49 protein-coding genes and 6 pseudogenes (2 of these 55 only partly in view) are annotated in these 57671 nt (G+C 59.1%); 25 read left to right on the top strand and 30 right to left on the bottom strand.

The annotated features are described in order from the left end of the window. The 6 genes from AC0L7P_RS22435 to AC0L7P_RS22410 all read right to left on the bottom strand — a co-directional run. Nucleotides 1-717 carry the 5' portion of a LysR family transcriptional regulator gene (locus AC0L7P_RS22435; RefSeq protein WP_473436342.1) on the bottom strand. Its footprint begins 207 nt before the window's first position, so only the first 717 of its 924 coding nucleotides appear in the window; the start codon lies at nucleotides 715-717; the stop codon falls past the left edge of the window. Nucleotides 718-818: 101 nt separating this feature from the next. After that, nucleotides 819-1820 carry a serine hydrolase domain-containing protein gene (locus AC0L7P_RS22430; protein ID WP_473436341.1) on the bottom strand — a complete coding sequence of 334 codons (1002 nt, stop codon included), beginning with the start codon at nucleotides 1818-1820 and terminating at the stop codon, nucleotides 819-821. A 69-nt stretch (nucleotides 1821-1889) separates the two neighbouring features. Then, on the bottom strand, nucleotides 1890-3482 hold the full coding sequence (locus AC0L7P_RS22425) for an ABC transporter substrate-binding protein (RefSeq protein ID WP_473436340.1): 1593 nt from the start codon (nucleotides 3480-3482) through the stop codon (nucleotides 1890-1892). 32 nt (nucleotides 3483-3514) lie between these two features. After that, nucleotides 3515-4186, bottom strand: a complete 672-nt coding sequence (locus AC0L7P_RS22420; RefSeq protein ID WP_473436339.1) for an alpha/beta hydrolase family protein — start codon at nucleotides 4184-4186, stop codon at nucleotides 3515-3517. Nucleotides 4187-5531: 1345 nt separating this feature from the next. Beyond that, nucleotides 5532-6170 carry a LysR substrate-binding domain-containing protein gene (locus AC0L7P_RS22415; RefSeq protein WP_473436338.1) on the bottom strand — a complete coding sequence of 213 codons (639 nt, stop codon included), beginning with the start codon at nucleotides 6168-6170 and terminating at the stop codon, nucleotides 5532-5534. Nucleotides 6171-6215: 45 nt separating this feature from the next. Then, nucleotides 6216-6437 carry a LysR family transcriptional regulator gene (locus AC0L7P_RS22410; protein ID WP_473436337.1) on the bottom strand — a complete coding sequence of 74 codons (222 nt, stop codon included), beginning with the start codon at nucleotides 6435-6437 and terminating at the stop codon, nucleotides 6216-6218. A 141-nt stretch (nucleotides 6438-6578) separates the two neighbouring features. On the opposite strand from AC0L7P_RS22410, the gene AC0L7P_RS22405 reads away from it, so the two are divergent. Beyond that, nucleotides 6579-7571, top strand: a complete 993-nt coding sequence (locus AC0L7P_RS22405) for an IS30 family transposase (protein ID WP_473436336.1) — start codon at nucleotides 6579-6581, stop codon at nucleotides 7569-7571. A gap of 189 nt (nucleotides 7572-7760) precedes the next feature. Here AC0L7P_RS22405 and AC0L7P_RS22400 read toward each other — a convergent pair whose 3' ends face one another. The 11 genes and pseudogenes from AC0L7P_RS22400 to AC0L7P_RS22350 all read right to left on the bottom strand — a co-directional run. Further along, nucleotides 7761-8525, bottom strand: coding sequence for an HpcH/HpaI aldolase family protein (locus AC0L7P_RS22400; protein WP_473436335.1), 765 nt, complete (start codon nucleotides 8523-8525; stop codon nucleotides 7761-7763). After that, nucleotides 8525-9307, bottom strand: a complete 783-nt coding sequence (locus AC0L7P_RS22395) for an FAA hydrolase family protein (RefSeq protein ID WP_473436334.1) — start codon at nucleotides 9305-9307, stop codon at nucleotides 8525-8527. The genes AC0L7P_RS22400 and AC0L7P_RS22395 overlap by 1 nt, the downstream gene beginning before the upstream one ends. A 12-nt stretch (nucleotides 9308-9319) precedes the next feature. Further along, complete coding sequence (locus AC0L7P_RS22390) at nucleotides 9320-10774, bottom strand: 2-hydroxymuconic semialdehyde dehydrogenase (protein WP_473436333.1); 1455 nt, start codon at nucleotides 10772-10774, stop codon at nucleotides 9320-9322. A gap of 11 nt (nucleotides 10775-10785) precedes the next feature. Then, complete coding sequence (locus tag AC0L7P_RS22385; protein ID WP_473436332.1) at nucleotides 10786-11463, bottom strand: class II aldolase/adducin family protein; 678 nt, start codon at nucleotides 11461-11463, stop codon at nucleotides 10786-10788. A gap of 5 nt (nucleotides 11464-11468) precedes the next feature. After that, nucleotides 11469-12326, bottom strand: coding sequence for a VOC family protein (locus tag AC0L7P_RS22380; protein ID WP_473436331.1), 858 nt, complete (start codon nucleotides 12324-12326; stop codon nucleotides 11469-11471). Further along, nucleotides 12326-13183, bottom strand: a complete 858-nt coding sequence (locus AC0L7P_RS22375; RefSeq protein WP_473436330.1) for a VOC family protein — start codon at nucleotides 13181-13183, stop codon at nucleotides 12326-12328. Before AC0L7P_RS22375 ends, AC0L7P_RS22380 begins: the two co-directional genes overlap by 1 nt. Before the next feature lie 55 nt (nucleotides 13184-13238). Then, nucleotides 13239-14066 (bottom strand): TRAP transporter substrate-binding protein, encoded by an 828-nt coding sequence (locus AC0L7P_RS22370; protein WP_473436383.1) that lies wholly within the window; start codon nucleotides 14064-14066, stop codon nucleotides 13239-13241. Continuing rightward, complete coding sequence (locus tag AC0L7P_RS22365) at nucleotides 14063-14206, bottom strand: hypothetical protein (RefSeq protein WP_473436329.1); 144 nt, start codon at nucleotides 14204-14206, stop codon at nucleotides 14063-14065. The genes AC0L7P_RS22370 and AC0L7P_RS22365 overlap by 4 nt, the downstream gene beginning before the upstream one ends. Further along, entirely contained in the window at nucleotides 14203-15141 is a 939-nt protein-coding gene (locus AC0L7P_RS22360) for a 3-hydroxyacyl-CoA dehydrogenase NAD-binding domain-containing protein (protein WP_473436328.1), read from the bottom strand. Before AC0L7P_RS22360 ends, AC0L7P_RS22365 begins: the two co-directional genes overlap by 4 nt. After that, the gene (locus AC0L7P_RS22355) at nucleotides 15141-16412 is read right to left on the bottom strand and encodes a TRAP transporter large permease (protein ID WP_473436327.1); all 1272 of its coding nucleotides are present in this window, start codon (nucleotides 16410-16412) and stop codon (nucleotides 15141-15143) included. The genes AC0L7P_RS22360 and AC0L7P_RS22355 overlap by 1 nt, the downstream gene beginning before the upstream one ends. Nucleotides 16413-16446: 34 nt before the next feature. Continuing rightward, nucleotides 16447-16869, bottom strand: a pseudogene (locus tag AC0L7P_RS22350) (TRAP transporter small permease); the annotation flags it as partial. Between the two features lie 231 nt (nucleotides 16870-17100). On the opposite strand from AC0L7P_RS22350, the gene AC0L7P_RS22345 reads away from it, so the two are divergent. The 11 genes and pseudogenes from AC0L7P_RS22345 to AC0L7P_RS22295 form a co-directional block, all read left to right on the top strand. Continuing rightward, nucleotides 17101-17808 (top strand): GntR family transcriptional regulator, encoded by a 708-nt coding sequence (locus tag AC0L7P_RS22345; protein WP_473436326.1) that lies wholly within the window; start codon nucleotides 17101-17103, stop codon nucleotides 17806-17808. A 446-nt stretch (nucleotides 17809-18254) separates the two neighbouring features. After that, nucleotides 18255-19312 (top strand): annotated as a pseudogene (locus AC0L7P_RS22340) (ABC transporter ATP-binding protein). A 34-nt stretch (nucleotides 19313-19346) separates the two neighbouring features. Then, the gene (locus tag AC0L7P_RS22335; RefSeq protein ID WP_473436325.1) at nucleotides 19347-20588 is read left to right on the top strand and encodes an ABC transporter substrate-binding protein; all 1242 of its coding nucleotides are present in this window, start codon (nucleotides 19347-19349) and stop codon (nucleotides 20586-20588) included. Nucleotides 20589-20646: 58 nt separating this feature from the next. After that, nucleotides 20647-21525 (top strand): carbohydrate ABC transporter permease, encoded by an 879-nt coding sequence (locus tag AC0L7P_RS22330; RefSeq protein WP_473436324.1) that lies wholly within the window; start codon nucleotides 20647-20649, stop codon nucleotides 21523-21525. 9 nt (nucleotides 21526-21534) lie between these two features. Then, nucleotides 21535-22362 carry a carbohydrate ABC transporter permease gene (locus AC0L7P_RS22325; protein WP_473436323.1) on the top strand — a complete coding sequence of 276 codons (828 nt, stop codon included), beginning with the start codon at nucleotides 21535-21537 and terminating at the stop codon, nucleotides 22360-22362. 28 nt (nucleotides 22363-22390) lie between these two features. Next, nucleotides 22391-23677 (top strand): sulfatase family protein, encoded by a 1287-nt coding sequence (locus tag AC0L7P_RS22320; protein WP_473436322.1) that lies wholly within the window; start codon nucleotides 22391-22393, stop codon nucleotides 23675-23677. A 24-nt stretch (nucleotides 23678-23701) separates the two neighbouring features. Then, complete coding sequence (locus tag AC0L7P_RS22315) at nucleotides 23702-24712, top strand: LacI family DNA-binding transcriptional regulator (RefSeq protein WP_473436321.1); 1011 nt, start codon at nucleotides 23702-23704, stop codon at nucleotides 24710-24712. Nucleotides 24713-24744: 32 nt separating this feature from the next. After that, a pseudogene (locus AC0L7P_RS22310) lies at nucleotides 24745-27011 on the top strand (glycoside hydrolase family 2 protein). Nucleotides 27012-27013: 2 nt separating this feature from the next. Next, a pseudogene (locus tag AC0L7P_RS22305) lies at nucleotides 27014-28440 on the top strand (aldehyde dehydrogenase family protein). 278 nt (nucleotides 28441-28718) lie between these two features. Then, nucleotides 28719-29111 (top strand): transposase, encoded by a 393-nt coding sequence (locus AC0L7P_RS22300; RefSeq protein ID WP_473436320.1) that lies wholly within the window; start codon nucleotides 28719-28721, stop codon nucleotides 29109-29111. Further along, nucleotides 29003-29329 (top strand): annotated as a pseudogene (locus tag AC0L7P_RS22295) (IS66 family transposase); the annotation flags it as partial. The gene AC0L7P_RS22300 and the pseudogene AC0L7P_RS22295, both read left to right, overlap by 109 nt. On the opposite strand, the gene AC0L7P_RS22290 reads toward AC0L7P_RS22295, so the two are convergent. The 3 genes from AC0L7P_RS22290 to AC0L7P_RS22280 all read right to left on the bottom strand — a co-directional run bounded on the left by AC0L7P_RS22290 (nucleotide 29265) and on the right by AC0L7P_RS22280 (nucleotide 32496). Beyond that, entirely contained in the window at nucleotides 29265-29990 is a 726-nt protein-coding gene (locus AC0L7P_RS22290; RefSeq protein ID WP_473436319.1) for an HAD family hydrolase, read from the bottom strand. The pseudogene AC0L7P_RS22295 and the gene AC0L7P_RS22290 sit on opposite strands and share 65 nt — an antisense overlap. After that, on the bottom strand, nucleotides 29987-31489 hold the full coding sequence (locus AC0L7P_RS22285) for an FGGY-family carbohydrate kinase (RefSeq protein ID WP_473436318.1): 1503 nt from the start codon (nucleotides 31487-31489) through the stop codon (nucleotides 29987-29989). The genes AC0L7P_RS22290 and AC0L7P_RS22285 overlap by 4 nt, the downstream gene beginning before the upstream one ends. A 203-nt stretch (nucleotides 31490-31692) precedes the next feature. Continuing rightward, entirely contained in the window at nucleotides 31693-32496 is an 804-nt protein-coding gene (locus tag AC0L7P_RS22280) for a BtpA/SgcQ family protein (RefSeq protein WP_473436317.1), read from the bottom strand. Between the two features lie 160 nt (nucleotides 32497-32656). Between AC0L7P_RS22280 and AC0L7P_RS22275 the strand changes: the two genes are divergently transcribed. The 7 genes from AC0L7P_RS22275 (at nucleotide 32657) to AC0L7P_RS22245 (ending at nucleotide 40963) form a co-directional block, all read left to right on the top strand. Next, nucleotides 32657-34021, top strand: coding sequence for an extracellular solute-binding protein (locus tag AC0L7P_RS22275; RefSeq protein ID WP_473436316.1), 1365 nt, complete (start codon nucleotides 32657-32659; stop codon nucleotides 34019-34021). Nucleotides 34022-34299: 278 nt separating this feature from the next. Further along, complete coding sequence (locus tag AC0L7P_RS22270) at nucleotides 34300-35070, top strand: carbohydrate ABC transporter permease (RefSeq protein ID WP_473436315.1); 771 nt, start codon at nucleotides 34300-34302, stop codon at nucleotides 35068-35070. Between the two features lie 2 nt (nucleotides 35071-35072). Beyond that, nucleotides 35073-35960 (top strand): carbohydrate ABC transporter permease, encoded by an 888-nt coding sequence (locus AC0L7P_RS22265; RefSeq protein WP_473436314.1) that lies wholly within the window; start codon nucleotides 35073-35075, stop codon nucleotides 35958-35960. Between the two features lie 4 nt (nucleotides 35961-35964). Further along, a complete protein-coding gene (locus AC0L7P_RS22260; RefSeq protein WP_473436313.1) occupies nucleotides 35965-37023 on the top strand; it encodes an ABC transporter ATP-binding protein in 1059 nt (352 codons plus the stop codon). A 4-nt stretch (nucleotides 37024-37027) separates the two neighbouring features. Beyond that, entirely contained in the window at nucleotides 37028-38434 is a 1407-nt protein-coding gene (locus tag AC0L7P_RS22255; protein WP_473436312.1) for an amidase, read from the top strand. Nucleotides 38435-38528: 94 nt separating this feature from the next. Beyond that, nucleotides 38529-39317: a DeoR/GlpR family DNA-binding transcription regulator gene (locus AC0L7P_RS22250; RefSeq protein WP_473436311.1), complete on the top strand. Its 789-nt coding sequence runs from the start codon at nucleotides 38529-38531 to the stop codon at nucleotides 39315-39317. Between the two features lie 125 nt (nucleotides 39318-39442). Beyond that, nucleotides 39443-40963 carry a sulfatase family protein gene (locus tag AC0L7P_RS22245; protein ID WP_473436310.1) on the top strand — a complete coding sequence of 507 codons (1521 nt, stop codon included), beginning with the start codon at nucleotides 39443-39445 and terminating at the stop codon, nucleotides 40961-40963. Between the two features lie 39 nt (nucleotides 40964-41002). On the opposite strand, the gene phoB is transcribed toward AC0L7P_RS22245, so the two are convergent. The 9 genes from phoB to AC0L7P_RS22200 form a co-directional block, all read right to left on the bottom strand. Then, nucleotides 41003-41692 carry a phosphate regulon transcriptional regulator PhoB gene (gene phoB, locus AC0L7P_RS22240; RefSeq protein WP_473436309.1) on the bottom strand — a complete coding sequence of 230 codons (690 nt, stop codon included), beginning with the start codon at nucleotides 41690-41692 and terminating at the stop codon, nucleotides 41003-41005. Next, a complete protein-coding gene (gene phoU / locus AC0L7P_RS22235) occupies nucleotides 41689-42411 on the bottom strand; it encodes a phosphate signaling complex protein PhoU (protein ID WP_473436308.1) in 723 nt (240 codons plus the stop codon). The genes phoB and phoU overlap by 4 nt, the downstream gene beginning before the upstream one ends. A 10-nt stretch (nucleotides 42412-42421) precedes the next feature. Next, nucleotides 42422-43243: a phosphate ABC transporter ATP-binding protein PstB gene (gene pstB, locus AC0L7P_RS22230; protein WP_473436307.1), complete on the bottom strand. Its 822-nt coding sequence runs from the start codon at nucleotides 43241-43243 to the stop codon at nucleotides 42422-42424. After that, nucleotides 43237-44529: a phosphate ABC transporter permease PstA gene (gene pstA / locus AC0L7P_RS22225; RefSeq protein WP_473436306.1), complete on the bottom strand. Its 1293-nt coding sequence runs from the start codon at nucleotides 44527-44529 to the stop codon at nucleotides 43237-43239. Before pstA ends, pstB begins: the two co-directional genes overlap by 7 nt. 11 nt (nucleotides 44530-44540) lie before the next feature. Next, entirely contained in the window at nucleotides 44541-45917 is a 1377-nt protein-coding gene (gene pstC, locus AC0L7P_RS22220) for a phosphate ABC transporter permease subunit PstC (protein ID WP_473436305.1), read from the bottom strand. A 68-nt stretch (nucleotides 45918-45985) separates the two neighbouring features. Further along, entirely contained in the window at nucleotides 45986-47032 is a 1047-nt protein-coding gene (locus AC0L7P_RS22215) for a substrate-binding domain-containing protein (RefSeq protein ID WP_473436304.1), read from the bottom strand. Between the two features lie 251 nt (nucleotides 47033-47283). Next, nucleotides 47284-47538 carry an ester cyclase gene (locus AC0L7P_RS22210; protein WP_473436303.1) on the bottom strand — a complete coding sequence of 85 codons (255 nt, stop codon included), beginning with the start codon at nucleotides 47536-47538 and terminating at the stop codon, nucleotides 47284-47286. Then, on the bottom strand, nucleotides 47508-48353 hold the full coding sequence (locus AC0L7P_RS22205) for an ester cyclase (RefSeq protein ID WP_473436302.1): 846 nt from the start codon (nucleotides 48351-48353) through the stop codon (nucleotides 47508-47510). The genes AC0L7P_RS22210 and AC0L7P_RS22205 overlap by 31 nt, the downstream gene beginning before the upstream one ends. 85 nt (nucleotides 48354-48438) lie before the next feature. Beyond that, the gene (locus tag AC0L7P_RS22200; RefSeq protein WP_473436301.1) at nucleotides 48439-49212 is read right to left on the bottom strand and encodes a DeoR/GlpR family DNA-binding transcription regulator; all 774 of its coding nucleotides are present in this window, start codon (nucleotides 49210-49212) and stop codon (nucleotides 48439-48441) included. A 298-nt stretch (nucleotides 49213-49510) separates the two neighbouring features. On the opposite strand from AC0L7P_RS22200, the pseudogene AC0L7P_RS22195 reads away from it, so the two are divergent. The 3 genes and pseudogenes from AC0L7P_RS22195 to AC0L7P_RS22185 all read left to right on the top strand — a co-directional run bounded on the left by AC0L7P_RS22195 (nucleotide 49511) and on the right by AC0L7P_RS22185 (nucleotide 53506). Then, nucleotides 49511-50840 (top strand): annotated as a pseudogene (locus AC0L7P_RS22195) (FAD-dependent oxidoreductase). Further along, nucleotides 50827-52080, top strand: a complete 1254-nt coding sequence (locus tag AC0L7P_RS22190) for an NAD(P)/FAD-dependent oxidoreductase (protein WP_473436300.1) — start codon at nucleotides 50827-50829, stop codon at nucleotides 52078-52080. The pseudogene AC0L7P_RS22195 and the gene AC0L7P_RS22190 overlap by 14 nt, the downstream one beginning before the upstream one ends. A 1-nt stretch (nucleotide 52081) precedes the next feature. Continuing rightward, a complete protein-coding gene (locus AC0L7P_RS22185) occupies nucleotides 52082-53506 on the top strand; it encodes an FGGY family carbohydrate kinase (RefSeq protein ID WP_473436299.1) in 1425 nt (474 codons plus the stop codon). 24 nt (nucleotides 53507-53530) lie between these two features. Here the strand turns inward: AC0L7P_RS22185 and AC0L7P_RS22180 are convergent, their stop codons facing one another. Further along, entirely contained in the window at nucleotides 53531-54682 is a 1152-nt protein-coding gene (locus AC0L7P_RS22180; RefSeq protein ID WP_473436298.1) for a nuclear transport factor 2 family protein, read from the bottom strand. 377 nt (nucleotides 54683-55059) lie between these two features. Here AC0L7P_RS22180 and AC0L7P_RS22175 point away from each other — a divergent pair, with 377 nt between their 5' ends. The 3 genes from AC0L7P_RS22175 to AC0L7P_RS22165 form a co-directional block, all read left to right on the top strand. Then, nucleotides 55060-56286 carry an ABC transporter substrate-binding protein gene (locus AC0L7P_RS22175; protein ID WP_473436297.1) on the top strand — a complete coding sequence of 409 codons (1227 nt, stop codon included), beginning with the start codon at nucleotides 55060-55062 and terminating at the stop codon, nucleotides 56284-56286. Between the two features lie 99 nt (nucleotides 56287-56385). Beyond that, entirely contained in the window at nucleotides 56386-57414 is a 1029-nt protein-coding gene (locus AC0L7P_RS22170; protein WP_473436296.1) for a carbohydrate ABC transporter permease, read from the top strand. Between the two features lie 12 nt (nucleotides 57415-57426). Further along, nucleotides 57427-57671: the start of a carbohydrate ABC transporter permease gene (locus AC0L7P_RS22165; RefSeq protein ID WP_473436295.1), read on the top strand. It continues 637 nt past the right edge of the window; the window shows 245 of its 882 coding nt (coding positions 1-245); its start codon is at nucleotides 57427-57429; the stop codon falls past the right edge of the window.

The following is a 57671-nucleotide window of genomic DNA, read 5'->3' as shown; positions in this document are numbered from 1 at the left end:
CTGGGCCAGCGAGTGCAGACTGACGCACATGGCATTGGAGGCGACGACATTCGTTGCCACCAGCCGCTCTTGCAAAAGAGGGGTCAGAACCTGTGCGAAAAAACTCTGCGTGCCATAGCTTAGATAACGCACCACATCGCCCCGGTCGAGATCATGCAGAGGGCGGCCCTGAGCATCCGGCGCGCTGACCGGCAACAGGCGTTCGGTCCCAAGGGTCAGACATTCCAGCTCATTCAGATCGAGCCCGGGTCTGACGGTGGAATGGACATAGGTGAGAAACAGATCGCTTTCCTCATTGCGGAACATGCGCACGGTGTCGCGATAGGCGGCATTGACCAGCATCGGAGCTTGGGTGATCTTGCCGCCGATCCGTGCCTCGAGCCGGTTAAGCCAATCGGGCAGAAACGTAAGCCGCAGCGTGTGTAACGCCAGAATGCCGATATGATCGTGCGAAACCTTGGACAGCCCGCGGATGTTCGAGCGCATATTGTGCATCTGTTCGACCAGATGGCTGGCCTGACGCATCATGACCCGCCCTTCGGCGGTCAGTTGCACCGGGTAACTGGACCGATCAACCAGTTGCGCCCCGGCCCAATGTTCAAGGTTGCGAATGCGTTTCGATAGAGTTGACTGGGTGATATTCTGAATCTCTGCCGCACGGGAAAAGTTTCGCACTTCGCTGAGACATACGAAATCTTCGAGAAGTTTAAGGACCATGGCAGCGTTCCAGTTCCGATGGGCATTGGGGTGCCCATCAGAATGTTATTCCGAAAAGCTGTCAAGGAAAGAGCGCCGGCAATCCGGCGGTCCGCCGCTTGTCAATCCTGCGCTGCAGCCAGTAACGCCTTGAGAAAATAGCCAAATTCGTGCTTTGTTATATGTCGGCCCTTTTGGTCGGTATCGACACGATGCACCACCACCATATCGAATTCTGGAATGACCATGCAGTAGTGCCCGCCCGCGCCCTGTGCCGCATATGATCCGGCGGGGGTGCGCACACCGGGGATGAACACGCCGTCACGTTCCAGCCACCAGCAATACCCATATGCACCGCGATGCCCGGCGTGGGAATAGGGCCGCACGTTTTCCTCGGCCCAGTCGTCAGGCAGCACCATCTGCCCCGACCAGCGCCCGTTCTGCAGGAAAAGCTGACCAAAACGCGCCAGATCGCGGCTGGACAGGCGCAGCGGATAGGCAGGATGACGCGACACGCCGAAATGCTCCAGCCATGCATCGGGCGTTTCGCCCTCAAGCGTGAAATCCTCCATCCCCAGGGGCGCGGCCAGACGGGCGGCAAAGGCATCGGCAACGCTTTGCCCGGTCAGTTGGGTGAATATTGTGCCAAGCGCGTTGAAATCCCAGTTGTTATAGCACCAGAATGTGCCGGGGGCGTGGCTGTGGCGTTTTTCTTTGATCAGCTGCATCCATTCGGTTTCATACCCGGCAGGGTGATAGATGCCCGAGCGTGCCATCAACAGATCATGCACCGTGGCGGCGCGTTCGACCTTGCTGAGCGGATCGTGATCGTCGATGCCAAGGCTGGCCATTGTCGCGCCAAGGTCGATGGTGCCCGCTGTAACATCTTCGCCGATCATCGTGGCCAGAATGCTTTTGCGGATCGAATGGCAGAGATATTTATGAGTGATATCGCCGTGGGTAAAGACAATGCGCCCGCCCTGAGCCACCAGAACGCAATCGCTGTTCTGTCCGGCAATCACCCGGCGCAGTTCTGCCACGCCTGCGGCCGACCAACCGGCGGATTCTGGGCTGTCGTGGGTGTCCCATGCGGTGCCCGGATTGCTGTCGATACCTGTTGTCACGGCGTGTCCTTTTTCCTGTTTCGCACCGGGCCCGCCCGAACGGCGGACCCGGCATTGTCGTGGTGAGACTTACTTGGAGGCCTTTCGGTAATACATGCGGAAGCCGTTCCAGGTCCAATTCTTGAGCGTCTCGCGCTTGGCGGCGGCGTTCATGGTCTGCATGATATAGGCCATAGGCCCGTTTTCCATCATGTCGCGCTGAAGCTGGTGATACAGGTCGGCGCGCTTTTTGGGGTCACGCTCGAACAGGGCCTCATCGACACGGGCGTTCATCTTTTCGTCGAAATAACCCGAACGCCAGGAAGGATACTGGGTCAGCTTCGCCTCGATATCGTTGTCGGGGTTCTGAACAAAGCGCGATGCCATCCCATGGGCATCAGGGATGTTGGTCTTGAACCCCAGCAAAGCCGCCTGAAAATCGCGGGCGCGGTTGCGCGCATACAATTGCGCATTGGCCATCCGTTCGATGTTCAGCTTGATCCCGGCCTTTGAGGCGGTTTCCTGTATCGATTGCGCGATCGGGTTGCCATAGGGGTGCGATCCGATGATCAGCGACGCCTCAAAGCCATCAGGATAACCTGCCTCGGCCAAAAGCGCCTTGGCCTTGTCCACGTCCACCGAGAAGGGTTGACCTTCCTTTTCGTCCAGGGCGCCAAAGGCGCCAAGCTGCACGAACGAGGCGCGCGGCACGCCCACACCCTGCATCACGGTATCGGCAAGACCCTGATAATCAATCAGGTAACGCATCGCCAGACGCACCTTGGGGTTGTCGAACGGTTCGGTGGTGTTGTTGAAGCCCATATAGAAAAGCGATGGTTTCAGGGCGCGGATCACATCGACCCCATCGACATCTTCCAGGGCGGTCAGATCTTCGGCGGTCAGGTTGAGCGCGATATCCACATCGCCCTTTTCCACCAAAAGACGCTGGGTGCCCGGCTCTGCCACATGGCGGAACAGCACGCGGGGCAGGTTCGCCGGTTCACCGTTGTAATTTTCATTGGCTTCGAGAAGCACGCTTTCGCTGGGGTTCCATTGGCGCAGCTGATAGGGGCCGACGCAGGCCGTCTTGTCCTGCAAATAGGCGTTGCCCAGATCGCCATCCACCTCGTTGGCCTCGATCACCTTGCGGTTCAGCATCAGCGCAACACGGTTGGCGGCGATATTTCCAAGGATCAGGTTGCTGGGGTACGGTTTGTCCAGCTTCAGCACCACGGTCTTGTCATCGGGGGCGGTGATCTGATCGTCGATACCTTCAGCAGTGAACCCATATTGGCTGAGCTGGGCCGAGTTGCCATAGCCCAGCTTCATCACACGCTGCATGGACCAGGCCAGATCACCCGCTGTGCCGGGGGTGCCATCGGGGAAAACGATATCATCGCGCAGATGGAAGGTGATGCTCAGACCATCTTCGGAGACATCCCAGCTTTCGGCCAGAGCCGGAACATAGCTGGATTCATCCTCGGGATCATAATTCACCAGGGCATCGCAGGCGCCCATGATGATTTCGTCCGTGACCACCTCGGCCACCTGTGCGGGATCGAAGCTGGAAATCGCGTCAATGTTATAGGCGATGACCAGCGCGCTGTCGGGGGTTGCCGCCTGTGCTGTCGTGCCGAGCAGGGCGCAAAGCACGCCAGTCATCAGCATAGGTTTCGCGTTCATGTTGAACCTCCTGTTGGTTGTTGAACGTTTTTTCAGAGTCGCCGCGCGAGAAAATCAGCGACTGTTTCGAAAACACGGGTGCGGTTCGCGCGCCGCGAAAACCCGTGGCCTTCGTGTTCGATGCGCAGATATTCCACCGGGTGATCGCGCCCGCGCAGGGCCGCGTGAACCTGTTCGCCCTGTTCGATCGGCACCCGCGGATCATCGGTTGCGTGAACGATCAAAAGGGGCGCAGACAGGCGGGCCATATGGGTCATCGGTGAAATGTCGCGCAACAGGGTGGCATCGGTTACCGGATCGCCGTATTCGGCGGCGCGCAGCACTTGCCGCCATGGCCCTGTCGTCATCATCATCGTGGTAAAGTTGGAAACGCCGTAAATATCGATGCCACAGCGCCATTTTTCGGGGGCCTGCGTCATGGCGGCCAGAACCATAAACCCGCCATAGCTTTGGCCGGCAACGGCGATGCGGGCATCATCGGTATCGGGGCGAGCGGCAATATGATCGCGCAGCGCCAACAGATCGTTGACCGCGTCCATGCGTTTTTCCCGGTCATCGGCGGCACAGAACCGGCGCCCATACCCGGATGATCCCCGCACATTCGGGGCCACAACCATGATACCCCGCTGAAGATAATACAGGATATCGGGGCGGAACTGGGCCTTCCACTGGGATTCCGGCCCGCCGTGAACCAGAAACAGCACGGGCCAGCCGACCTCGGGCGCGGTTCCGGGGGCGTATAGAGAAAATAGGGCACCGAAAGCCCGTCAAAACTGTCAAACCGCTGCACCTCGGGGGCGCATTGGGCGGGGTCAAGCGGACAGGGGCCCTGCAAATCAAACGCGGCAAACCCCGTTGTTTCGCTCCAGCCCCAGAGGCCCGCAGGGCGCGACGGCCCGGCAAACCCAAAGATCAGCCCGCGCCCCTCGTCGCAATAGGCCAGCGAGGTGATCATGCCCGCGCCGGGGGCGCCCAGATCGGCAACGGCGCCGTTGGCGATATCCAGAACCTCGATCCGGTCCAGCCCTTCGCGGTTGACCACACAGGCCAGACGATCGCGCGCTGGTGACAGGGCGATCCTTTCGATTCCCCACCCGGGCACCTCGTGCAGCGGGGTCAGGGTTTGCGCCACGAAATCGGCGCGGCACGGGCGCGGCAGGTCACTGCCCTGATCGCTCAGGACCACACCGCCCTGTCCGTCAGCATCAAGCTTTGCCGAGAGATACTGAACCGGGCCGTCATGGGGCAGGGCGGGGGTGGCCTGACCGCTGTCAGGATCAAGCCAGAGCAGATCCTGATCCAGCATCGAACGACAGGAGTCGCGGATCAAAAGCCGCCCGTCGCCCGCAAAGCTGAGCGGTTCGCAATAACCCTGGCCCTGCCAGACGCATTCCTGTTCCGTGCTGGCCAGATCCAGCAGGTAGATATCCATGATCCGCGCGTCGCGCTGATTGCTGGCAAAGGCGATGCGCGTCGCATCGGGCGCCCAGCATCCCCAGACATGCACCCGGCCCGGCGCATGGGTCAGGGGGCGGGGGGCGCCATTGGCATCGCTGTCCACATCGGGGATCAGCCATATCTGGTGCCGCTCGTCCATGCCGCAATCGGTGGTAAAGATCAGATCACGCCCCATTGGCGCAAAGGCCAGGCTGACCACACGTTCGGACAGGTCGGTGATCTGCCGTGGCGGACCAGCCGGACGACCGTTCTGCATCGGACAGACCCGGATCTGGTTCAACCCGCCTTCATTGGACAAATAGGCCAGCACCCCGCCATCGCAGGACAGCGATTCACCACTGGCCTCGGGCAGGGACATCAAGTCAGCCATGGATTGATCGAAAAGGGGTTCGTTGTGCATCAGGGGCTCCTGGTTTTGGCGTGATCAGGGGCACGTCACGGGAATTGAGCCCCATCCGCAGCCGGAGTTCCAATAATTGTTTGGAAACATTCAAGTCAGATTCGGCATAACCCGCCGCTCTGCGAGGCGGCGTGGCGGGCTTGCGCGCAGGCCAGACGCGTTTGGCGATGTTTCACCCGCAAGGCACAAGATCAGGCCAATGGGTTCCATGCCGCCTGTGCAGCCGCTTTTATTTCCTCGATCTGGCGCAGGCGGCCGGATTCGGTTTTGAAAAACATCTTAAAAGCCGGGCTCCAGTAATCCGTCACAAGCGGAACGCGCGCAATCGTATCACGGGCCACTTGAGAATCCGCAGGCGCCATGTTGAACGTCGCGTATCCAAACCCGTATTCCACCAGTTTCTGGACCATGACAGTCGAATCCACCGTAAAGCGGGTGTGTGGCCTGATGCCGTAGTGATCGAACAATCCGCTGTAATAGGCCCGCGCGCCGGGAAAATTCAGGGAAATATATGGCTCATCGGCAATATCATGAAGGGTCAGATGTTTGGCTGTGGCCAAGGGGTGTTTCCATGACAGGCCCACGTGTACCCGCGCCCGGCGTAACGTGATAAACGTCAGCGATGAATGCAGGAAATCATTGAAACCAAGGCCGACCAACAGCTTGCTTGTGCGCACCGCGTCCACCAGAGATTCAGAATCCATCTCGACGATCCGATAGGCGCTGGCGGTTTTGCGCCGTTCAAGTTCGGCAATCAGTTGCGGTATGCTGCCGGCGCTGGCATTGGCCAGAACGCCGATGGTGATTTCACGATTTTCGGCGCGGGCCACCCCAGCAGCGCTTCTTTCAAAGGCTTCATGGGCTTCGAACAGGGGTTAGGCATAGCCGACGAACCGCGTGCCTTCCTCTGTCAGGCGCATTCCCTTGGCAACAGAGCGGACAAACAACGCCGTACCCACCTTGGCTTCGGCTTTGCTCAATGCTTCGCGAATGCTGGATACCGAAATATCCAGTTTCTGCGAGGCGGCAATGATCGACCCTTCGGTGGCAACGGCAACGATATAGCGCAGTTGTTTATAGCTGAAACCGTTCATCATCGTTCTTTCATAGGCTGATACCGGGTTTGGCCGAAAATTTTACATAATGTATCTTACAGCGAATTAAAATGCACCCGGGGCACATTCTAAACTGGGTTGCGAAATTTCCCCTATCTTGCTGGAAAGCAAGGAGAATGAAAGATGGCGCATAGAGAGCTAAACCTGCGCGAACGGCGCACGATTGAAGATATGTTGAATGCGAAGATCCCTGTGCGAGAGATCGCGGCGGAGATCGGCAGGCATGTTTCGACGGTGTATCGAGATATCAAGCGCAATGGCTACACCGATGAGGAACTGCCGGAACTGAACGGATACTACGGCGTGGTTGCGCAGCGGACTGCGATCCAAAGACGTGTGCGACGGCGCAAGCTGGTGCGGCTTGTTGGCCTGCGCAAAGCCGTGATCAAGCAGCTCAAAGAAGGTTGGTCGCCGGAACAGATTGCGGGCCGACTGCAATTTGAAGGTCAAACCGTGCGTGTCAGCCACGAGACGATCTACGCCTATGTTTACGGTCCTGATGGCCAGTCCAGAGAACTTGCACGCTACCTGCCAAACCGACGTAAAAAACGGCGCCCGCACCATTCGCGTAGGCCCCGTGGCCTTGTATTCCCGCCGGATCGGTCAATCCATGAACGGCCTGATTACGTTGACCCCCGCCAGACTTTTGGCGAATGGGAGGGTGATTTGATGATCTTTGAACGCGCTCAAGGCAAGATGAACGTCGCCTCACTGGTCGAGCGCAAGACTCGCTTTGCCGTCCTGTTCCGCAACAACGACCGCAGCACAACACAGCTGATGAACCGACTCATGGGCGTGATGGAACCCCTGCCCCAACCGGCCCGCAAATCCATCACATTCGATCGTGGGATCGAGTTTAGGAACTGGCGCAAGCTGAAGCCAGGGATCGGAACAGAAGCTTGGTTCTGTGATCCACAGGCACCTTGGCAGAAGGGTTCGGTTGAAAATCTGAACAAGCGGGCAAGACGCTACTTACCACGGGATGCGCCTGTGGCCGCGCTCTCAAATCGAGATATGAAGTCGATTTGTGATCGCTTGAACGGCACGCCCAGAAAGTGTCTTGGCTGGCGCACACCAACGGAAGCCTTCAGGGAAGAACTGATGAAACTGAGATAGCGGAAACCGTCGCAACGACACTTGAGAATCCAAGGTGATACCCATTCCCTGCATAATTCCGACTATGATTTCAACGACAAGGCCATTCCCTATGGCTGTGCCTTCCATGCAGGGGTCGCGCTGTTTCAGGCCTGATGGCCTTGCCGCCATGACCGGCCAGGGTGCGCCCGGCTGGCCATGGCGGCGGACTTATGCGCGCATTTCCTCAAGCACGGTTGCCGCGCCTTTCAGCAGAACACCCAGATCGACGGCACCTGAAACAAAGGCATAACCCCAATCACGATACCGCCGGGCATCGGCGCTGTTTGTGGCCAGAATCCCGGCCGGGGTTCCCACGGCCTTTAGCCGTGCCACGGCGGATTTCAGGGCGTTCTGCACATCATCGTGGCCCGGGTTGCCAAGATGGCCAAAGCTGGCCGCCAGATCCGATGGACCGATGAAAACGCCATCCACCCCTGGCACCGCTGCGATGTCCTCAAGCCGGGACAGGGCATCGACGGTTTCGACCTGCACCAGAACCGCAATCTGCGCGTCGGCCTGTTCAAAATAATCCTTGGCCAGGCCAAACCGGCTGGCGCGGGTGCCCCCTGCCACACCGCGAATGCCATGGGGCGGATAGCGGGTCGCGGTGACGGCGGCTGCCGCTTCCTCGGGGGTTTGCACGAACGGGATCAGCAGGGTCTGCGCCCCGATGTCCAGCGCCCGTTTGATCAGAACCTTGTCGTTCCAGGCCGGACGCACCACAAGGTTGGACGCCCCCGCCGATGCCGCCTGCAACAGGGGTTGCACCTGTGCCAGATCGACAGGCGCATGTTCGGTGTCAAACAACAGCCAATCAAAACCCAAAAGGCCCAATGCCTCGGCGGCGACCGGGCTGGTCAGCGACATCCACAATCCGTCAAGCGGCTCACCTGCCAGCAGGCGGCGCTTGAACTCATTTACCGGGGCGCGCATCAGACGAACTGCACTGCAACAGAGCCAAGAGGCCCGAAATCGGCGTGCAGCGTATCGCCCTTTTCGGCCCAGACCGGGCGGGTGAAACTGCCCGACAGCATCATATGGCCCGGCTCAAGAACGGTGCCGAAGGGCGCCAGTTTATTGGCAAGCCAGGCGATGGCCATGGCCGGATGCCCCAGAACACCACAGGCAAGGCCGGTTTCCTCGATCTGGCTGTTGCGATAGAACGCCGCCCCGACCCAGCGCAGATCAACGTCTTCGGGCCTGACCGGACGCCCGCCAAGGACGATCCCGGCGGCGGCGCCATTATCGGCCACGGTATCGAAAATTCTGCGGGGTTCGGTGACGCGCGCATCAATGATTTCAATGGATGGCACCACCCATTCGGTGGCGCGCATCACGTCGATCAACCCGATATTCGGCCCCCTCAGCGGTTCTTTCAGAATGAACGTCAGTTCCGGTTCAACGCGCGGCACGCAGAAATCCTCAAACCGGACCTTGGCCCCGTCCTGCAACACCAGATCGTCAAACAGATAACCGTAATCCGGCTCATCGATCTTTGAGGCGGCCTGCATCGCCTTTGAGGTCAGGCCGATCTTGTGACCGACAATCTTGCGCCCCTCTTTTTCCCTGGCCGCGGCCACGGCGCTGGAAATGGCATAGCTGTCGGCGATTTCGATATCGGGAAACATTTCCGACGGGCGCCGCCCCTGAACCTTGGTTCGGTGGCTTTCCAGCAATCCGTCAACACAGGTTTGGCGGTCTTGGTCACTCAGCATGGGTCTTGTCCTTCAAAGCTTGATACACACGTTGCGCAATTCGGAATAGAATTCGAGGGAATGCACGCCGCCTTCACGCCCAATCCCACTGGATTTCGACCCGCCGAAGGGGGTGCGCAGATCGCGCAGGAACCAGCAGTTGACCCAGGTGATCCCAACCTCGATCTGCCTGGCGGCGCGGTGGGCCGTGCCAAGATCGGTCGTCCAGATGGTGGTGGCCAACCCATAGGGCGAATTATTGGCCAGCGCGATGCCTTCTTCCTCGCTGTCAAAGGGGCGGATATGGGTGCAGGGGCCGAAAATTTCTTCGCTCACCACCGGGTGATCCTCCGGCAGGCCGGTCCAGACGGTTGGCTCAACCCAATAGCCGCCCTCAAAGCCGCGCACATCGGGCACCCCGCCCCCGGCCAGAATGTCGGCGCCACCCGCACGGGCCTTTTCGTAATAGGACAGAACCTTTTCCCGGTGTTCGGCGGAAATCACCGTGCCCATTGTCGTGGCATCGTCAAACGGATCGCCCAGTGTGTAACCACGGGCCTTTGCCGCCAGCGCCTCGCAGACCTGCTCATAAATCCCGCGCTGAACATAAAGCCGCTCGGTCGCCAGACACACCTGCCCGGTATTGGCAAAACAGGCGCGCCCGATCCCCTCAAGCGTGGCGTCAAGATTGGCATCGTCAAAGATGATGCCTGCGTTCTTGCCGCCCAACTCAAGGCTGACGGGGCGCACGCCGTTGGCCGCCGCCTTCATGATTGCTTCGCCGGTGCGGGTTTCGCCGGTAAAGGTTATGCCATCCACATCGGGATGATTGGTCAGAAATTCGCCTGCGGCACCGGGGCCGAATCCATGCACCACGTTGTAAACACCGCGCGGAATGCCGACCTCGTTCATCACCTCGCCCAGCAATGTGGCGGTGGCGGGGGTTTCCTCGGAAGGTTTCACAACCACGGTGTTGCCACAGGCCAGCGCGGGCGCGACCTTCCATGTCATCAACAACAGCGGCAGGTTCCACGGACAGACCACGGCAATCACGCCGCGCGGCCCGCGCAGGGCATAATTCAGCGCGCCTTTGCCATCGGGCGTGTCCATCTCGAATGTTTCGGTCGAGGCGGTCAGAATCTGTTCGGCGAACACCTTGAAATTCGCCGCCCCGCGCGGAATGTCGATATGGCTGGCAATGCTGCGCGGTTTGCCGGTATCGCGGATTTCAGCGGCCAGAAATTCATCAAACCGCGCGTTGATGCCATCGGCCAGCTTGTGCAACAGGCCCACCCGTTCGGCCACGCTCATCCGGCTCCATGGCCCTTTCAGCGCGGCACGGGCGGCACCGACGGCGCTGTCGACTTCGGCCTTTCCCGCAGCCGATACATTGGCATAGGCTTCGCCGGTTGTGGGGAAATGGCTGACAAAGTCGCCACCGGACCCGGCAACAAATTCACCGTCGATAAAGTTAAGTATATCCTGCAATTCTCTGCCCTCTAGTTCGGCTGCGGCAACTCGGGGTCGCCATAGCTCAGGTAATCCCACATCCGTTCGAAAATGCGCCCCTGACGGGTGGCGCGTTCCTGTGCCTGCGTTGGTGTGATCGATGGCGCGTTGCCCTGCCCTGCCGAAAGCGCGGCCATCTCAACCCGGCACATGTCCTCCAGATACCAGGCAAGGCCCACCGCTTCGGGCAGGGTTGCGCCCGCCACCACCGCGCCATTGCCCCGCATCATCACACCGGCACTGTCGCCCATGGCGTCGATGACACCGGCGGCGCGCCGATCATCGCGCACCAGTTGGATATCATCCCAAAACCCGACACGCGGCGCAAAATAGGTGCCAAACCCGTGGCGCATTTCCGGCACGCGCCCAAGGGCAGCCAGCGTCATCATGTTTGGACCCATGAACCGCACCACACCGCCCGCGCCGGGGCGGCGGGCGTAAATCTGCTGATGCAGGCGCACTTCGCCCAGAACACCACCGGGCAAGGCTCCATCAACGGGAACCTCGGGGCAGGGTTGCCCGACGCGAACGTGTTCCATGGGCACCGAGGGGCAAACAAGAAAGCGCCGATCATCCAGCCGCGCCGAGCAATGCCCATAGGCATGAACCAACCCGGCCCGGCCAAGGGCGCGGGCGGCAATCCGGGTGAGGCGTGCAAGATCCTCCATGGCGCTCACTCCTTGAACGCGGCGATATTGGGCGCCGATCCCCATTTGCAAAACCCCTTGGGCTCAAAGTGAAACTGGCGATTGCGCCACAGGGGTTCGTCGTGAATTTCAACAACGCCGCTGGAATATTCAAAGGTCATGCCTTCGGGGCCGGTGAAATACAGGAATTCGGCCGATGATGTCGGATGCCGGCCCGGCCCGAATGTCACATTCACCTGATTTTCGCGCACAAAGTTGAAGCTGCGCTGAATGTCGTCAGAGCCGCCCACCTGATGGTTGATGTGCTGAATGCCGGGTTTGTGATAGGGAAACAAAGCAATCGAATGGTGGATTGTCCCAAGCCGCAACAAAGGCGCATCGCCGATCCGGTCGGAAACGCGGGCATTGCACACCTGGGTCCAGAAGGCCTCGTCGCGTTCCAGATTGTTCGAACACAGGCCCACGTGGCTGAATCCGGTGATGCCCGCGTCGCGCGTCCCATGATAGGCGTGGGCGGTGGTGTCCGGGCGCAGCACGAATTCGATCTGGTTGCCCATGGGATCGTTGAACCCGATGAACGCCATGACATGGCGCAGTTCGCATTCCTCGCGGGTGCCGTAATGCACCCGGTGGCCAAGCCGGTCGAGCGTGACACCGGCGCGGTTCAGATCCTCGGCCGAGCCGATTTCAAACGCCGTTGTCTGATCCGCCGGGTCGCCTTCGAAATAACACAGCGTATGCTGGCGGTTGTCGGATTTGAAATAAAGCGCCCCGGGACGACGGCCCGACACCTCCAGCCCCAGAATATTCGTGGCATACCATTCCGCACCCGCCAGATCGGTGGTGCCAAGGCGGCAATAAACAACATCCTTGAGTTCGATCATCACTCTGATCCTCCGTTGAATTCCGCCATCGTGCTGGGCGATCCCCAGGCGCAGTGGCTTGATGCCTCATCGGGAAACTGGCGCGGGCCGGTCGGTGTGGGCGCATCCATGGGCGTGGCATAGGAATAAAGGATGTCACCAATCCCCCGGGTTGAAACGAATTGCGCCCCCGATGTGGGTTGCAACCCCGGTCCATGGGCAATGGGAAGCTGACGCGCCTGAAGGAAGTACCAGTTGCGCATCACGTGATCGGTGTTTTCCACCCCGAATGTCACGCCCAGCACGCCATCGCGATCCGAGGGGTAAAGCGCTATCCGGTGATGGGCGCCGTCAATGTTGATGAACGCCCCCTGCCCCACCCAATCGGACACCGTGCCGCCGATGGCCCTGGTCCAGAAATCCTCGTTTGCCTGTACGTCGGTGCAGGCCAGTTGCACCGCCTGCAACCCGGTGATCCCCGTGGGGCGCGGCCCGTGAAATGGCCACCCCGAGGTCAGCGGCCGCCAGATCACATCCACCATCACCCCGTTGGGGGCACGCACGCTCAGGCCCGCCTTGATCTGGCGCTTTGCACAGGCTTCCCCACTCAGCCAGTCGGGCGAAAACCCGGCCTCTGCGATCCGGCTGAAGGCGGCCTCCAGAGCGGCCTTTTCCCCCACGGTAAATGCAACGGTTGCCGGCGCATCCTCGCTGGTCAGACAAAGGGTGTGATTGCGCGCATCCGAGCGAAAATAAAGCGCGTCCCCGGTCTGATCCTCAAGGGTCAGGCCAAGAACGTCCTGCCCATATGCGGCGGCACTTTCCAGATTGGGCACACTCAGGCGCAGATAGCGCAGATCACGGTAAAGGGCGGACATGATGGGAAACTCCTGCTTGGCGGGGCCGGGCAGAAGCCGCCCGGCCCATTGTGCATTACTTGATGGTTTCGGCTTCGGCTTCCAGCTCGACCAGCATCGGTGCCTTTTCGCGCCACTCTGCGTACCATGCGTCGATCGCGGGACCGAACCATGCGCGCCCCACCGTGGTGACCGGCACATCGGTGGTTTCCAGATCAGCCTTGTATTTGGCGTCGATGTCACCATAGCTCGCAACCAGTTCGTCCAGCTTGCGGGCAAATACGGCGTCGATGATTTCGCGATCAGCCGCGTCGATGCCCTGCCATTTGCGCCCCGAACCGATGGCGGCCATGGGAAACATCATGTGGTTGGAAATGATGATCGACTTGGCATGTTCGTAATATTTGGTGTTCCAGGTACCTTCCACATCAATCTGCATCCCGTCGATCTGACCGTTGGCAAAGGCATCATAAAGCGCGGGCAGCGGCATGGGTGTCGGCGCGGCACCCAGTGTTTTCCAGAAGGCGAGTTCCGGCGCAAAGGGCACAGTGCGGATTTTCATCCCCTTCAGATCCTCGACCGTGTCCACCTTGGGGCCGGTCAGGATCATCCGCATGCCTGCCATGCCCCAGCCAAACCCGACAAGGCCGAAATCGGCCATGTTATCCAACAGCTTTTTCGCCGTCTTTCCCTTCAGCAACGCACGCGCACCGGCGACATCATCAACCAGATAGGGCGCAAGGAAGATGCCATAATTGGGGTCGCGGTTGGAAAACTCGGCCAGGGTGAAGAACGCGAAATCCATCGCGCCCGTCTGCAATTGTTGCAGCATCTGCGCCTCGTTGCCCAACTGCCCCGAGGGGAAAATCAGGATATTCACGCGCCCGTCGGTCTTTTCCTTTATTTCGGCGGCGGCTTCGGTGGCGGAAATGGTCCACTGGTGGGGGGCGGCGTGATCAGGCCAAGGCGGTAATCCTCGGCCAATGCGCTGTGGGGCAGTGCCAGTGCGGCCAGGCCCAGGGCCAGTTTATGCAATCTTTTCATGTCTCTTCTCCCTGTTGGTTGTAACGTGTCCTGATAGGTTTCAGCGCCCGCATGACCATGGGCAAAGCCGCATCGCGCGCATCGCCAAGTGTGGTCACGGGGCGCGGGTCTGTCTGCGTGATGCCAGACAGCAAAGCCTGCGCCGAAGCACCAAGATCGGGGGTGCCAAGATCGGCCCACATCGCCTCGGTTGCAGGGCCAAGCGCCGAAATATACCCCGCCATGCCCGCCGCGCCGCCCGACAGATGAAACACGCCTCCCGGCCCCATCAGGCACCAGCGCGGCGCCAGGCCTTCGGTCACGGCGCGTTCCACATCCGCCATGGTGGCGGCCCCGCTGCCCACCAGATGCACCGCTTCGCGCCAAAGGGCGAATTGCAGCCGGTTCACCAGATGCCCGGGCATCGGTTTGGTCATGGGCAGAACCGTTTTGCCCATGGCCGAATAAAGCGCCCCGGCCCGGTCCAGAATCTTTGGGCAGGTCGCGGCGTGGCCCACCAGTTCAACAGTCGGCATCAGATAGGGCGGATTGCAGGGATGGGCGATGAACACCCGATCCGGGTGCGCCAGTCCATCTGCGATCATGTCAGGGGTAAACCCCGAGGACGACGAGGCAATTGGCGTTGCCGCGTCCAGCAGGGGTTCAATCGCACCAAGGGCGCGCTGTTTCAGGGCCAGATCCTCGGGCAATGCCTCTTGCACGAAATCGGGCCGGGCGGCATCTGCGGCATCCCGCACGTGGATCGGGGCGCGCACCTGATCGTGCAATGTCTCAAGGGCGGCCATCACAGGCTGTGCCGCCTGCCACGTCCGGGCAAGGCGCTCTGAAACATCGGGATCGGGGTCAGACACGGCAACATCATGCCCTGCCCCGGCAAAAGCCGCCGCCCAGCCACAGCCGATCAAACCGCCCCCGATGACAAGGATCCGTGCCATCAAAGCGCATCCTTCAGGGCAATGGAAAGCGACGGAAAGAACGCCAGCAGGATCAAGACAACCGCAATGGTCAACAGGAACGGCAGGATAAGCAGGGCGATACGCTCGGCCTTGACGCCGCTCATCAATGCGGCGGTAAACAGCCCCGTTCCGACCGGTGGTGTCAGAAGACCCAATGTCAGGTTCAGGCAAACGATGACGCCGAACTGAAACGGGTCGATGCCATAAACCCCGATTGCAACAGGCAGAAACACCGGCACGATCAGGATGATGGCCGGGATCGGGTCAATGATCATCCCCAGCAACAGCAACAGAACATTCAGCATCAGAAGGAACAGCACCGGCGAGGCCGTCAGGCCTTGCATCCAGGCGGCCACCATCGCGGGCAGGTTTTCGAAGGTGATGACCCAGCTGAATATCTGCGCCGCAGCGATCAGGAACAACACCACCGCCGATCCGCGTCCAGCGCTGACAAAGGCCGGCAGGATCTGTTTCCAGGTCATCTCGCGGTAGACAAACAGGCCGATGAACGCCGCGGCAGCGGCAGCAATGGCGGCCGATTCAGTCGGGGTGGCATATCCCCCAAGGATCGAGCCGACGATCAGAACCGGGATCAGCGCCGCAGGCAGCGCGCCCCAAACCGCCTGTGCCCGCGCGCGAAGCGGCATTGGCGGTGTGGCCGGAAATCTGTGTTTGCGCCCCAGGGCGATCACCACAAGGATGAACCCGGCAAACATCATCACCCCCGGCACGATCCCGGCGATGAACAGGTCTCCGATGGGCAGTTGCGCGATCACCCCAAAGATGATGAACATCATCGATGGCGGGATAATCGGCGCCAGCAAACCGCCCGCTGCGGTGATGGCCGCACTGACATCTCTGGGGTAACCCGCGCGCTCCATCTCGGGGATGGCGATGCGTGACATGATGGTGATCTGCGCCACGGTGGACCCGAGGATCGACGCCATCATCATGTTTGCGATCAGGTTCACATAGGCCAGCCCGCCGCGCATCTGCCCCAACACCGACAGGGCCAGCGCCATCAGTCGCCGCCCGATACCCCCCGCATTCATGAACTCACCCAGCAGGATAAACAGAGGCAGCGCCAGCAGCCCATAGTTTTCCATTCCGCCGAAAAACTGTTGGGGAAAGGATTGCAGCAGAATCCAGTTTCCGGTGACCGCGATATAAACCAGCGCCAGAAAGATCAGGGCGAATGAAATCGGCACTCCGGCCGCCAGAAATGCGATAAAACTGCCTGCGGCGATCATTGGGTGTCTCTCCGGGGTGGGCCAGTTGCGCGCCGGTGTGGACAAGGCCGGTCAGGCAAAAGATGGGCAGGATCGCCCAGAACCAGATTTTCGGCAGGCCCAATGTCACGGTGGGCTCCTGATACAGGAAATTGAACGTTTCGCGCGAAAACGCGGCAACCGAACCTGCGCGCCACAGGGTGAGCGGATCGAACCAGCGCCACAGGATGGCCCCGAATATGATGAAAAACCCAAAAAGCAGCGCATCGACGACCCGGGCAAGCCAGGCGCGTGGCCGGTCTGCCAAGGCATCAGGCAGCAACGTCACCGCCAGATGTTCACGATTGGCCAGCGCAATGGACGCCCCAAAAAACGCGACCCAGATCATCAGAAAGACCGCAGCCTCATCCACCCAGATCACCGGCGTACCAGCGGCCCGCGATACCACGTTCAGCATCAGCAACCCGAAAATGGCCATCATCAGCGCGCCGACAGCAACGGATTCGGCCCGCATCAAACCTGTGCTGAGCCGCGCCAGCAGCGGCTTTTCCGCCATGGATTCGGGTTCGTTCATCATTGGCACCTCCTGACGCCACAAAATATTGATATTTTAATGTCGTCAACAAAAATATTTACATTTTATCTTCCACCCCTTTATTGTGAATTTTATATCGGGCAAGTTGGCCTGATCACCCGTGGAGAAACCAAGATGACTGAACTGAGTAAGGCCGACACGCTCGGAGAGGCGAAAACCACCGCCGAAAAAGCGTATCGCCTGCTGCGCGAGGACATCATGTCAGGCGCCCTTGCCCCGGGACAGAAGCTCAAGATTGAAATGCTGCGCAACCGATATGACATCGGGTCCGGCCCCCTGCGCGAGGCGATGTCACGCCTGGCGGGGGATCATCTGGTGGACATTCTGGGCCAGCGCGGTTTTGTGGTTGCGGCGTTCACGGCACGGGATGCCCGAGAAATCGGTGATCTGCGCAAAATGATCGAGGCCGAGGCATTGTGCATGTCGATCCCCCTTGGCGACAGCGCGTGGGAAGAACGCGTCATCACCACCTTTCACCGGCTTGAGCGGCTGGAAACAAAGCCTGCACAAGGGATCGACGCTCTTGCAGAGTGGGAGCGGCTGAACTGGGCCTTCCATGAGGCATTGGTGGCCGCCTGCCCGTCAATGTGGTTGTTGCGCACCCGAGAGGCCATGTTCAAACATCATGAACGGTTCCGGCGGCTCAGCCGTGTACGCACTGTTTTGACCCGTGATATTCATGGGGAACATCGGGCGTTGCTCGAGGCGGGGCTGGACAAGGACATCAATAAATGTCGTGAGGTCATCTGCACCCATATCGAACGGACGACGCAGGCCGTGATACAGGGGCATTGCCAATCCGCGCTGCGTGAAAAGCAATAGGGGCTGCACGCGAAAATTGGGCGGCCATTCCAAAGATGAAGAGCATCTGATCTGGGCTCGCGGCATGAGACTGACCATCCGGCGCAAGAGCCGGTATTTCCTGCCGGTGATCGGGATCGAAACCTCGTCGAGATGCCACGTGTCAGCGACGCCTGGCCGGTCACTGCGCATGTTATTGGCAAAAGGGGCACCAAACCGGTTTGCCGCAACAGGGCATCCTCACGTTTGGTGACAACGCCGCGCGCAATCTGGCAATGCCCTGCTGCGTGACCCTGTATTCTCAGGCGTTGGATTTATTCTTAACACATTGTTTTATCTGTTACTTTTATCAGCCCTAGGTGGCATGGCCCGTGTCAGGCCGGGCGATGAAATTCATGGCTTGACAGGAAAGGTAAATATTTACTAAATTTTAATCACACACTTTGAACGATTCTGCAGGAGAAGTTATGGCAGGCGTCACTCTTAAAGCGGTTCGCAAGGATTATGGCGCCATCAACGCGATTCCCGAGCTGGATCTGGCAATTGATGACGGCGAGTTCTGCGTATTTGTCGGGCCGTCGGGCTGTGGCAAATCCACGTTGCTCAGGACGATCGCGGGGCTTGAGGATCTGTCCGCAGGGCAGATCATGATCGGCGACAGTGATGTCAGCCATCGCCACCCGGGCGAACGGGGCGTGGCGATGGTGTTTCAGAACTATGCGCTTTATCCCCATATGAACGTGCGCCAGAACATGGGTTACGCCCTGCGGCTGGCCCGCGAATCCAAGGCGATGATCGCCGAAAAGGTTGGACGCGCCGCCGATATCCTTGGGCTGAACGACTATCTGGATCGCAAGCCGGCCGAATTGTCGGGCGGGCAGCGTCAGCGGGTCGCCATCGGGCGTGCCATCGTGCGCAACCCCAAGGTTTTCCTGTTCGACGAACCCCTGTCCAACCTTGATGCCGAATTGCGCACGCGCATGCGGCTGGAACTGTCGGACCTGCACAAGACCCTGGGCACGACGATGATCTATGTCACCCACGATCAGGTCGAGGCGATGACCCTGGCCGACAAGATTGTCGTGTTGCGTGACGGGCGGATCGAGCAGGCCGGTTCACCGCTGGATCTGTACGACAACCCTGCCAACCGTTTTGTGGCCGGGTTTATCGGCTCTCCGGCGATGAATTTCCTGTCTGCCACATGGGGCGACACCGGGTTGGTGATTGACGATCTGGATGGCGCGCCCCTGGGGTTCGCGCCTGTTGCCGGTGGAAAAAGACGGCAACGGTCGGTATCCGCCCCGAGCATCTGAGCCTTGCCGATCACGGCGCGCGGCTGAGCCTGCGCTCGGTCGAGCAGTTGGGCGGTGTCACCTATGGCTATGCGATCCTGCCGTCGGGGGCCGAATTCTGCGTCGATTTGCAGGGGCGGCGCGATCTGCACGCCGGTGACACGATACACCTGAGCATTCCACAAGAACGCGCCTTCGTTTTCGACCCCGAAAGCGGGCGAAGGCTCCACTGATCCAACAGAACTGAAACATGAAAGGGAGGAAATCATGTTGAAATCACTAAAGGCCGGAGGTGCCGCTCTGGCGCTTTTCGCCGGGCTTGCAAGTGCCGCAAGCGCCGAAACACTGCGCGTCTATTTCAACGCCGGTCATGCCTATGATACATATATGGCCGCGATCGCCGAATTCGAAGCCGACAATCCCGGCTGGAACGTGCAGTTCGAAAAATACCAGTGGCCGGATCTGCGCACCAAGGTTGTCGCTGACTTTGCCGCCGACAATCCCCCCGATCTGCTGGCCACGCCGGGCGGTTGGGTCGCTGAATTCGCCTACAAGGATCTGCTGCTGCCGCTGGATGATTTTGCCGCGCGCGATGCGGATACTTTCGATTTCCCGGGCGACTGGTTTGAAAATGCTGTCGCCAAGAACACGGTGAATGGCAAGATCTATGGTCTTCAGATTCACCATACCTGTGCCACGCTGGTCTATAACAAGGATATGCTGGCCGAGGCCGGATATGACGCGCCGCCTGCCACCTGGGAAGAATTCCGCGAAATTGCCGCCGCCACGACAAAGCCCGGCATTTTCGGTTTTGCCCCCAATTCGGCGTTCATCTATTACTGGCCCTGGATTTTCCAGGCTGGCGGCGAATACTATAACCCTGAAACCGGCAAGGTCGGGTTCGGGTCGGCCGAAACCGCCGAGGCCCTTCAGTTTCTGTCGGACCTGATTCACGAAGATCACTCGGCCCCCGTGCCGGTGGCGGGTGCCGATTATGAAGGGCCGCAAAAACTGTTCACCGCCGAACGCGCGGCGATGATCCTGACCGGCCCGTGGGACATCAACCCGATCCGCACCGGCAACCCCGATCTGAACTGGGGCGTGGCGCCGTCGCTGACCCACAAGCGGCAGGCAACCCTGCAAGGTGGTGTGGCGCTGGCAATTCCAAAGGATGCAAAGCATCCCGACATGGCATGGGAACTGGCCAAGCGCCTGACCGATGTTGATGTCGAGGTGGCCACATCGCTGAAATATTCGATGACCATGCCGCGCAAATCCTGGCTGGCCAACGAAGAGGTTCAGGCCGATCCGCTTTTGGGTCAGTTTGGCGCCTGCCTGCCTTATTCGCAGGACATTTCGCTGCCGCTGGCGCTGGACAACAAATATGACGCCTCGGTGGATTCGGTAATTCAGGCCGCCTTTGAGGAAGTGCTGTATTCCCGCGCACCGGTCGCCGAAACGCTGCAAGCCGCCGCGGACGAAGCGAACCGGATCATCAGCGAAAAATAATCGACCCGCGGCCCCGGCCTGTCACAGCCGGGGCCGCTCCTAACCTGGGGATGGAACCATGACCTATAGACAACGCCGTGCGCTGACGGCTTATGGATTCCTGCTTCCGGGTATCCTTTATTTCCTGATCTTCTTCTTCTGGCCGATTGCCATTGAATTCTGGGCCAGCCTGCGCAGCGGCCAGCCGTTGATCGGTGCTTCGGAATTTGCTGGCCTGAAGAACTATATCTACATGTTCCAGGATAAACTGGCGATCAAGGCCATGGGCGCGACGCTGATCTATTCGGTGGGGTCCACGGTGTTCACGCTGTTGATCGCGCTGGTTCTGGCGTCGATCCTTGCCGGGCCATTGAAGGCGCGCAACACCATCCGCGCGATCCTGTTCTTTCCCTATATCGTGTCGTTCGTGATTTCCGCGTTGATGTGGAAATCCATTCTCGATCCCTATACCGGACTGCTGAACGCCGCGCTGTTGAAGGTTGGTCTGCCGCCGCAATACTGGCTGACCGATCCTGACGCCGCGATCTGGGTTCTGGTGGCGGTGTCGGTCTGGAAGGACATCGGCTATGCGATCCTGATCTATATGGCGGCGATCCAGGGCATTCCGAACCACCTGTATCAGGCGGCCGAACTGGATGGCGCCAAGCGGTTTCACCTGTTCCGTGACATCACCCTGCCGCTCTTGATGCCGACGACGCTGTTTTTGGCGGTGGTCATCATGATTGCCTCAATGCAGGAAATGGCGCTGCCTTACCTGATGACCGGCGGCGGGCCGGCCAATGCGACACGGCTGTATTCGTTGCACGTCTATGAAACGGCGTTTCAGGGTCTGAACATCGGCTATGCCTCGGCGCTGTCGTTCGTGATGTTCCTTGTGATCCTGTTCATCACCTGGGCGCAGTTCAAGCTGCTGAACCGTGACATCAAGCACACCTGAGGAACGATCATGGCCAACCGAAACTCTCTCTCGCTGACTGCGCGCCTCTGGATTTATCCGCTGATGGTGGTGTTTGTCCTGCTCGCAATGCTGCCGTTCCTTTACATGGTGTCCCTGTCGCTGCAAAGCGACGCGGAAATGTTCTCGGGGCTGGTGGTGGTGATCCCGGAAAAGCTGCAATTCACGAACTATATCACGATCTGGGAAAAGGCGCCTTTTGCGCGCTTTATCCTGAACTCGTTCATCGTGGCGGGGGTGATTGCGCTTTTGCATGTGATCTTTGATCCGATGATCGGCTATGTTTTTGCCAAGATGGAGTTTCCGGGCAAGCGGTTCATGTTTGTATCGCTGCTGTCCACGCTGATGATCCCGTTTTTTGTGCGCCTGATCCCGCTTTATGTGATGACCGCGCAATGGGGCCTGCTGAACACCTATACCGGGCTGATCCTGCCCTTCGCCATGAGCGCCTTTGGCATCTTCCTGATGCGCCAGTTCATTCTGCCGATCCCCGATGATCTGATCGCCGCGGCGCGGCTGGATGGTGCCGGCGAGGTGCGCATTTTCATCGACATCGTGCTGCCGCAGCTTGGGCCGGCGATTGCCACCGTGGCGTTGTTGACCTTTGTGTTTCAGTTCAATGAATTCATCTGGCCGCTCGTTGCCGTATCCAGCGAAAACATGCGCCCGATCACCACCGGATTGACCCTGTTCAACCAGGAATTCTTTACCCAATGGAACCTGACGGCTGTGGGGGGATGCTTTTGTTCCTGCCGTGTTTCATTCTCTATCTCTTCGCCCAGCGGTACTTTGTACAAAGCGCCATGCTTTCGGGCATGAAATGACCAGCCAAGGAACGGATGATACTATGTCAAGCAAACCGAATGTTCTGGTGTTTTTCACCGACCAACAGCGTTGGGATACGGTGGGGATGCACGGCAACGGGTTGGATGTGACGCCGAACTTCGACCGCATGGCGCGGGCCGGGCGGTTTGTGCCCAATTCCTTTACGGCGCAACCGGTCTGTGGCCCGGCGCGGTCGATGTTCCAGACCGGCCTTTACCCCACAAAGACGGGGTGTTTTCGCAACGATATTCCCTTGCCCGAGGGGCAAAAGACACTGGCGCATCATTTCAAATCCGCCGGGTATCACACCGCCTATATCGGCAAATGGCATCTCGCCTCGGGCGAACCGGTCACAAAAGAACAGCAGGGCGGATACGATCACTGGCTGGCGGCCAATATCCTTGAATTCACCTCCGGCCCCTATCAGACCCGATTGTTTGACGGCGAAGGTGCGCCCCATGATCTGCCCGGATACCGTGTTGATGCCCTGACCGATGCCGCAATCCGGCATCTGGCCGAACCGCGCGATGATCCGTTTTTCATGTTCCTTTCGTTCCTTGAACCCCATCACCAGAACCAGAACGATTCCTATCCCGCCCCGGTGGGATATGAGGATCGGATGGCAGCGCGGGGCGTGCCTTATCCCCCGGATCTGGAGGCATTGGGCGGCAACACGGAAAAGCAATATCACGGGTATATGGGCATGGTTGCCCGCCTGGACGAAGCCCTTGGCCGGATCACCGACGCGCTGCTTTCGCTGGGCCAGCTTGAGAATACGATCATCCTGTTCACTTCGGATCACGGCTGCCATTTCCGCACCCGCAACGCCGAATACAAACGTTCGTGTCACGAGGCGTCGATCCGCGTGCCGACCTTCTTTCACGGGCCGGGGTTTGATGATGGCGAGGCGATCGCGCGCAATTGTTCGCTGGTCGATCTGCCGCCAACCTTGCTGGACGCCGCCGGAATCGACGTGCCGGACGACATGCAGGGCACATCCCTTTTGGCCAAAAAGGAGGGCCCCGACGACGTGTTCATCCAGATCAGCGAAAGCCAGGTCGCCCGCGCCCTGCGCCACGGGAAATGGAAATACTGCGTTTCGGCCGATCACCTTGATCCCTTCGCCCATGCGGGCAGCGACCGTTACCGCGAAAGCGAACTGTACGATCTGGAATCCGACCCCTGGGAATTGGACAATCTGGTGAAATCACCCGATCATGCCGAGACCCGAAAAACCCTGTCTGAACGCCTGATCGCGCGTATGGTCGCGGCGGGCGAAACCGCGCCCCGGATTGAAACCGCCACCTGACCTGCTATCGCGAAAGAACTGATAATGGCCACGCTGAAAGAGATTTCCAAGCTGACCGGCGTGGCCGGATCGACAATATCCCGGGTTCTGAACCGGGATCCCAGCCTGTCGATCTCGGATGAAAAGCGCGCTCTGGTGATCGAGGCGGCGGAAAAGCTGCAATATGTCACGCCGCGCCAAAGGCGGGGCGCAACCGGCGACGATCCTATCAATGTGCGCCGCCCGCGCGAGTTGGTGTCGCTGGTGCTGGTGCATTTCCTGACCAGTGCCGAAGAAATGTCGCGCCCGTTCTATATCGGCTTGCGCCAGGGGATCGAGGCCCGCTGCGAGGCGTACGGCATCAACATCGTGCGGGTGCTAGAGAAAGACCTTGATCCGGCGTCCCTGCAACGGGGGCGGGATTCGGGGATCCTTTCGATTGGCCCCCTGGCGCAGCCGATGATCGACGCGATCGCCGATTGCACGATCCCGCTGGTGATGGTTCATCCGGCCACGCCGCCCTTGCCGCTGGATCTGGCCTATGTCGATGTTGCCGCCGCCTCGGCCATGCTGTGTGACTGGCTGCTGGGGCGCGGGCTGACCCGTCCGGCGCTGGTCGGGCTGGCTGGTCCGGGGGATGAACGTCTGGTCGGATATCGCCAGGTCATGGAACGTGCTGGCGCCTTTGACCCGGATTATACGATATATGAAACGGGCACCGATGCCTCTTTGATCGACGATCTTTTTTCCCGGCTGGAGCGCCTTGGAAAACCCTTGCCCGATGCCCTTGTCGTGCAGAAAGATCACATCGCCGTCGAGGTCTATCAGGCACTGCAACAGCGGGGCCTGAAAATTCCCGATGACATCTCGGTTGTCGGCTTTAACGACAGCGCGGTTGCCGATGTGTTGCGCCCGAAACTGACGACTGTGCGCCTTGACGCCGGTGAAATCGGGGCCTCGGCGGTCGATCTTCTCATGGAGCGCCTGTCCGGCCGCCACACGGCCAAACACGTGCAGATACAATCAACTGTGACGGTTCGCGCAAGCACCGTCTGATCCTTCATCCTGTCAATACGAGCGAAAACACAATGCCGCATTCCGCCTTGTTCTGTGAAAACTGGACCTTTCTTCCCGGCTTTGATCCGGCCTGGACCAAGGCACGCCAAAGCGGCGATGCCGTGGCCCTGCCCCACAATGCCGTTGATCTGCCCTTTGATTACTTTGATGAAAAGGCCTATCAGCGGGCGTTCACCTATCAGAACACCATCGACTGGCAGGATGGTTTTTCGGGGCGCGAGGTTTGGCTGCGCTTTGACGGGGCCATGGCGAATGCGCAGGTCTATCTGAACGGCACCCATCTGGGCGGGCATCCTGATGGCTATACCCCGTTTCGCATCCGTCTGACCGATCATCTGAGCAAGGGTGAAAACCTGATCACGGTCACGGTGGATGGCAGCGAAAACCCCGATATTCCGCCCTTTGGCGGACAGATTGATTATCTGACCTATGCGGGCATTTACCGCGAGGTCTGGCTGGAACAGGGCGACGCGGTGTCGATTCTGAACGTCAAGATCGAAACCCCCGATCCTCTGGCCGACGAAAAGACGGTGCATCTGCGCTGTATGATCGACAATCCCCGGGGTGTGGATGTGGCCGGCACCTGCACCGTCGTCCTGCACGACGCGGCGGGCGCAGAGATTGCCGAGGCCCGGGGCGATCTGACGAATGACGGTGCCGCGCTGACGCTCAAGGGGCTTGGCGGGCTTGACCTCTGGTCGCTGGACAATCCGGCGCGCCATACCGCGCGGATCACGATTTGCGGCGATGGCTTTACCGATACCCGCACCGAAACCTTCGGCTTTCGCGAGGCGCGTTTTACCCCCGACGGATTTTTCCTGAACGGTGCCTGCGTGAAACTCATGGGCCTGAACCGGCACCAATCCTTTCCCTATGTCGGCTATGCCGCAGGCCGCGAGGCGCAGGAGCGTGACGCCGAAATCGTCAAGCATGACCTGGGGTGCAATATCGTGCGCACCTCGCATTATCCGCAAAGCAAGTGGTTTATCGAACATTGCGACCGGATCGGCCTGCTGGTGCTTGAGGAAATCCCCGGCTGGCAACATATCGGCGGCGACACCTGGAAAGACGAGGCGGTGAAAAACGTCGCCCGGATGATCGAGCGGGACTGGAACCACCCGTCAATCATCATGTGGGGCGTGCGGATCAACGAATCCGTCGATGACGATGCGTTCTATACCCGCACCAACGCCCTGGCCCATGAATTGGACACGACCCGCCAAACGGGGGGCATCCGCAAACATATGCACAGCACGCTGCTTGAGGATGTCTATACCTTCAACGATTTCGTGCTGGGCGATTTCGAACGCCCGCTGGCCAATATCGCAAGGCGCGGATTGCGGGGCCGCGAAGAGGTGACGGGCCTGTCAAAACCGGTGCCCTATCTGATCACCGAATATAACGGCCACATGTTCCCGACCAAAATCATCGACAACGAACTGCGCCAGATGGAACATGTCACCCGCCATCTTGAGGTGCTGGATTATGCCCATGCCGAGCCGGGCATTTCCGGCTGCATCGGCTGGTGCATGTTCGATTACAACACCCATGCCGATTTCGGCTCGGGCGACCGGGTGTGCCATCACGGCGTGCTGAGCATGTTCCGCGAACCGAAATTCGCCGCCTACGCCTATTCCAGCCAGCGTAATCCGGGTGAAAAGGTGGTGATGGAGCCCGTGACCCACTGGGCGCGTGGTGAACGCAACATCGGCGGGGTGTTTCCGCTGATGATCCTGACCAACTGCGATTTTGTGCGCATGATCCTGCCCGACGGGCAGAGCGTGGACATTCACCCCGACCGCGAAACATTTCCGCACCTGCCCCACCCCCGGCGATCCTGCGCCTTGGGGATGTGGATGAAAACATCATCGGCAAATGGGGCATGTCATGGCCCGACGTGACGTTTGAAGGGGTCGTGGGTGATGCCACCGTCACCAGCCGCAAATTCAGCGGCGCCCCGGTGCTCAGCCGTCTTGCGGTGACACCGGATGGCACCAGCTTTGGCGCGGATCGTCAGGAAATGCGCGTCACCCTGCGCGCGCTGGATCAACTGGGCAATGTCACGCCCTTTGTCGATCTGCCCGTGACGATCACGGTCGAGGGCGCGGCAACCCTTCTTGGCCCCGATCAGATCACCCTGCGTGGGGGCAGTGCCGGTTTCTGGCTGCGTTCCACCGGAACGCCGGGTGCGGTGCGTGTTACCGTGGCCTCATCCCGGTTTGATCCGGTGGTGATCGACCTGACAACAACCACCCCCAAGACGGAGCAGATGCAATGACCCTGCCAGACCCCACGAAATTCTATATTGACGGGGCTTGGGTTGACGCTACGGCCCGCGCCCGGCTTGATATCGTCAACCCGGCCAATGGTGAAACTGTCACCTCTGTGGCGCTGGCCACCGCTGACGATGTGAACGAAGCCGTTGCCGCCGCGCGTCGCGCCCTGCCGGGGCTGCGGGCCAGTAACATGGCCGATCGGCGCGCCATGCTGCAACGTATCCGTGCCGCCTATGAAACACGGATCGAGGATTTCGCACAGGCAATCACGCAGGAGTTGGGCGCGCCGATCGACCTGTCCCGCGCCGGTCAGGCGGCGGGCGTTCTGGGCAAGATCGACGCCTTCATCGAGGCCTGCGATCATGTGGTCCTGTCCGAACCCCTGGCCAATGGCGACCGGGTGCTGCGCCAGCCCGCAGGCGTTGCCGCGCTGATTGCACCGTGGAACTGGCCGCTGCATCAGATCATGCTCAAGGTCGGCGCGGCGCTGGCCGCCGGTTGCCCGATGATCCTGAAACCCAGCGAGGTGACGCCGATCTGTGCCACCATCCTGGCCGAGGTGATGGACGCCGCCGATCTGCCCGCGGGCGCCTTCAATCTGATCCACGGCGATGGCGCCGGGGCGGGCGCGGCGCTGACCGCCCATCCCGATGTCGACGTGATTTCCTTTACCGGGTCCACCGCCGCCGGGCAAAAGATTGCCCGTACCGCTGCCGAGGGCATCAAACGCTGCGCGCTGGAACTGGGCGGCAAATCCGCCTGTGTGATCTTTGCCGATGCCGATCTGGACGCGGCGCTGACCGCCACCCTGCGCAAGGCGTTCAACAATTCGGGGCAGAACTGTAACGCGCCAACGCGCCTTCTGATCGAACGCAGCGTTTATGACGACGCGCAGAAGGTCGCCGCGCGTCTGGCGGCAGGTTGGAGCATCGGCTGGCCGGATCAGCCCGGCGCCCATATCGGCCCGGTCGCCAACGCCCGCCAGCACGCCCATGTGCGCGCGATGATCGAAAGCGGGCTGAACGACGGCGCGCGGCTGGTGGCGGGGGGCTGGAAACGCCCGAGGAATTCGCCGGTGGCTGTTTCGTCTTGCCCACTATCCTGGCCGGTGTGACCAACGATATGCAGGTGGCCCGCACCGAAATCTTCGGCCCCGTGGTGGTGATGATCCCGTTTGACGATGAACCCGAGGCCCTGCGCATCGCCAATGACAGCGAATACGGCCTTGCCGCCTTCGTGCATACCGCCGACCCGGCCCGCGCCAATCGCATGATCCGCGATCTTGAGGCCGGAATGGTGCTGGTCAACGGTGCCGACATTTCCCCGGGCAGCCCCTTTGGCGGCGTCAAGAAATCGGGCATAGGGCGCGAGGGCGGCACCTTTGGTATCGAGGAATTCATGGAAGAAAAACTGGTCGCGCAGCCTGCGTGATTCAGACGATGATCCTTGGCCGGGGCTGACAGGCGACCCTCGGCGGCCAACCTGTCGAGGGTCGGTGTATTGAGTCCCTGATTGCCACGGGCGTGAATGGTGTCGAAACGGCGGTGGTGATCGACAATATGTTTGGCTTGTCTGCCGGGCCAGTCTTATCCTGTCAGGATTGCCGAAGGTCTTGTTAACTGAAGGGGTGCCCCCGCTTGGTGTTGACGTCGCGCCGTTTGTCGGTATCCGTCCGCTGACGCCGCTCTGACGGGCGGAATCCGAGGCTGATGGTGTCCACCATCGATAGTGGACATCATGAGGCACTCCATGGCGGGCAAGAAGGGCCGGACGAAGAGAAGCGGTCGATCTGCGAGCAGGCTTTGGCCCCGGGTGTGTCGGTCGCGCAGGTTGCCCGCCGTTATTCGATGAACGCGAACCTGATCTTCAAGTGGCTGAAAGACCCCCGCTTTTCCCCTGCTGCGGACGAAACGCAAACGGCTTCGGAAGATGGCAGCATCTTTTTGCCGGTGGAAGTGTCGGGGCCGTCCATCGACCATGTTGCCAACGACGCGAGGCGACCCGCTATGCGCTCGGACGCATGCCCAAGGCGCGACCATACCTCGATAACGGACAGCTGGAGCTGGACAACAACATCTGCGAGCGGTCAATCAGACCCCTGACCCCTGGCAGGAAAAATTACCTGTTCATGGGCTCAAAAGGTGGCGGCAAGGCCGCGGCGATCACCTACACGCTCGTTGAGACCGCCCGCATGAACGGCGTCAATCCCGAAGCCTGGCTTACCTGCGTTCCCGAGCGTATCGCCGATCACAAGATCAACCGCGTCGAAGAACCCGCGCCCTGGAACTGGACGCCGCAACAGGCGACAAGCGCGACGTAGCCGGACGGATACGTTTGTCGTAGGAGCGCGACAGGTCCGTGATCGCAGCGGGGATCTCTGACAGGGCCGAAACGGGGAATTCCAATTCGGCCGGTGCGCCCGTGTCTGCCCGCAGAATTGCGACCGGCATGCCCGCCGCACGGGCACTGGCCACGCCGGTGGCGCTGTCTTCCACGGCCAGAACTTCGCTTGGATCACACCCCAGACGATAACAGGCGAGCCGATAGGGAAAGGGATCGGGTTTGCCTTCGCAGACATCGTCGAGGCTGATGCTGAATTCCATGAATCCGGCCACACCGATGGCGTTCAGATTTGCGTCGACAACAGGTCTGTTTGAGTTGGATACGGCAACCTGTCGCAGGCCCATCTGCGCAAATTGCTGAACAACCGCCGTGGCACCCTCGATGGCCACCAGACGGTCGCAATTATCCGAAAACGCGCGGTTGATCCGTCGTGACCAGCTTTCAAACGATACATCTGCCGGAAAGCGTGGTTGCAAGTCGCGCCAGACGTCGCCGATATGCACGCCAATGAAATGGGTATCGACGAGATCCGAAATATCCACCCCATAGGCGCGGCAGACGTCCTTGAGGACAAACAGATGCAACGGTTCACTGTCAACCAACGTGCCGTCGATATCCCAGGCAATGGCTTTGATCATTTTCGTTGGTCCCTTTGCATTTCATATGTTTCGCGGAAAACGGCATATCCGGCATCATAGCGTGCCTGCTGTGCATGGTCCGGTTTGATTTCGGCACCGTAGCTGACGCATTTGGCGACGCCTCTCCAGTCATCGGTTGCGCCGGTGCCAATGCCCGCCAACCAGGCCGCACCCAGGCAAGACCCGGGATGACCGGTCAGAAGCTGAACCGGAGCTTGCAGAACATCGGCGCAGATCTGCATCCAGAGCCGCGATTTCGATCCGCCATCAGAGGCAAGAAAGCGATCAGTGGGGAACCCCATCTCGTTAAAAACTTCGATATGGTGCCGGAACGCATATGCATAGCCTTCCAGCAGCGCCCGCCAGAGGTGGCGGATATCGTGATTGAGGCTCAGCCCGAGGATGGTGCCCCGCGCATCGGGATCGTGAATTGGTGTCTTTTCGCCCAGAAGGTAGGGAATAAAGGTCACGCCATCGGCGCCCGGTGGGATGTCTTCTGCCAGTTTGTCCAGGTATTGATGCGGGCTGATGCCAAGTTCCGCCGCCTCGGCCGCTTCGGATTTCGCAAATTGCGCAATGAACCAGTTCAAGGCCGTCCCGCCCGTCGACATGCACCCGTTGGGCATGAACAGGCCCGGTATGATGTGATAGTCGAGGAACATTCGCGGGTCCGGGCGAACGATGTCCGTGGCAATCATGATGTCTGCGGCGCCCCCGAATTTGAGCAGCACATCGCCCGATGCCAGCACCCCCGCCGCATAGGCGGATGCGATGTGATCTGCGGCGCCGCCCACCACCGGCGTCCCTGCCGCCAAACCCGATTGTGCCGCTGCCGATTCTGATACCTGTCCGATTACGTCGGCTGAGCGCACCAGGCCCGGGACCATGTCGCGTTCAAGATGCGCAAGAGCGACCAGATCATCGGCAATTGCATTTGTCGAAAGGTCGACAAACCCGGCTTCCAGCGCCCAGTTCTGTTCCACCGCGCGCACGCCCGTCAGACACCAGTTGATGTAATCGTACGACCCGAACACCGTCGCGATCCGTGCAAAGATCCCGGGTTCATGTTTCTCGATCCAGCGTATCCGGCTGGCCACCAACTGTTGATTGATGCCGTTGCCCGCCCGGCGGACAAAGGCGTCTTGCGGCACCTCGCCTGCGATCTCCCTGACCTCTTGCCCGGTGCGCCCGTCACTTTGCTGTATGGATGGGCGCAGTACAGAATCATCGCTGCCCAGCAAAACAGTTGCAGGCAACATGCCCGTGGTGCCGATGGCAGAGATATCCGTGCTTTTCAGCCCCGACGTCTTGAGCAGCTCAGGTACGATGTCACAGACATTGGCCCACCATTGGTGCGGATCTTCCTCGGCCCATCCTTTTTGCGGCGATGTCAACGTCACGGGCCGTGTGGCCGACGCCAGGATTTTCGATGCAGAAACATCGAGGATGATACCGATGGTCGAGGTTGTCCCAATGTCGAGACCAATGACGCAGCTCATGAAACGCCCCTGTGGTTATGAGATTCTGATGTTCGTTTTGCGGATGGTCGGCTGCACAATGTTACTTTTCGTTCGATTTCATCTGCGGGCCATCATCGCCGGTTTGGCCTGCCCTGCACAGCATGTCGCCACGGAACATGGATGCACATGAACGACCGGTCCGGTCGTTCATGCAGCGTTTCACAGATGATAAGATCACAATCCTAGCGCAGGGAATTGACCTTATCCATGAACCGCTTCACGCGGTCGCCGTCGACCGGCTTCCACGTGTCGCCACCGATCTTGAAGTGTGACCCGATGATACAGCCCGACGCGACCGACATCACGTCGCTGACATTGTCGACATTCACGCCGGTGTTGGCAAAGACCGGAACCATCTCGCCCACAGCCTCGGCCACCTTGCGCAGATCCGAGGCATCGGCGGGTTGGCCGGTGATCGGGCCTGACACAAGGATGGCGTCAGCCAGGGAGGAAAAGATAGCCGATTTGGCGCGAAGCTCGATCGGGCGCTGATCAAGGCTATGGGCAAATTCAGCATTGATATTAAAGAATAGTTTAAGATCCCGACGATCCAGATCGCGTTTCAGGCGCGCCGGACGGGCAGCATTGGGCGCCCAGATACCCATGTCCGAGGCAAACACCCCGGTAAAGATTTCGCGTACCCATTTGGCCTGTGTCGCGACCGCGATCGCGACAGAAGCGGTCGGATCCCAAAGGTAGTTCACCCCGAACGGCACCTTCAGTTCGGGTTTGCAGGCCTGCACGATGGCCGTATAGGCAGCAATCGATTCCGGTGTCGCCTGCAACAGGTAAGGGCGGTCATTCTCGTTGCCGAACATGATCGCGTCGACGCCGCCATCCTGAAGTTTGCTGATATCCGACAGCGCGTCGTCTATCAGTTTGTTGATACCGCCATCCGAATCATAGAGCGGCGATCCCGGCAGGGCGCCCATGTGACACATGGATACAACGGCGCGCTTCTTATCTCCCAAAAAATCGAAAATCATGGGCTGAGACTCCTCGAACAAGATTTCTATCATTCAATAACTAACATAAAAACACATCAAAGCAACATTTTTGTTTTAATATGTAGTTTTTTGTGCTAATCCCATAAATGTGGAAATCAGAAAGACGCCGCCGCGAGCGGCATTCACAGGGAGAAAGCAGATGACCAAGGTAAAGACATCACTCGACGACGTACTGATCGCACGCCGGAATTTCCTCAAGGCGCTGGCTGCGGTCGGCGCCGCGGGTGCGGGCATGCTGCCGGGCATGTCATTCGCGCAAGAGGCCTATGCAGCCCGGCCCGATTCGGATGTCGACCGGATCAACCTTGTGGTCTGGCAGTACGGAAATATCTATCAGGAAATCGCGGACAAGTTCGAGGCCGACTGGGGCGTTCCGGTGGATACGATCATCGAGCCGAACATCGAACCGCAAATCGCCAAGCTGACCACCATGTTTGCCGCCGGCGAAGATATTGACGTATTTGTTTCGATCCTGTCGACCATGGCAAGTTACATTGATCAGGGTATTGCCGCCCCGCTTGATGGTCTTCCCGGGGTCGAGGATTACATTGCCGACATGACCCCGCTCGCGCGGTCGACCGCGACCGTTGACGGCAAATTGTGGGGGCTGCCCTATCTCTCCATTGCCTGGGCCTTTGCCTATAACGACGAGCTTTTGACCAAGGCCGGTTTTGCGGGCAAACCTTTCCAGAGCTGGGACGAGCTGACCGAACAATGCCTGAAGGCCAAGGCCGATGGCGTGTCGAAATATCCGCTTCTTTGGGTCGGTGGTCCGGCGCTGGAAACCCTGCCGGGCACCTGGTTCAGCCAGGTCTGCAACCGCGGTGGCCGGATTTTCGACGAGGACATGAACCCGGAAATGGGCCCCGGCTCGATCGCCCGCGAAGCGCTCCAGTATTTTCAGGACACGTTCATCAAGCACGAGATCGCCGATCCCGATTCACTGAACCTGAAGTTCCTGCCCGCGGTAAAGGTCTTCAACACCGGCAAACATCTCTATCTGGGCACCTTCCACAATTATTTCATGAACCAGATGAACGACCCTGCGCAGTCGCCGATTGCCGGCAAGGGCAAGATCCACGGTTTGCCGGGTGATGGCGCCACCCTCGTTGCGACCTGGTACTACATGATGTCCGACGCGACCCGTAACCGGGAATGGGCGTGGAAGTTGCTGCAATATCTTGGCGGCAGAACCAAGGACGGCGTTTATACCCAGGCGCTGAGCCTCGCCAAAAGCTCGATGCTCTATCCGGGGTTCACGTCGGTCGCGCAAAGCGACGAGGTTCGCAAAGCCTGGTCGGACCGGGTGGATGTTGATGTTCTTAACGGGATATTCGCCAGTGGCGTGAACTATGAAAAGGTTGTGCCTGCGGTCACTGAACCTTGGTACAGCAAGTGGAACGAGCAGTTGAACCTTGAACTGGCGGCCTGCCTCAAGGGCGAAATTTCGGTTGATGTGGCTTGTGACAACATAACCGCCGCCGCGATTTCCGCCAAACGCTAACGCAGCACCCAAGTCACCTGATACTGGCCCGGCGCCAGTATCAGCCGTCGCTTCACGGGCACCACCGCCCAGGAAAATTGTAGAAATATTGGACCATTCTCATGATAGGACAGTCAGACACTGCAATCGGTAAAGGCAAGGCGGCGAAACGTCGTTGGGGAGAGCTGGCCCCTTCGTGGCTGGCATTGGGGATGAATGCCCCGACCCTGATATGTTTTGCCCTCATCCTTGCGTACCCCATTTTCTTTGCCGGATACTTGTCCTTTCACGAAGTCGGCGTGCGTGAACTGCGGTCGGGAGAGTACGCCTTCAGCGGCTGGGCAAATTACGCCGAGCTGTTCAGCGATCCGGTGTTCTGGAAATCCTTGAGGAACACGGTTCTCTTTGTCGTCATTTCGGTTTTGCTTGAGGTGACGATCGGCCTGATGATCGCGTTGGTGATCAACGAACACCGGATCAAACTGTCCAAGGTCACCAAATTCCTGATCCTTGTGCCCTGGGCGGTGCCCCCGATCGTAAATGGCTTTCTCTGGGCGTTTATCTTCAACACCCAATTCGGCTATCTCAACCGTCTGCTGTATCAACTGGGCCTGATCGACGAACAGGTGATCTGGCTGGGCAATTCGTCCACGGCCTTCATGGCGATCATCATTGCCTATGTCTGGCGCACCGTTCCGTTCAACATCCTGCTTTATCATGCCGCACTTCAGGGTATCCCGGATCACCTGTACGAAGCAGCCGAGCTTGACCGCGCAACGATGTGGGAAAAGTTTCGCTATATCACCTTGCCGCTGCTGCGCCCGATCATCGCAGTGACGCTGATCTTACGGACGACGTTTGCCTTCATGATCTTCGACGAGATTTTCGCGATCACCCAAGGCGGCCCGGGCAACGATACATGGGTCGCGGCATGGTACACCTACAAGACCTCGTTCAATCCGCCGTTCAACATTGGGGTTGGCGCTGCGTCGGCCTATGTTCTGGCGTTGATCGTCGGTGTCGTTGCCATCGCATACGTCCGCTACGTCTATAAGAAAGTGGAGTACTGATCATGAAAAGAATGTCATTCCGCTATCGCATGTTCATGTACTTTGCCAATGTCCTGGTGATTTGCTTTCTGATCCTGCCCCTCGTTCCCGTGGTGCTGGGCGCGTTGCAATCCGAACGCACGCTGCAAGAAGACGTCTGGGCGCTGCTTCCGTCAGAATACACGCTGGATAATTTCCGGCTGATCCTGTCGGGCGGTGAAAACAAGGGCGAGGCGTTTCAGGGCATTGATTATTTGCCAAACTCGGTCACCTGGTTCCGCAATGCCTTTCTCAACTCGGTGCTTGTGGCCACATGTGTAACGGTGCTGACGCTGACGCTGGCCACCCTGACGGCGCTGACGGTTACCCGGCTCAAGCTGCGCTGGACTGGATACCTGATGAACGCAACGGTGATCAGTCGCATGGTGCCGCTGATCGTGCTGATGCTGCCGCTCTTTGTCGTGATGCGCAACATCGGGCTGCTCAATACCTTGCCCGGAATCATCATAGCCGAGGTCGGGCTGTTGCTTCCCTATGCAGTCATCATTCTCGTGCCCTATTTTCAGGCCTTTCCCAAAGAGCTTGAGGAATCCGCGCGGCTTGATGGGTGTACCCGGCTGGGCGCCTATGTGCGTATCGTGGTGCCGCTTTCAACACCGGCGCTGGCGGCCTCTGGCGTGATCATCTTCATCATTTCCTGGCACGAACTGCTGATCCCGCTGATCATTGCATCCAAGCCGGAATACATGACTTTGCCGGTGGTGCTGGCCGGGCTGGTATCGGACCAGTTCGTCTTTTTCACCGTCATGATGGCGATCTGTCTGATCGGTCTCGCTCCGACGCTGTTGTTGGTGCTTCTCCTGCAAAAATACCTGGTTAAAGGCCTCACCGCCGGCGCAGTAAAAGGATAATCCCATGGCCAACGTTTCCGTAGAAAATCTCAAGAAAAATTATGGTGCTGTCGAGGTGATCCATGGCATCAACGTCGACATTCAGGACGGCGAATTCGTTGCGCTTGTCGGCCCTTCAGGCTGTGGGAAATCGACCCTGCTGCGCATGATTGCCGGGCTTGAGGATGTCACGGGCGGGACTGTCAGCATCGACAGCGAGGTGATCAACGACATCGCGCCCCGGGATCGTGACATCGCAATGGTGTTTCAAAGCTATGCCCTGTACCCACATATGACCGTGGCCCAGAACATGGGGTTTGCGCTCAAGTTGGCCAAAGTTCCCGCCAGTGAGATGGACGCCCGAATTCGCGACGCTGCTGCAACCCTGAACCTGACCGATTATTTGGAAAGGTTTCCGCGTGAATTGTCGGGCGGCCAGCGCCAGCGTGTCGCCATGGGGCGTGCCATTGTGCGCAGCCCCAAGGTGTTCCTGTTTGATGAACCGCTTTCGAATCTTGACGCCAAGCTGCGCGTGCGGATGCGGACGGAAATCAAATCGCTGCATCAACGGCTTGGCGCCACTTCGGTCTATGTCACCCATGACCAGATCGAGGCCATGACGATGGCCGACCGGATCGTGGTGATGCGCGGCGGCAATATCGAACAGATCGGCTCTCCGCTCGAACTGTACGACGCCCCAACGAATGAGTTCGTGGCAACCTTTATCGGCTCGCCCGCGATCAATTTGCTGGAAGGAACGATCACTGATTCAGGGTTCCAACTGACCGATGGCAGTATCTTGCCCTTGCCCCAGGGTGTTGCCGCCGCCAATGGGCGCGCCGCGAAATATGGCATCCGGCCAGAGCATTTCGAGATTGTCGCAAGCGATGGCATGACGGTCATGAAGGTCGACGTGGTCGAACCCACCGGCAATGAAACAATCCTGAGCGGTACGATCGGCGGCCAAGAGGTGCAGATCACCCAACAAGAGAGGCTCGATCTCAGGCCCGGGCAGGGAATTTCCGTGTCATTGCGCCTTGATGCAGTGCATCTTTTCGATGCGGCGACCGGACAAAGGATCTGAGGCAATGAGCGCAACTGAACTGCATTGGATGGACGCCAGCGAAATTGCAGCCCGGGTCAGAAACAAGACGCTGTCGCCGGTTGAGGTGACCGAGGCCTGTATCACACGGATCGAAAAGTTGGATGGCGCCCTCAACGCCTTTTGCCTGCCGATGTTCGATATTGCCCGCACCAAGGCAAAAACGGCCGAAGAGGCGCAGATGCGCGGTGAATTCTGGGGGCCCCTGCATGGGGTGCCCTATGCGATCAAGGATTCAGATGATTACCAAGGGCAGGTCACCACTGTCGGTTCGCTTCCCAACGCGGGCCATGTGGCCACCGGGTTTTCACCAATCATCGAGCGGATGGAAAACGCCGGCGCGATCCCGCTGGGCAAAACCACCACGCCGGATATGGCGTGGATGGGGCTGACTTATTCCGAACTGCACGGCATGACGCATAATCCGTGGGACAAGACGCGCAATCCCGGTGGCAGTTCCGGCGGCTCTGCCGTTGCGGTGGCGACCGGCATGGTCCCGCTGGCAACGGGAACGGACGGCGCCGGATCAATCCGGATTCCGGCATCCTTTTGCGGCATCTACGGCCTGAAGCCATCGCACGGCCGCATCCCTTTGATGCTGCCCAATACCAACCAACATACCCATTACGGCCCATTGACCCGAAATGTCACCGATGCCGCGTTGATGATGGAGGCCTGCTCAGGCCCCGATGATCGCGACCTCTATTCGCTGGAATGCCCGTCGCCCAAGTATCTGGAGAGCCTCGACAAGCCGCTCAAGGGCATGCGTATCGGATGGAGCGCGGATCTTGGTTTCGTTGACAAGATTGACCCAGAGGTTCTGGCCGCCTGTGAAAAGGCGGCCCAGCGGTTCTGTGATCTCGGCGCCGAAGTCGTGGCCGCAGATCTGGACCTTTCGGGGTTGATGGAGATTGCCAAACGCAATTGGCAGGCGATCATGTCGGCCATCGTGTTTCATCGTCTTGGGGATCAGCTCGACAGGCTTGATCCCGCGCTTGTTGCTTGTGCCCGTGGCGCGTTGAATCAGACCTCTGGGGAATTCCTGTTCGACAAGGTGAACGCCTTTCCGATCTTTCAGCGCCTCGTTGCATGGTTTGGTCAGCACGATCTGTTGCTGACGCCGACAGTGGCCTGCCTGCCGGTCACCAATGGCCGACTGCGGCCCGAAGATTATCCGGAACACGATTGGGACTGGATGGAATGGGCGCCCTTCAGTTCTCCGTTCAATGTGTTCCACAACCCGGCTGCCAGCGTTCCCGCCGGCCTGTCCAGGCAGGGCTTGCCCATCGGCCTGCAAATTGTCGGGCCGCGCCATGGGGATGCATTGGTCTTGCAGGCGTCCCGCGCGTATGAGCTGATGGCCCCGTGGGCCCACCAGCGACCGCCCGAATAAGCAGGGGCAGGTGCGTGAATCATTGACATTTTTTGTTCGTTTTTGGTAGATTTCATTTATGTTCACTGGATGAACGCAAGTTTGAGTTGTGAAAATGACCACAAAACGTATCCCCGCCACTGTCCGCCTTGAGGCCATTCTGGCCGAGGTGGAGGGCAATGGCCACGCCTCGGTCAGCGAGATCGCCGAGCGGCTGGGCGTGTCGGAAATGACAATCCGGCGGGATATGGACAAGCTGGGTGCCGAAGGGCATGTGGTGCGGACCCACGGCGGGGCGCATTCGAACGACGGCTTGCGCAGCAAGGTGTTCGAGATGATCGAGCCGAGCGTCGAAAACCGTGCCACCCGCAACCGGCCCGAGAAAATGCGCATTGCGGCCAGCGCGGTCCGTCGCATCCAGCCGCGCGAAACGATTGCCATCGACGTTGGGACCACATGTTTCGAACTCGCATCACTGATATCTGACAACACGGTTCACATTGTCTGTGCTTCGTTGCCGATCCAGGGTCTGCTTGCGAAGAACCAGATGCAGATTTACGCACCCTGCGGGCGGATTGCAGGCGCCGACCCTTCGACGGTGGGGGCACAAACCATCGCCTATCTGCGGGATTTCAGATTCGAAATCGCCTTTCTTGCGGTGGCGGGGATCACCGAAGACGGGTTGTTCGATTATTCCATCGAAGACGCGGAAATCAAGAAAACCCTCGCGGCCCAATCGCTGTCGCGGGTGCTTTTGGTCGATAGTTCCAAGGTTGGGAAATCTTCTGCGGTCCGGGTGATGGGGTTTGACATAATTGATGTTCTGATCACCGACGCCCCGCTTCCCGTGGAAATGGCTGCGGTCCTGGCCGATTTCGATGTCGAGGTCGTGATCGCGGTCTGATGCCGCGAAATGGCACAAATATCTAACATTATCGACCACAACATAACACAATAAGTTTGATTTTGGTGTTTTTTGGTGCTATTTGTTTGTGACCCTTCCCCATCCCGCCGAAACGAGAGGTCCCTATGCGCATCATTTACATAGACGTCGATTCTCTGCGACCCGACCACACCTCGCCATATGGCTATGCGCGGAAATTGACACCGAACATTCAGTCGATTGCGGACAAGGGTGTCCGGTTTGATGAATGTCACAGTTCCGACACCCCGTGCGTGCCTTCCCGCGCCGGGTTCACCACGCAAAGATTCGGCATCACAACCGGGGCAATCGGGCATCAATCCAACGACGGCGATCTCTATCTGACAGAGTCGCGCAGCCAGCGCGGCGATGCGCCCTTTCTTGGCTTTCACCTGGCCAACACCGGCGGATATCACACCGTTGGCATGACCTGCTTTGCCGAACGGCATCAGGCCTATTGGTTCCATGGCAACTTCATGGAATTCCTGCGCCCCAGCCTGTCATTGGGTATCGACGAAGACGCGGCAGAGGTGGCCGACACGGCGCTGGGTTGGCTCGACAGGCGGGGCAAGGATGACAAGTGGTTTTTGATGCTCAACTTCTGGGATGCCCATCGCGATTACCAGATCGACAAGGCGACGCTTGATCGCGCTGCGGCCAGCGGGCCAGCGCCCGAATGGCCCGACGCCGACACGATCGCCGCGCATCAGACCCTTTACGGCGCGGCCACAGCCCGGGATCTGCACGGCGCTTACGGCGATCCGTCGCCAAACCCCGAGATCACGCCACATGCGATCAGTGATCGCGCCGATTTCGAACAGCTGATCAACGGCTATGACGGTGCAATTTCCTATATCGACCATCACATCGGCAGGATTTTGCAGAAACTCAAGGAATTGGGAATCGAAAAGGACACGGCCATTGTCTTTACTGCCGATCACGGCGAAGCCTTTGGCGAACATGGCATCTATGGCGAACACGCCTATGCCCACCCCGCGACAACACGGGTTCCGCTGATCGTTCATTGGCCCGGCGTGACCGACCGGCTGCCCGACGAAAAGCGATCACATGACGGATTGTTCTATCACCTTGATTTCGGCCCCACGCTTTGTGACATGTTGGGCCTGCCCACGCCTGAGGGATGGCACGGCAGATCGTTTGCACCCGTTTTGCGCGGCGAAGATTTCGACGGGCGCGATCACCTGATCCTCAGCCAAGGGGTTCACACCTTTCAACGGGCGGTGCGCAAAGGCGATCTGCTCTATATCCGCACGTTGCATCCGGGCACTTACAAGGCGGATCCCGAGGCGCTCTATGACCTGTCCGATGATCCGCACATGACGAAAGATCTGATGCCGGGTCACCCCGAACGCGCCACACCGTTAAAGGCTGACCTCGCCGATTGGTGGTTCGAATATGCCGGACGCCCCACGTCCGAACCTGACAAGTTGCAGCAGAATCTCGCACGTGGGCCGGTTTTGTATTCCGAACCAGAGCGGTATCTTGCGCGACTGGAAACATCCGGCCGCAGTGATCTTGCCGCCGATTATCGAACGAGGTTGGGTGGCTTTCTGAAAGACCCGCACGCAATCCCGGCCCATGAGAAGGCAAAGCCAAAACCCGTCTGATTCAGGCGGGTCATCGCCTTGCCGGACATTGGGCAACATTCATCCCAACGCATAGCCCGCGCCGCGGACAGTTCTGATCGGATCAGACGCGCCGTTTGGGCAAATTGCCTTTCTGAGGCGCCCGATATGGACATCGACAGTTCGGGTGTCGACGTAAATGTCACGCCCCCAGACCCGATCAAGCAGTTGCTCCCGGCTCCAGACACGCCCGGGCTTTTCCATCAAGGCCGACAAGAGCCGAAATTCCGTCGGGCCAAGCTTTAGCACCTTTTCGTCGCGTGACACTCTGTGCGTTTCGGCGTTCAGCACGATATTTTCAAACTGCAGGCGCTGACCGGCTGACGCTGGCCGCACCCGGCGCAGTTGATTGCGGACCCGCGCCAGAAATTCGGCGACGGAATAGGGCTTGGGAACATAATCATCTGCTCCGGTTTCAAGCCCGCGAACCCGATCGCCTTCTTCGCCGCGCGCGGAAATCATCAGAACGGGTATTCCGCGTGTCGATGATCGCGCCTTGAGACGACGACAAATCTCGATACCGGACACACCCGGCAGCATCCAGTCCAGCACAATGACATCCGGAACCTGCTCTTCGATAACCAAAAGAGCTTCGTCACCGGTTTCCGCCTGCAAGACCGTAAAGCCCTGGCTGCCGAGATTGTAGACAAGCACCGCACGTTGGGCAGGTTCGTCTTCTACGACAAGGATGATCGGTTGGTCAGGTCTCATGCGCCGTACTGCTCCATCGCGGGGGCAAGGGAGGTCGTGTCGTTCTTTGGGCGATCATCGTCGGGTAAATCGCCAGAAACCAGATAAATCACCTGTTCAGCAATCGATGTACTGTGATCGCCCATCCTCTCGATGTTCTTGGCAATGAAATGGAGGTGCATGCAGGCGGTGATGTTGTGGGTGTCCTCCATCATATGTGTCAGAAGCGACCTGAACAGGACGTTGTACATTTGATCTACGTCGCGATCCCGTGTGCGAACCTCTTGTGCCTTTTCGACATCGCGGCGGATATAGGCATCAAGCGCATCGTTGATCATGTGTTGAACGGCCATCTGCATCGCCCGCAAGGCAGACGATGCCCCGGTGATCGGCTGTTCCCGGGTCACGACGGTCGTGCGTTTCGCAATGTTTTTTGCATAGTCGCCGCAGCGCTCCAGATTGGAACTGATGCTCATGACTGTCAGAACGGTGCGAAGGTCGCTTGCTGTCGGCGATCTGGTCGCCAGTATCCGGGCGCAATCCAGCTTGATGGTTTCATCGAGCCTGTCGATCGCCCTGTCATTCCGGCGGACGGCTTCAGCTTGCTCCAGATCTTGGATTTCGAGAGCCCGGGCCGCTTGGATCATCGCTGACTCGACAAGACCGCCCATCTTCATGACCATGGCCTGCACGCCTTCAAGATCACGATCAAACGCGCTGGCAATATGCTGTGGGTTCATGCCAATTCTCCTATCCGATCCGCCCGGTAATATAGCTCTCGGTCCGACCGTCACGGGGGTTCGTGAATATCGCGCTTGTGTCGCCATACTCGACAAGGTTTCCGAGATGAAAGAATGCCGTTTTCTGGCTGACCCGCGCGGCCTGCTGCATCGAATGCGTGACAATCACGACGGTAAAGTTCTGGCGCAGACTGTCGATCAGTTCTTCGACCTGCGACGTTGCAATAGGGTCAAGGGCGGAACACGGCTCGTCCATCAAAAGAACCTCGGGGTTTGTCGCGATGGCTCTTGCGATGCAAAGACGTTGCTGTTGACCACCTGACAGGCCGGTTCCCGGCGCGTGCAACCGATCTTTGACCTCGTTCCAAATCGCCCCACGACGAAGCGATTTTTCAACGATTTCATCCATATCGGCCTTGGATTTTGTCAATCCGTGAATTTTCGGGCCATAGGCGATATTGTCGTAGATAGATTTGGGAAACGGGTTCGGCTTCTGGAATACCATTCCGACACGGGCCCGCAGTTGCACCGGATCAACGTCGCGATCATAGATATCTGCGCCATCAATCAGAATGTCACCTTCGACGCGGCAAATATCAATGGTATCGTTCATGCGGTTGATGCACCGCAGGAATGTCGACTTGCCGCAACCTGACGGGCCAATAAAGGCGGTTACCGTGCGTTCCTTGATTTCAACGCCGACATCCTTGATCGCATGGGTGTCGCCATAGTGAACCTGAACACCCTTGGCGCTGATCTTGGTCGCATGTGTATCGACATCGGCGTCGATTGCTCTGAGGTCGTCCACGGACTCTCCTTTCGGGGTTACCATTTGCGTTCAAACTTGCTGCGCAGGAAGACCGCGATGGCGTTCATCATGATCAGAAAGGCCAGCAATACGAGAATTGCAGCCGAGGTTCGGCTGACAAAGCCGCGCTCTGGGCTGTCTGCCCATATAAAGATTTGTGTGGGCAGGGCGGTCGCGCTTTCAAAGGGGGTGCCCGGGGCCGACGTGATGAAGGCGTTCATCCCGATCAGCAGCAGCGGCGCGGTTTCGCCCAATGCCTGCGCCAGACCGATGATCGTGCCGGTAAGAACGCCCGGCATGGCCAGCGGCACAACGTGACCGAAAACCACCTGTTGTTGTGATGCGCCAACGCCCAATGCAGCTTCGCGTATGGACGGCGGAACAGCCCTGAGCGCGGCGCGCGTCGCAATGATGATCGTCGGCATGGTCATCAGCGCCAGCGTCAGGCCACCCACGAACGGCGCCGAACGCGGCATCCCGAACCAGCCGATGAATACCGCAAGCGCCAAAAGGCCAAAGACCACAGAGGGAACAGCGGCGAGGTTGTTGATATTGACCTCGACAAGATCGCTGATCTTGTTTTTCGGCGCAAATTCCTCGAGCCAGACCGCCGCGCCGATGCCCAGCGGAAACGAGATCAGAAAGCAGATCAGAAGCGCCCAGAACGATCCCATGATTGCCCCCCTGAGGCCGGCAAGTTCAGGAAAGCGGCTGTCGGCACGTGTGATCAGGCCGGTATTGACGCGCGATGTGATGGCACCCGCTTGCATCAACTGATCATAGTAACCGATTTCGTCGTCCTTCAGGCTCCGAAAGGTCTCTGGGGTGTTTCGGTCAAGCAGACCTTTATAGAGCTGATCGTAAGGGTCCGAAACCGGCACCGTGATCGTGACCTTCTGCCCGATCAGTTCGGGATCGCCAACCACCCTGTCGCGCAGGGCGAACTGGGCGCCGTTTGACAAGATCCTGCCAATCGTGCGCAGTGTCCCACGGTCTGTCGGATTGACCGACGGCAGACGCGCGGCAAGCGCCGTGGAAAGAAATTCGTCAAAACTACCGCGCTCTGGCCTGTCGCGGTCAACCCTGGCGGGGTCAATGTACACGTCGAGCGTGATTTGCGTTTGCGTGAACGCTTTGTACCCCGTCGACAGAAGCGACCCGAGCAGGATGAACAACATCAGAAATGCGGTGCATATGGCCGCAACCCCCAGACCCTGAAGGATCCATTGTTTGCGGTGGCGCCGTGCGAGGGTTCCACGCACTTTGCCGATCGTCGCCTCGGGCATGGAACCGGAGGGAATATCTGTCATTTGTCTGATCCTCAGTCGTAGGCTTCGCGGTATTTCCGAACGATCCGAAGCGCGAAGATGTTGATGATGAGCGTGACGATGAAAAGCATCATCCCAAGGGCAAACGCCGCCAGGGTCTTGGGGTTGTCAAAGGACGTGTCACCGATAAGAAGCGTGACAATCTGAACGGTGACGGTCGTAACGCTTTCCAACGGATTAAGGGTCAGGTTTGCGATCAGTCCGGCTGCCATGACAACGATCATCGTTTCGCCGATCGCGCGACTGACGGCGAGAAGCACACCGCCGACGATACCGGGGATCGCCGCCGGAAAAAGGACGTTCAGCACGGTTTCGGCGCGCGTCGCGCCAAGCGCCAGGGCACCATCACGCATGGCGCGGGGGACCGCCGACAGCGCATCGTCGGCAAACGACGAAATAAAGGGAACCAGCATGATGCCCATCACACCACCCGCTGCCAGGGCGGTGTTGGGCGCAACGGGAATGCCCAGCGAGGCACCGAAACTGCGGATTGCAGGCGCGACGACAAGAACCGCAAAGAAACCGTAAACAACCGTTGGCACGCCAGCGAGGATTTCGAGGATCGGCTTGCAGACAGCCCGTACCGGTTTGGGCGCGAATTCAAAAAGGTAGATCGCCGAAAGCAACCCGACCGGCACCGCGATCAGAATGGCGACGATGGTAATCACGACCGTTCCGACGATGACCGGAATCCACCCAAAGGCCCCGGCAGCAGCGATCTGATCTGCTCTGATGGGTATCTGGGGTTCCCAGTTCAAACCGAAAAGAAATTCGCTCAACGGCACGAGCCGCAGAAATTTGAACGTCTCGAAGGCAAGGGATGCAACGATACCCACGGTGGTGAATATAGCGACGACAGAGCAAAAGATCATAAGCCCAGAAACGATTTTTTCGACACCCTGACGGGCGCGAAACGACGCGGCAACCTTGCGCCGCGCGAATGCCGCAATCCCGGCGCTGAGTATCGCCGTCATCAGCACGAGCGCCAGGGATGCCATCTGCCGCAGATCGCTCAGCCGCTCGGCGGCGCTGATCTTCCATGGTTCTGGCGTGCCGAAGATACGACCGCCCGCGACCGATTTGATTTCAGCAAGAATAAGATCGGCCTGCCCCTGACTGACCCCGTCAAGGGTTCCCTCGGGCAGGCCCCGCATCACCACGGCATTGATGACCGACCCCTGAAGTACCAGCCATGCCAGAATGATGACAAGAACCGGTACAAGGATCAACAACAGCGCAAAGAGGCCGTGATAGCCGGAAACGGAATGAAGCCTTTGTCCGTCATCCCTGATCCCGATGGCGGCGCGTCGGTTCAACGCATAGGCCACAAGACTGGCAGCAATAAGAATAGCGAAAGCCAAGGTCGTCATCGGAAAGTCCCGCCTGATTAAGGATGCCCGGGCCGGAAATCTCCGACCCGGGCGCGTTACGCCGCACGTCAGCTTGCAGGAGCGTCCATGGCGGTGCTGTTCAGCACGGCTTTCTGAAGCGCGTTCATGCGCTCTTCGGCCAGCGGAACGAGGCCACGCTCGGACAGATAGCCACCCGACGCCAGCGCATCATCGGACATATATTCCTCGATAAATTCGTTCAGGTTCGGGATCACGCCGCGGTGCGCGTTCTTCACGTAAAAATACAGCGGGCGCGAGATCGGATAGGATTTGTCGGCGATGGTGTCGATGGACGGCTCGACGCCTTCGATGGCAACACCCTTCAACTTGTCGAGGTTCTCGTACAGGAACGAATACCCGAAGATGCCCATGGAGTTCGGGTCAGCCTCGATACGCTGAACGATCAGGTTGTCATTTTCGCCCGCTTCGACGAATGGGCCGTCGGTGCGCATGCGCGAACAGTTCTCGTCAATCCAATCACCGTCAAAGCCACCACTTGCGACATAGTCCAGTTCCCTGCAACCGGCATGCATCGCCAGTTCGACAAAAGCATCGCGCGTGCCCGAAGTCGGCGGCGGGCCATACGCCAGGATTTCGGTGCCAGGCAGGCCCGGGTTGATTTCCGACCATTTGGTATAGGGGTTGTCGACCCACGCACCGTTGACTGGCACCTGGGCCGCGAGGGCAAGGTACACTTCGCCGAGTGTGAGGCTCCAGTCCTGATCGTTGTCGCGTGAAATCGCCAGCGACAGACCATCAAAGCCGATCAGTGCTTCCGAAATATCGGTGACACCGTTCTGTTTGCAAAGTGCGTATTCCGATGCTTTCATGGCACGCGACGCGCCGGTAATGTCAGCATGCGCTTCGCCAATGCCGCCACAGAAAATCTGCATGCCACCGCCCGTACCGGTCGATTCGACAATGGGCGAAGGTGCGCCGGTGTTGTTGGCGAATTGTTCTGCCACGGCTTGGGTGTACGGAAAGACCGTCGACGATCCGACGATGCGGATTGCATCACGGCTTTGCGCAACGGCAGCGACCGCAGAGATGCCAGCGACCGCACAGACAGTTGCAGCCAGTTTCAGATGATACATGGAATACTCCCAGGTTTGCATCGGTCGAGAACACGACCTGGGTGCCGGATACGCTGCTATTGTGATGCGTATGTAAGAGTTTTGTTACACTTTTGTGACAAGATGCCGAATTGCCGGCGGCCCGCTGGCCCCAGAATCTTACAGCCGCACGTTCCGCGATTTTCCGGTATCGTCCGGCGCTGTGGTCAACTTTTGGCCCGGCCTGCTGCCCGTTCCCGTTTCGCAACGGCGCGATTGGCCATGCGAATGCCCTAAGCCCCATCCACCCGAAAATGACTGTTCATGCGGTCAAGAACATCGACCCCCATCTGCATCAGCAGATCAAGGATGTCGATCGGAACCCAGTTTTCGCGGATCAGGCCTTGGTGGTGCAAATAAAAATCCATGACACGCATGGTGACCGGACGGTTCGTCGGGCCAAGGCCCAGAAAGCCGCCGCCCAGATGATTGGCAAACACACTGGGCCATCCCGCCGTCAGGGAATATGACCCGTCACCAAGACGCACGTAATGCCCCCCTGATGCTGCGCTTTCAGCTCGGCGATTTCGTCCCATTGCCCGCCGCCCTTGCGCTTTGGAAACGCAATGCGAAAGGGGAGCTGGTGATAATCCACAAACCCCTGAAGCCCGCGTGTCGTGCCGATTCCCGATGGCCCGTACCACATCATCTTTGGGTGCCAGTGTTGCTTTTGCGGCATGTTCAACAACCCGTCGCGCCCTGCCCCGGCCAGATCATCATAGGCGCCCAAGGTGCCGTGCATCGCCAGGGTTTGCGCTATGCTTTGCGCTGATTGCGCCGGATCGCGCGCCGAAAAATCCAACCCGTCGCCGGTCAGCGGGCCATACCACATCCCTTCGGCGCCACGACTGGGGGCCAGCGGCCAAAATCCGGCCTGCCGGATCACATCCAGCACATCCCAGATGCAGTTGGATTGGATGATCCTGCCATCCTGCACCTGATGGATTTCGCCATAGCGAATGTTGATCGGGCGCCCCGTCGCCGGAATCCCGAGCCAGTCGTTTCGGAAGGTACCGCAATAATGACCGACCATCCCCACATAGTCGCGGTTTTCATAGCCGCCGCCGACCACCAGAAGATCGCGGCGTTCCACATCCGGGAATGACCGCAGCAGGGGCAACCAGAGTGTTTCCAGCAACGGTTCAACGCCCTGGGTTTCGTTCATCGGATGCGCCGCCCGCAGCGCGACATCCGGGTGATAAAGCGCCGCTGCGGCATCCGCCAGGCCGGTTGGCCCGGCGGCACAAAGGGCCGACAGCCCCTCATGCAGATGACGTTTCATGGCGCGTAGATTTTCGGTCACAGCAGTATTCCGCAGATCGTTTCCGTGGCACTATGGCCCGGGAACCGCGAATTTGGCAAGCAGGGCTTGCCCCCGGCTGTAACAATCAAAGCAGCGCGATTTCTGCCGATTTCAACGTCGACAGCAGGTTTTCGGGCGGCAGTTCATCAAGGATCAGCGTGTCAATCTGTTCGAGAGGGCAAACCTGAAATGTCGATTTCCTGCCCAGCTTGGAACAATCCGCAACGATGGAAAGGCGCCCCGCCGCTGCGATCATTGCGCGGGCAACCTGCGCCTCGTCCCGGGAATAATCGAATGCCCCGGCCCCATTCAGCGTGCCGATCGTCAGGATCGCATGATCGGTGCAATATCTGCCAATTTCGGCGCAGGTGACCGGCCCCACCGTCTGTGCATTGTCTGCCCGATAGGTTCCGCCCAGAAGAACGACATCGGCCCCATTGCCCGCGCGGGCAAAGACATCGGCGATGCGCGTGGAATTGGTGATAATGGTCAAATCCCTGATCCGGGCCAGAACCCCCGCCGCGATAAGGGTGGTTGAGCCGGTGTCGATCAAAACCGATTCTCCGGGCTGCACAAGGTTGGAAAGTTTTTCTGCGGCAAGATGTTTGGCCAGCATGTTTCGTTTCTGCCGGTCATGGAACGGGCCTTCGCCGGCAGTGGATATGCGAACCGCGCCCCCATGGACCTTGCGGATCTGCCCCAGATCGGCAAGCGCGTTCAGATCCCGGCGAACGGTTTCCAGCGACATCCCGAATTTAAGCCCGAGTTCCTCAACGCTCGCCTCGCCCCGGCGATCAATGAATTCAACCAGGGCAGCCTTGCGGGCCTGCGGGCGAACCGTGGGCGGACGACTTGTCATTTTTGGTTTCCTACTTGTGTTGTTGCGGGGTGAGTGAATTTACCATCATTCTGACCGTATGGGCAATTTATATATATTATTGTGTTAATTCTGTATGTTATAAATAGTAAAAATATATAGATTTATGACTATATGGTCATTATTTCAGTTTCCATCTTGATTTAACCCCAAGGGGACAGCTATCAAGCGCCATCCGGCCCCTACGCACCATTGGCACACCGCAGCCCCAGCACAGGAGGCTTCCATGACCAAACCTTTCGATGTCGCCATTATCGGCGGGGGTGTTGTTGGGTGCGCCATGGCGCGGCGTCTGACCCTTGAGGGGGCCAGTACGGTTCTGATCGAAAAAGCCGCAGACGTTCTTGATGGCGCGTCCAAAGGCAACAGCGCCATTCTGCATACTGGATTTGACGCGCCAACCGGATCGTTGGAACAACGCTGCATCGCCCGGGGATATGCGGAATATCTCGACCTTGCCAAAACGCTCGGGTTGCCTGTGTTGAAATCGGGCGCGATGGTTCTTGCCTGGGACAACGATCAAGAGGCGCTGCTGCCCGCATTGATCGAAAAGGCCCACAAAAACGGCGTGTCCGATGTCGCGCCCCTGTGCGCCAAAGAAATAACCGCCCGCGAACCGCATCTGTCGAACAAGGTCGTTGCTGGTTTTGACGTACCGGGTGAATTTCTGATTGATCCCTGGGCGTCGGCCCATGCCTATCTTTTTCAGGCGCTGGCAAATGGTGCCACCTTGTTGCGCAACGCCGAGGTTCTGGGGGTGATTTCCACCATGGCCTTTGGACGCTTGATACCGCTGGCAAAACGGTTCGCGCCAGATATGTGATCAATTGTTCCGGTCTGTACGGCGACATCGTGGATGCGCGCCTGACCGGTGAAACCGCATTCACGGTGACGCCGCGCAAGGGCCAGTTCGTGGTCTTTGACAAAGCTGCATCGGCGCTGCTGTCATCCATCGTCCTGCCGGTGCCCACCAAGACAACCAAGGGCGTGGTTGTGTGCCGCACGGTTTTCGGCAATCTGCTGGTCGGGCCAACAGCCGAGGATCAGACCAGCCGGACCGATGCCGCAACTGACCGTTCCGCATTGCTGGCGTTGCAGGCCCGGGGCTGTGAAATCCTGCCCGGGCTGGCACAATGTGAGGTGACGACAGCCTATGCCGGGCTTCGGCCTGCGACGGAATTTCAGGATTACCAGATCAACCAGAAACCCGACCTGAACTATGTCTGCGTTGGCGGCATCCGGTCAACGGGGCTAAGCGCGGCACTGGGCATCGCATCTCATGTTGCCGATCTTGTCGGGTCTGACGAATGGACAGGCGAACCGATCACCACACCAAAGAGGCCCAAGGTTGATCGCCTGTCTGACTATCATCAGCGCGACTGGCAGGTGCCGGGCAATGGCGGCATCATCTGTCATTGCGAAATGGTTACGCGCCGCGAAATCGAAACGGTCCTTGCGGGGCCGGCCCCCCGGCGACGTTACAGGGGCTAAAGCGCCGGACGCGTGTTTGCATGGGCCGTTGCCAGGGGTTTTACTGCCTGGCCGAAGTCGCAAGCATGACCCGTGGCCGACTGGCCGTTCCAGAGGACGAGGCCGATGGGCAATTCTGAAACCACACCGCCGGATCGTTGCCATGTCGCCATCGTGGGCGGCGGCACGGCGGGTCTGGCCCTTGCGGCCGAATTGAAACGCCAGGGCATTGCATCGGTTGTCGTTCTGGAACGCGAAGCCGAAGCAGGGGGCGTGCCGCGCCATTGCGGCCATTATCCCTTTGGGGTTCGCGAATATGGGCGCCTGCTGAAGGGGCCGGCATATGCGCGCCGAAACGTACAGACGGCGGTTGATCTTGGCGTTCAGGTTTTGACCTCGACAACCGTGACACGGCTGTTGCCGCACGGGCAGCTTGATCTGGTAACGCCGGACGGCCCGGCCACGATCAACGCCCAACGGGTGGTACTTTGCACCGGCGTGCGCGAATCCAGTCGCGCCCAACGCTTTGTCAGCGGGGATCGCCCCCTTGGCGTGATGACGACCGGGGCGTTGCAAGCCCATGTCTACCTCAAGGGGCTGCGCCCCTTCGCGCGCCCCGTCATTCTGGGGTCCGAGCTTGTTTCCTTTTCGGCCATTGCGACCTGCAACCATCTGAAAATATCGCCCGTCGCGATGATCGAGGAACGCCCGCAGGTTATCGCCCGGGGCGTGCTGCGGCCCTATCTGACGTTGAAACGCGTCCCGCTTTTTACCAGCGTCACCGCGCCCCGCATTATTGGCCGCACCCGGGTAGAGGCCCTGGAATTCAACGATGCGGCGGGCGTTCCTGTTCGCATTGATACCGACGGGGTGATTGTTTCGGGTCAGTTCAGGCCCGAAGCCGCCCTGCTTTACAACAGCCATATTGAAGTCGACCCACATTCCGGCGGGCCGGTGATTGATCAGTTCGGCCAATGTTCGGACCCGGCCTATTACAGCGCCGGAAACCTGTTGCGCCCTGCCGAAACCTCGGGGTGGTGCTGGCACGAAGGTGCCGCGACGGCCCGCCGCATCGCACAGGATTTGTCCGGTGACTTTGCAACAACCGGATCAACCCGGCTGCGGCTGAACGACCCCCGGTTGCATTTTGTGGTTCCGCAAAAGTTTACGTTCACCACCCGCACCGGAGGCATGGAGCATATGCAGATCGGCCTGAATGCGCCGGCAAATGGCCAGTTGACCGCCCGATCAGACGACCGCCCGTTGATGTCGGCGCGCATCAATTCACGACCCGCCCGCCGGTTGACCCTGCCCCTGCGCGACATTGCGGCAAGAATGCCAACAACAGACGTGACCCTTTCCGTTGAAGGGCACCCCTGACATGCGCATAACGGCGATAGATCAGGGCACGACCAGCACCCGTGCCGTTGTCGTGGGCCAGAGCGGAAAACCGGAAGTGGTGCGAACCCTCACCCACCGCCAGTTTTTCCCACGGGATGGCTGGGTTGAACATGACCCCGAAGACCTGATCGCGAATATCCGCGCCTGTGTGAATGCCGCCGGAAAATCGGATGCTGTCGGCATCGCGAACCAGGGCGAAAGCTGTCTGGCGTGGGACGCTGAAACGAAACAGGCGCTGTCGCCGGTGATTGTCTGGCAGGACAACAGAACCCTGGCAGAGCTGTCGCAGTTGCGCCAAAGCGGCGCCGGGGCGGACATTCTGGATCGCGCCGGGCTGCCGATCGATCCCTATTTCTCGGCGGCCAAACTGGGCTGGATTCTGCGCAACCTGCCAGAGGCCCGCGCCGCCCTGGCACGCGGAACCCTGCGGTTGGGAACCAGCGATGCGTTCTTCCTGGATCGCCTGACCGGGCGTTTTGTGACGGATGTGACAACGGCCAGCCGAACATCCCTGATGAACCTGCAAACCCGCACATGGGATCAAACCCTGTGCGATCTTTTCAACGTGCCAATGGCCTGTTTGCCCGACATTGTAACAACCACCGGCGATTTCGGCACGATGGAAACCGACCACGGGCCGGTGCCGGTCACCGCCAGTGTGGTGGATCAACAAGCGGCCCTTTATGGCTTTGGCTGTCGCGCCGTCGGGGATGCCAAGATCACATTTGGCACGGGCGCGTTTGCGCTGATGGTCACGGGCGAACAAGTGGTGCGCAAGGCCGATGTCGGATTGCTGCCGACGGTGGCCTGGCAACTGGCGGGACAGCCCCCCGTTTATGGGCTGGAGGGCGGGGTGTTTGCGGCAAGTGCGGCAGTCAACTGGGCGCGGTCCCTTGGTCTGTTCGGCGCGTTTTCCGAGATCGACAGCTTTGACTCCCCCACAGCCATCGCATCGGGGTTGGCGTTTGTTCCGGCCCTGACAGGGCTGGGATGCCCCCATTGGGCACCGGACGCGCGTGGTGTCTGGCTGGGCCTTTCACTGGATCATTCGCCGGCGCAACTGGTTCAATCCATTCTGGAGGGCGTTGCCCTGAGAGCGACCGAAGTTATTGCGGCCATGGAGCGTTGCATTCCCCTTTGCGGGGGATTGTTGATTGATGGCGGGATGAGCAAGAACCCCTATTTTGCGCAGTTTCTGGCCAATGTTTCGGGCCGTCAGGTGCAGTGCGCGGCGATGCCCGAAATGACCGGTCTGGGCACGCTCCAGCTTGCCGGTGATTATCTTGGCGTCCGGCACGACATCGGGTCTGACTTTGGCAGCTATCTGCCAAAGGAAAACGGCGCACCCTATCGCGAAAAATTCGCGCAGGCCGTCGCCGTTTCAAAGCAGTGGGTCAGGGGCTAGGCGACCCGCCCAAGCCCCGATTTCTTATTCGCTGGCCAGAACGGCGCTGTCCTTGTCGGCCATCTGCGCCAGCTTCACCTGCATCAGGATCGACATTTCGTCATAGACCGTCCAATCGTCCACGATCTTGCCATCCTTGATGTGCAAATGGGTCATCCCCATGATCTGTACGCGCTTGCCGGTTGGTGCGCCAAGCTGTTCCAGAACACCCCAGCCCAGATGATGCCCCTCGATCAGCCACCGCACGGCAACTTTGGTGCCGCCTTCTTCGCAGGGTTGCGAACAGATGTGCTGCGGCATGAAAAAGCCGTCCGAAACCGACGAATACAGGCCGACGGTCTGATGGGTCACGGCGCCGTGGCCGTACAACTCTTTCATCAGGGGGCCGTGGTATTGAACGGTTGGCGCATAGACCTCCTTGATCTTGCCAAACATCCGTTTGTTGTGGATTTCGTGCAGCCAGCCCAGCACCTCTGCCTCAAGGGGAGTGTTGGCGATCGACAGATCGGCCGTTGTTTCGGGCGGATATTGACCGATCAGGCGGCGGTTTTCGCCCATATCGACGGCCAGCAGCCCTTTGTTGAAATACCCCTGCGCCATGTTTTCGGCATAGGCCTGCGCGTCCAGGCCGATCTGCTGGACCTGTGACATGGTATCGACGACCAGCCATTCGCGATAGATCATGTTCTCATAGATCATACAGTCCGCGATGGTGCGGGCCACGAACGTCCGGCCCGTGGGTTTGCCGTAAATGCCCGGCTGTGTGTGGCGCCCGGTGCCGGTCACCAGATGCGAGGTATAGAACCCGTCGTCTTCGTTGCCATTCCAGATCACATGGGTCGCCATGCCACGGCGTTCGGGCAGCATGAACATCCGCTGGATCGTTCCCTGAACGACCTCTTCGCGGGTATAGGTGGTATCACTGGCGCTGTAGACAACGCAATTATGGGTGTAATGGGTATAGATCAGGCCGACATCGCGTTCATCCCAGATCCGGTGGGTGCATCGCACGATATAGTCAACGATGTCGGTATAGATCGGATCGAATCCTTTCATCGGCTGCGCCCGGGCACGATCTGTGGGCACCATATCGACAAAATCGCGCCGCTCGGATTGCAGCACCTTGTCGCTTGCACCGCGTTTGGTTTCCTTTGAATCGCTCTCTTTGGCAGCCATCTTTTTCTCTCTGTCGGGGGTGAATCTCGCTTGTCGGCATCTTCGACTCAATTCGCATACGCTTGCAAGCATTAATTTGTTGTTGCCGAAATCGATCACTTTACGCGCTTGACGCCGAAATCACCGCAGAATGCGTTATTTCCATGACTAATGATGAAAACTTCCACCGTCGAAAGCAGCGGCGTGATCGTCTGTCACTCTGGAAATCGGTTCACATCAGGCGTTCAAGAAAATTATTGCAAGCGTAGTCATTCATTGCTAGTATTCCCCAGCGTCAGCCCGCAAAACGGCGCCAAAGATACAAATGCCTGAGCCATTCCAGTGACTTGCAAATGGCCTGTCTTTACCAACGGGAGAAACCCAACATGATTCTCAATATGAAAACCACGGTTGCGGCATGCGCGCTGATCGCAACGGCAGGCACGGCCTGGGCCGATTGTGGCATCGAATCCGGCTCGGTCCGCATTCTGTCGAACGACTTTGCCGCGCTGGCCGCCATCGCCAAATCCGCTGAAACCTGCGCGAACGCCAATGTCAAAGTGACCAGCAACAGAACCGAAAATCACAAGAACATTCAGGTTCCCGCGCTCACGATCAATCCGGCAACCTATACGGTCGCTGTCGTTGCCACGAACTCGGTCGTGCCGCTGTTGAATGGGGATCTGATCCGCCCGCTTGATGAATACGTCAAGAAGTGGGGCGATCAACTGCAAGAAAGCCAACTGATCCGTGTCGACGGCAAAATCATGGCCATTGCCTTCATGGCGAACGGTCAGCATCTCGTTTATCGCGAAGATATCCTTTCGGACAACGGCATCGCGGTTCCGACATCCTATGCCGAACTGTTTGCCGCCGCCGAAAAATTGCGCGCCAATGGCGTCATGCAGAATCCCCTCACCGCGGGCTATAAGCCGGGCTGGGATCTTGCCGCGGAATTCGTGAATACCTACCTTGCCACCGGCAATGATTTCTTTGAGCCGGGCACCGCAAAGCTTGCCATCAACAACGCCGACGGCATCGCGGTTCTGGAAAACATGCTAACCATGACCCACTATATGAGCCAGGACTGGACCACCTATGACAGCAACGCCCAGTTGCCCGTCTGGGAAGCCGGCGAAGCCGCCATGTCAATCAACTGGGGGTCACGCGCCGGCGGTTTCATCGCCGATGACAGCCCCTCGCCTGCCATTGCCGCGACCACACGCTTTGCGGCGGCCCCGACGTTTAGCGGTGGCACAATCCCGGCTGCGGCATTGTGGTGGGATGGGTTTACCATTGCCAAGAACATCAGCGACGAAGACGCCGAAGCGTCGTTCCGCGCAATGATGACCGGCATTTCACCCGAGATGATGCAGGCCAACCGCGAAGACGCTGTATGGCTGATCAAAGGGTACGAACCGACCCCGGCCGCTGTCGGTGTGATCGCCGACCTGCAAGGCGGTGCGCGCCCCTATCCCATGCTGCCCTACATGGGCCTGCTGCACACTGCGTTGGGCGACAACCTGGCCGAATATCTGCAAGGCAAGGAAAGCGCCGAGCAGGCGATGACCGACATCAGCGCCGCCTACAAGACGGCAGCAACCGAAGCCGGGTTCCTGAACTAGGCCTTTTCGGGGGGCGTGAACCGGCCCCCCGCACATCTTTTGTTGGTTGCGTCATTCAAAACCCCTGCGCCGGCACCCCGACGCGGCAGGAGAACAATCATGCCACACAAGACGTTCCTGGCCTTCATCTGGCCATCTCTGTTCGCAATGATCCTGTTTATCGCCATCCCGATTATCTCGGTCGGCTATCAGTCGTTGTTTATTGAACACGAACAAATTCTGATCGAAGCTGAAAATTGCGGCCCGTTCGGATGCACCTCGTCGGTCAGTGTCGACAGTAACGCCATGGCGGCCCTGCGCGAAAGCCAACCAGCCGGCCGTTACAACGGTCTGGGAACATACACCAACGCATCGCACCTTGCATTTGACGAGATCGGCGAGATTTACGCATCCAGCAAGAATTTCGGTGAAATCCGCGATAAAATCATGAACCTGCCCTTTTACAAGGCGTTCATTTTCACCATCGCCTACACCTTTATCGTGACGCCGCTGGTGATTGTTCTGGGCTTTATCATTGCGGTGGTCGTCAATTCGATTCCCAGGATGCTCAAGGGGCCGGTGATTTTCTTTTCGTTGCTGCCGATGATCGTGACGCCGCTGGTCGGATCGCTGGTTCTGTTCTGGATGATTGACAGTCGCGGGGTGATCGGGGCGACCCTGCAAACCTTGTTCGCGGATCCGTCATTGTCGCTCAAGGCGTCGCCGACGCTGACGTGGCTGACCCTGTTCGTCTATGGCGTCTGGCACAATGCGCCCTTTTCCTTTGTCGTGTTCTATGCGGGCCTGCAAACGGTGCCTCAGGACACGGTGGAATCGGCGATGGTCGATGGGGCCAGCCGGTGGGAGCGTATCCGCTTTGTCATCGTGCCCTATATGATGCCACTGGTCACATTCATCGCACTGATGCAGTTGATGGACAATTTCCGCGTCTTCGAACCGATCATCGGCTTTTCGGCAGCGGCAAGTGCGACATCTCTCAGCTATCTGATTTATAACGATTTACGTGCCGCAGAATCGCCGCTTTACGGATCGGCCGCCGCAACGTCGATGCTGACGATTGTGGGTGTTGTTATTTTGCTGTTGCCGGTTCTTCGCCGCAACTGGCGCGAATTCAACCGCAAAACCTGAGGGGGCCGCGCTATGTCCAACCCAACACAGAAAAAGCCGATTCCTCTGCTGGCGCTGTCCACCGCGTTCGTTCTGGTCTGGCTGTTCATTGCCGCCTTTCCGTTCCTGTGGACCATGTGGGGGTCGTTCAAGGTCGAGGGCGATTTCTTTTCCCGCGCCGACTGGATGAACGCGATCACCGGACCGGTGACCGAGCGACAGACAGGCGGGGCTTTCACGCTTGACGGCTATCGCGGGGCCTGGATTCAACAGGAATT

This window comes from Oceaniglobus sp. K40-3, from assembly GCF_055808395.1.
The sequence above is the reverse complement of the archived record's forward strand: the minus strand, read 5'-3'. Positions and strand labels throughout refer to the sequence as shown.

Bases quoted from the DNA above. Each gene is read 5' to 3' on its own strand.
- AC0L7P_RS22425 (WP_473436340.1), bottom strand. From the start codon at position 3,482: ATGAACGCGAAACCTATGCTGATGACTGGCGTGCTTTGCGCCCTGCTC.
- AC0L7P_RS22410 (WP_473436337.1), bottom strand. From the start codon at position 6,437: ATGATGAACGGTTTCAGCTATAAACAACTGCGCTATATCGTTGCCGTT.
- AC0L7P_RS22405 (WP_473436336.1), top strand. From the start codon at position 6,579: ATGGCGCATAGAGAGCTAAACCTGCGCGAACGGCGCACGATTGAAGAT.
- AC0L7P_RS22400 (WP_473436335.1), bottom strand. From the start codon at position 8,525: ATGCGCGCCCCGGTAAATGAGTTCAAGCGCCGCCTGCTGGCAGGTGAG.
- AC0L7P_RS22395 (WP_473436334.1), bottom strand. From the start codon at position 9,307: ATGCTGAGTGACCAAGACCGCCAAACCTGTGTTGACGGATTGCTGGAA.
- AC0L7P_RS22385 (WP_473436332.1), bottom strand. From the start codon at position 11,463: ATGGAGGATCTTGCACGCCTCACCCGGATTGCCGCCCGCGCCCTTGGC.
- AC0L7P_RS22380 (WP_473436331.1), bottom strand. From the start codon at position 12,326: ATGATCGAACTCAAGGATGTTGTTTATTGCCGCCTTGGCACCACCGAT.
- AC0L7P_RS22375 (WP_473436330.1), bottom strand. From the start codon at position 13,183: ATGTCCGCCCTTTACCGTGATCTGCGCTATCTGCGCCTGAGTGTGCCC.
- AC0L7P_RS22365 (WP_473436329.1), bottom strand. From the start codon at position 14,206: ATGAAAAGATTGCATAAACTGGCCCTGGGCCTGGCCGCACTGGCACTG.
- AC0L7P_RS22360 (WP_473436328.1), bottom strand. From the start codon at position 15,141: ATGGCACGGATCCTTGTCATCGGGGGCGGTTTGATCGGCTGTGGCTGG.
- AC0L7P_RS22355 (WP_473436327.1), bottom strand. From the start codon at position 16,412: ATGATCGCCGCAGGCAGTTTTATCGCATTTCTGGCGGCCGGAGTGCCG.
- AC0L7P_RS22345 (WP_473436326.1), top strand. From the start codon at position 17,101: ATGACTGAACTGAGTAAGGCCGACACGCTCGGAGAGGCGAAAACCACC.
- AC0L7P_RS22335 (WP_473436325.1), top strand. From the start codon at position 19,347: ATGTTGAAATCACTAAAGGCCGGAGGTGCCGCTCTGGCGCTTTTCGCC.
- AC0L7P_RS22330 (WP_473436324.1), top strand. From the start codon at position 20,647: ATGACCTATAGACAACGCCGTGCGCTGACGGCTTATGGATTCCTGCTT.
- AC0L7P_RS22325 (WP_473436323.1), top strand. From the start codon at position 21,535: ATGGCCAACCGAAACTCTCTCTCGCTGACTGCGCGCCTCTGGATTTAT.
- AC0L7P_RS22320 (WP_473436322.1), top strand. From the start codon at position 22,391: ATGTCAAGCAAACCGAATGTTCTGGTGTTTTTCACCGACCAACAGCGT.
- AC0L7P_RS22315 (WP_473436321.1), top strand. From the start codon at position 23,702: ATGGCCACGCTGAAAGAGATTTCCAAGCTGACCGGCGTGGCCGGATCG.
- AC0L7P_RS22300 (WP_473436320.1), top strand. From the start codon at position 28,719: ATGGTGTCCACCATCGATAGTGGACATCATGAGGCACTCCATGGCGGG.
- AC0L7P_RS22290 (WP_473436319.1), bottom strand. From the start codon at position 29,990: ATGATCAAAGCCATTGCCTGGGATATCGACGGCACGTTGGTTGACAGT.
- AC0L7P_RS22285 (WP_473436318.1), bottom strand. From the start codon at position 31,489: ATGAGCTGCGTCATTGGTCTCGACATTGGGACAACCTCGACCATCGGT.
- AC0L7P_RS22280 (WP_473436317.1), bottom strand. From the start codon at position 32,496: ATGATTTTCGATTTTTTGGGAGATAAGAAGCGCGCCGTTGTATCCATG.
- AC0L7P_RS22275 (WP_473436316.1), top strand. From the start codon at position 32,657: ATGACCAAGGTAAAGACATCACTCGACGACGTACTGATCGCACGCCGG.
- AC0L7P_RS22265 (WP_473436314.1), top strand. From the start codon at position 35,073: ATGAAAAGAATGTCATTCCGCTATCGCATGTTCATGTACTTTGCCAAT.
- AC0L7P_RS22260 (WP_473436313.1), top strand. From the start codon at position 35,965: ATGGCCAACGTTTCCGTAGAAAATCTCAAGAAAAATTATGGTGCTGTC.
- AC0L7P_RS22255 (WP_473436312.1), top strand. From the start codon at position 37,028: ATGAGCGCAACTGAACTGCATTGGATGGACGCCAGCGAAATTGCAGCC.
- AC0L7P_RS22250 (WP_473436311.1), top strand. From the start codon at position 38,529: ATGACCACAAAACGTATCCCCGCCACTGTCCGCCTTGAGGCCATTCTG.
- AC0L7P_RS22245 (WP_473436310.1), top strand. From the start codon at position 39,443: ATGCGCATCATTTACATAGACGTCGATTCTCTGCGACCCGACCACACC.
- phoB (WP_473436309.1), bottom strand. From the start codon at position 41,692: ATGAGACCTGACCAACCGATCATCCTTGTCGTAGAAGACGAACCTGCC.
- phoU (WP_473436308.1), bottom strand. From the start codon at position 42,411: ATGAACCCACAGCATATTGCCAGCGCGTTTGATCGTGATCTTGAAGGC.
- pstB (WP_473436307.1), bottom strand. From the start codon at position 43,243: ATGGTAACCCCGAAAGGAGAGTCCGTGGACGACCTCAGAGCAATCGAC.
- pstA (WP_473436306.1), bottom strand. From the start codon at position 44,529: ATGACAGATATTCCCTCCGGTTCCATGCCCGAGGCGACGATCGGCAAA.
- pstC (WP_473436305.1), bottom strand. From the start codon at position 45,917: ATGACGACCTTGGCTTTCGCTATTCTTATTGCTGCCAGTCTTGTGGCC.
- AC0L7P_RS22215 (WP_473436304.1), bottom strand. From the start codon at position 47,032: ATGTATCATCTGAAACTGGCTGCAACTGTCTGTGCGGTCGCTGGCATC.
- AC0L7P_RS22200 (WP_473436301.1), bottom strand. From the start codon at position 49,212: ATGACAAGTCGTCCGCCCACGGTTCGCCCGCAGGCCCGCAAGGCTGCC.
- AC0L7P_RS22190 (WP_473436300.1), top strand. From the start codon at position 50,827: ATGGGCAATTCTGAAACCACACCGCCGGATCGTTGCCATGTCGCCATC.
- AC0L7P_RS22185 (WP_473436299.1), top strand. From the start codon at position 52,082: ATGCGCATAACGGCGATAGATCAGGGCACGACCAGCACCCGTGCCGTT.
- AC0L7P_RS22180 (WP_473436298.1), bottom strand. From the start codon at position 54,682: ATGGCTGCCAAAGAGAGCGATTCAAAGGAAACCAAACGCGGTGCAAGC.
- AC0L7P_RS22175 (WP_473436297.1), top strand. From the start codon at position 55,060: ATGAAAACCACGGTTGCGGCATGCGCGCTGATCGCAACGGCAGGCACG.
- AC0L7P_RS22170 (WP_473436296.1), top strand. From the start codon at position 56,386: ATGCCACACAAGACGTTCCTGGCCTTCATCTGGCCATCTCTGTTCGCA.